At 63.0% G+C, this 50,549-nt stretch carries 46 protein-coding genes, 1 tRNA gene, 2 pseudogenes and 1 riboswitch (1 of these 50 running past the window's edge); of the genes and pseudogenes, 26 read left to right on the plus strand and 23 right to left on the minus strand.

The window, feature by feature from the left end; all coding sequences use genetic code 11:
- Both ACFSQT_RS04575 and galE read right to left on the minus strand, forming a co-directional pair.
- Nucleotides 1–385, minus strand: the 5' portion of a protein-coding gene (locus tag ACFSQT_RS04575; protein WP_379017145.1) for a D-amino acid dehydrogenase. 866 nt of this gene lie to the left of the window's left edge; the window shows 385 of its 1,251 coding nt (coding positions 1–385); it begins with the start codon at nt 383–385; the stop codon falls past the left edge of the window.
- Between the two features lie 96 nt (nt 386–481).
- On the minus strand, nt 482–1,477 hold the full coding sequence (gene galE, locus ACFSQT_RS04580) for a UDP-glucose 4-epimerase GalE (protein WP_379017146.1): 996 nt from the start codon (nt 1,475–1,477) through the stop codon (nt 482–484).
- Between the two features lie 266 nt (nt 1,478–1,743).
- On the opposite strand from galE, the gene hemA reads away from it, so the two are divergent.
- Nucleotides 1,744–3,021, plus strand: coding sequence for a 5-aminolevulinate synthase (hemA, locus tag ACFSQT_RS04585; protein WP_379017148.1), 1,278 nt, complete (start codon nt 1,744–1,746; stop codon nt 3,019–3,021).
- Nucleotides 3,022–3,141: 120 nt separating this feature from the next.
- Here the strand turns inward: hemA and ACFSQT_RS04590 are convergent, their stop codons facing one another.
- Together ACFSQT_RS04590 and mscL are read right to left on the minus strand one after the other, a co-directional pair.
- A complete protein-coding gene (locus tag ACFSQT_RS04590; protein WP_379017149.1) occupies nt 3,142–4,308 on the minus strand; it encodes a pyridoxal phosphate-dependent aminotransferase in 1,167 nt (388 codons plus the stop codon).
- 111 nt (nt 4,309–4,419) lie between these two features.
- On the minus strand, nt 4,420–4,842 hold the full coding sequence (gene mscL / locus ACFSQT_RS04595) for a large conductance mechanosensitive channel protein MscL (protein ID WP_379017150.1): 423 nt from the start codon (nt 4,840–4,842) through the stop codon (nt 4,420–4,422).
- Nucleotides 4,843–5,117: 275 nt separating this feature from the next.
- On the opposite strand from mscL, the gene ACFSQT_RS04600 reads away from it, so the two are divergent.
- A complete protein-coding gene (locus tag ACFSQT_RS04600) occupies nt 5,118–8,606 on the plus strand; it encodes a PAS domain-containing hybrid sensor histidine kinase/response regulator (RefSeq protein ID WP_379017151.1) in 3,489 nt (1,162 codons plus the stop codon).
- A gap of 163 nt (nt 8,607–8,769) precedes the next feature.
- Here the strand turns inward: ACFSQT_RS04600 and ACFSQT_RS04605 are convergent, their stop codons facing one another.
- Nucleotides 8,770–9,402 carry a TetR/AcrR family transcriptional regulator gene (locus ACFSQT_RS04605; RefSeq protein ID WP_379017152.1) on the minus strand — a complete coding sequence of 211 codons (633 nt, stop codon included), beginning with the start codon at nt 9,400–9,402 and terminating at the stop codon, nt 8,770–8,772.
- A 93-nt stretch (nt 9,403–9,495) separates the two neighbouring features.
- On the opposite strand from ACFSQT_RS04605, the gene ACFSQT_RS04610 reads away from it, so the two are divergent.
- Entirely contained in the window at nt 9,496–10,152 is a 657-nt protein-coding gene (locus tag ACFSQT_RS04610; protein WP_379017153.1) for an O-methyltransferase, read from the plus strand.
- Between the two features lie 150 nt (nt 10,153–10,302).
- Nucleotides 10,303–11,544 (plus strand): MFS transporter, encoded by a 1,242-nt coding sequence (locus ACFSQT_RS04615; RefSeq protein ID WP_379017154.1) that lies wholly within the window; start codon nt 10,303–10,305, stop codon nt 11,542–11,544.
- A gap of 30 nt (nt 11,545–11,574) precedes the next feature.
- Here ACFSQT_RS04615 and ACFSQT_RS04620 read toward each other — a convergent pair whose 3' ends face one another.
- On the minus strand, nt 11,575–12,234 hold the full coding sequence (locus ACFSQT_RS04620; RefSeq protein ID WP_379017156.1) for a response regulator transcription factor: 660 nt from the start codon (nt 12,232–12,234) through the stop codon (nt 11,575–11,577).
- 124 nt (nt 12,235–12,358) lie between these two features.
- Nucleotides 12,359–12,787 carry a hypothetical protein gene (locus ACFSQT_RS04625; protein WP_056588273.1) on the minus strand — a complete coding sequence of 143 codons (429 nt, stop codon included), beginning with the start codon at nt 12,785–12,787 and terminating at the stop codon, nt 12,359–12,361.
- Nucleotides 12,788–12,893: 106 nt separating this feature from the next.
- Here ACFSQT_RS04625 and ACFSQT_RS04630 point away from each other — a divergent pair, with 106 nt between their 5' ends.
- Nucleotides 12,894–13,244, plus strand: coding sequence for a DUF952 domain-containing protein (locus tag ACFSQT_RS04630; RefSeq protein ID WP_379017157.1), 351 nt, complete (start codon nt 12,894–12,896; stop codon nt 13,242–13,244).
- Nucleotides 13,241–14,320: a quinone-dependent dihydroorotate dehydrogenase gene (locus tag ACFSQT_RS04635; protein ID WP_379017158.1), complete on the plus strand. Its 1,080-nt coding sequence runs from the start codon at nt 13,241–13,243 to the stop codon at nt 14,318–14,320. Before ACFSQT_RS04630 ends, ACFSQT_RS04635 begins: the two co-directional genes overlap by 4 nt.
- Here the strand turns inward: ACFSQT_RS04635 and ACFSQT_RS04640 are convergent.
- Nucleotides 14,313–15,653, minus strand: a complete 1,341-nt coding sequence (locus tag ACFSQT_RS04640) for an MATE family efflux transporter (protein ID WP_379017159.1) — start codon at nt 15,651–15,653, stop codon at nt 14,313–14,315. The genes ACFSQT_RS04635 and ACFSQT_RS04640 overlap by 8 nt on opposite strands.
- Nucleotides 15,654–15,784: 131 nt before the next feature.
- On the opposite strand from ACFSQT_RS04640, the gene ACFSQT_RS04645 reads away from it, so the two are divergent.
- Nucleotides 15,785–16,687 (plus strand): histone deacetylase family protein, encoded by a 903-nt coding sequence (locus tag ACFSQT_RS04645; protein ID WP_379017161.1) that lies wholly within the window; start codon nt 15,785–15,787, stop codon nt 16,685–16,687.
- A 4-nt stretch (nt 16,688–16,691) separates the two neighbouring features.
- On the opposite strand, the gene ACFSQT_RS04650 is transcribed toward ACFSQT_RS04645, so the two are convergent.
- Entirely contained in the window at nt 16,692–16,955 is a 264-nt protein-coding gene (locus ACFSQT_RS04650) for a DUF6460 domain-containing protein (RefSeq protein ID WP_379017163.1), read from the minus strand.
- Nucleotides 16,956–17,413: 458 nt separating this feature from the next.
- Here ACFSQT_RS04650 and ACFSQT_RS04655 point away from each other — a divergent pair.
- The 9 genes and pseudogenes from ACFSQT_RS04655 to ACFSQT_RS04695 all read left to right on the plus strand — a co-directional run.
- A pseudogene (locus tag ACFSQT_RS04655) lies at nt 17,414–18,025 on the plus strand (outer membrane protein); the annotation flags it as partial.
- A gap of 218 nt (nt 18,026–18,243) precedes the next feature.
- On the plus strand, nt 18,244–18,636 hold the full coding sequence (locus ACFSQT_RS04660) for a hypothetical protein (protein WP_379017164.1): 393 nt from the start codon (nt 18,244–18,246) through the stop codon (nt 18,634–18,636).
- 58 nt (nt 18,637–18,694) lie between these two features.
- Entirely contained in the window at nt 18,695–19,369 is a 675-nt protein-coding gene (locus ACFSQT_RS04665) for a response regulator transcription factor (protein WP_379017165.1), read from the plus strand.
- Complete coding sequence (locus ACFSQT_RS04670; protein WP_379017166.1) at nt 19,366–20,796, plus strand: sensor histidine kinase; 1,431 nt, start codon at nt 19,366–19,368, stop codon at nt 20,794–20,796. Before ACFSQT_RS04665 ends, ACFSQT_RS04670 begins: the two co-directional genes overlap by 4 nt.
- Before the next feature lie 125 nt (nt 20,797–20,921).
- Entirely contained in the window at nt 20,922–21,941 is a 1,020-nt protein-coding gene (locus ACFSQT_RS04675) for a glycosyltransferase family 2 protein (protein ID WP_379017198.1), read from the plus strand.
- Entirely contained in the window at nt 21,934–22,635 is a 702-nt protein-coding gene (locus ACFSQT_RS04680; RefSeq protein ID WP_379017168.1) for a class I SAM-dependent methyltransferase, read from the plus strand. Before ACFSQT_RS04675 ends, ACFSQT_RS04680 begins: the two co-directional genes overlap by 8 nt.
- 10 nt (nt 22,636–22,645) lie before the next feature.
- Nucleotides 22,646–23,089 (plus strand): GtrA family protein, encoded by a 444-nt coding sequence (locus ACFSQT_RS04685; RefSeq protein WP_379017169.1) that lies wholly within the window; start codon nt 22,646–22,648, stop codon nt 23,087–23,089.
- 38 nt (nt 23,090–23,127) lie between these two features.
- Nucleotides 23,128–24,609 carry a hypothetical protein gene (locus tag ACFSQT_RS04690; RefSeq protein WP_379017170.1) on the plus strand — a complete coding sequence of 494 codons (1,482 nt, stop codon included), beginning with the start codon at nt 23,128–23,130 and terminating at the stop codon, nt 24,607–24,609.
- 299 nt (nt 24,610–24,908) lie between these two features.
- Nucleotides 24,909–24,982, plus strand: a tRNA-Gly gene (locus ACFSQT_RS04695).
- A 4-nt stretch (nt 24,983–24,986) separates the two neighbouring features.
- On the opposite strand, the gene ACFSQT_RS04700 is transcribed toward ACFSQT_RS04695, so the two are convergent.
- Complete coding sequence (locus ACFSQT_RS04700) at nt 24,987–25,976, minus strand: LysR family transcriptional regulator (RefSeq protein WP_379017171.1); 990 nt, start codon at nt 25,974–25,976, stop codon at nt 24,987–24,989.
- A gap of 315 nt (nt 25,977–26,291) precedes the next feature.
- On the opposite strand from ACFSQT_RS04700, the gene chvE reads away from it, so the two are divergent.
- The 4 genes from chvE to araD1 all read left to right on the plus strand — a co-directional run bounded on the left by chvE (nt 26,292) and on the right by araD1 (nt 31,468).
- Nucleotides 26,292–27,362 carry a multiple monosaccharide ABC transporter substrate-binding protein gene (chvE, locus tag ACFSQT_RS04705; RefSeq protein ID WP_379017172.1) on the plus strand — a complete coding sequence of 357 codons (1,071 nt, stop codon included), beginning with the start codon at nt 26,292–26,294 and terminating at the stop codon, nt 27,360–27,362.
- A gap of 100 nt (nt 27,363–27,462) precedes the next feature.
- Nucleotides 27,463–28,995 carry a multiple monosaccharide ABC transporter ATP-binding protein gene (mmsA, locus tag ACFSQT_RS04710; RefSeq protein WP_379017173.1) on the plus strand — a complete coding sequence of 511 codons (1,533 nt, stop codon included), beginning with the start codon at nt 27,463–27,465 and terminating at the stop codon, nt 28,993–28,995.
- Nucleotides 28,992–30,284 carry a multiple monosaccharide ABC transporter permease gene (gene mmsB, locus ACFSQT_RS04715; RefSeq protein ID WP_379017174.1) on the plus strand — a complete coding sequence of 431 codons (1,293 nt, stop codon included), beginning with the start codon at nt 28,992–28,994 and terminating at the stop codon, nt 30,282–30,284. Before mmsA ends, mmsB begins: the two co-directional genes overlap by 4 nt.
- Before the next feature lie 191 nt (nt 30,285–30,475).
- Nucleotides 30,476–31,468 (plus strand): AraD1 family protein, encoded by a 993-nt coding sequence (araD1, locus tag ACFSQT_RS04720; protein ID WP_379017175.1) that lies wholly within the window; start codon nt 30,476–30,478, stop codon nt 31,466–31,468.
- Nucleotides 31,469–31,522: 54 nt separating this feature from the next.
- On the opposite strand, the gene ACFSQT_RS04725 is transcribed toward araD1, so the two are convergent.
- Both ACFSQT_RS04725 and ACFSQT_RS04730 read right to left on the minus strand, forming a co-directional pair.
- A complete protein-coding gene (locus ACFSQT_RS04725) occupies nt 31,523–32,296 on the minus strand; it encodes an ABC transporter substrate-binding protein (RefSeq protein ID WP_379017176.1) in 774 nt (257 codons plus the stop codon).
- Nucleotides 32,297–32,395: 99 nt separating this feature from the next.
- Complete coding sequence (locus tag ACFSQT_RS04730) at nt 32,396–33,490, minus strand: 2'-deoxycytidine 5'-triphosphate deaminase (protein ID WP_379017177.1); 1,095 nt, start codon at nt 33,488–33,490, stop codon at nt 32,396–32,398.
- A gap of 155 nt (nt 33,491–33,645) precedes the next feature.
- A riboswitch (SAM riboswitch) is annotated at nt 33,646–33,723 on the plus strand.
- Between the two features lie 57 nt (nt 33,724–33,780).
- Between ACFSQT_RS04730 and ACFSQT_RS04735 the strand changes: the two genes are divergently transcribed.
- The gene (locus ACFSQT_RS04735) at nt 33,781–34,968 is read left to right on the plus strand and encodes an O-succinylhomoserine sulfhydrylase (protein ID WP_379017178.1); all 1,188 of its coding nucleotides are present in this window, start codon (nt 33,781–33,783) and stop codon (nt 34,966–34,968) included.
- A 14-nt stretch (nt 34,969–34,982) separates the two neighbouring features.
- On the opposite strand, the gene ACFSQT_RS04740 is transcribed toward ACFSQT_RS04735, so the two are convergent.
- A complete protein-coding gene (locus ACFSQT_RS04740; protein ID WP_379017179.1) occupies nt 34,983–36,134 on the minus strand; it encodes a ceramide glucosyltransferase in 1,152 nt (383 codons plus the stop codon).
- Between the two features lie 243 nt (nt 36,135–36,377).
- Here ACFSQT_RS04740 and apaG point away from each other — a divergent pair, with 243 nt between their 5' ends.
- Complete coding sequence (gene apaG, locus ACFSQT_RS04745) at nt 36,378–36,770, plus strand: Co2+/Mg2+ efflux protein ApaG (RefSeq protein WP_379017181.1); 393 nt, start codon at nt 36,378–36,380, stop codon at nt 36,768–36,770.
- Nucleotides 36,771–36,782: 12 nt separating this feature from the next.
- Here the strand turns inward: apaG and ACFSQT_RS04750 are convergent.
- Nucleotides 36,783–37,727 (minus strand): annotated as a pseudogene (locus ACFSQT_RS04750) (IS630 family transposase).
- Between the two features lie 262 nt (nt 37,728–37,989).
- Here ACFSQT_RS04750 and ACFSQT_RS04755 point away from each other — a divergent pair.
- Nucleotides 37,990–38,820: an alpha/beta fold hydrolase gene (locus ACFSQT_RS04755; protein ID WP_379017182.1), complete on the plus strand. Its 831-nt coding sequence runs from the start codon at nt 37,990–37,992 to the stop codon at nt 38,818–38,820.
- Nucleotides 38,821–38,883: 63 nt separating this feature from the next.
- Here ACFSQT_RS04755 and ACFSQT_RS04760 read toward each other — a convergent pair whose 3' ends face one another.
- The 3 genes from ACFSQT_RS04760 to ACFSQT_RS04770 form a co-directional block, all read right to left on the minus strand.
- On the minus strand, nt 38,884–39,918 hold the full coding sequence (locus tag ACFSQT_RS04760) for an Hsp33 family molecular chaperone (RefSeq protein ID WP_379017183.1): 1,035 nt from the start codon (nt 39,916–39,918) through the stop codon (nt 38,884–38,886).
- A gap of 78 nt (nt 39,919–39,996) precedes the next feature.
- Nucleotides 39,997–40,908, minus strand: coding sequence for an ornithine carbamoyltransferase (gene argF, locus ACFSQT_RS04765; RefSeq protein WP_379017184.1), 912 nt, complete (start codon nt 40,906–40,908; stop codon nt 39,997–39,999).
- A 17-nt stretch (nt 40,909–40,925) separates the two neighbouring features.
- The gene (locus ACFSQT_RS04770; protein WP_379017185.1) at nt 40,926–42,125 is read right to left on the minus strand and encodes an aspartate aminotransferase family protein; all 1,200 of its coding nucleotides are present in this window, start codon (nt 42,123–42,125) and stop codon (nt 40,926–40,928) included.
- A 358-nt stretch (nt 42,126–42,483) separates the two neighbouring features.
- Here ACFSQT_RS04770 and ACFSQT_RS04775 point away from each other — a divergent pair, with 358 nt between their 5' ends.
- Nucleotides 42,484–43,002, plus strand: coding sequence for a GcrA family cell cycle regulator (locus tag ACFSQT_RS04775; protein ID WP_379017186.1), 519 nt, complete (start codon nt 42,484–42,486; stop codon nt 43,000–43,002).
- A gap of 135 nt (nt 43,003–43,137) precedes the next feature.
- On the opposite strand, the gene ACFSQT_RS04780 is transcribed toward ACFSQT_RS04775, so the two are convergent.
- The 3 genes from ACFSQT_RS04780 to ACFSQT_RS04790 form a co-directional block, all read right to left on the minus strand.
- Nucleotides 43,138–44,148: a magnesium and cobalt transport protein CorA gene (locus tag ACFSQT_RS04780; RefSeq protein ID WP_379017187.1), complete on the minus strand. Its 1,011-nt coding sequence runs from the start codon at nt 44,146–44,148 to the stop codon at nt 43,138–43,140.
- 91 nt (nt 44,149–44,239) lie between these two features.
- Nucleotides 44,240–44,965, minus strand: a complete 726-nt coding sequence (gene phoU / locus ACFSQT_RS04785) for a phosphate signaling complex protein PhoU (protein ID WP_379017188.1) — start codon at nt 44,963–44,965, stop codon at nt 44,240–44,242.
- A gap of 116 nt (nt 44,966–45,081) precedes the next feature.
- Nucleotides 45,082–46,347: a sensor histidine kinase gene (locus ACFSQT_RS04790; RefSeq protein WP_379017189.1), complete on the minus strand. Its 1,266-nt coding sequence runs from the start codon at nt 46,345–46,347 to the stop codon at nt 45,082–45,084.
- A 218-nt stretch (nt 46,348–46,565) separates the two neighbouring features.
- Between ACFSQT_RS04790 and ppk2 the strand changes: the two genes are divergently transcribed.
- On the plus strand, nt 46,566–47,468 hold the full coding sequence (ppk2, locus tag ACFSQT_RS04795) for a polyphosphate kinase 2 (RefSeq protein ID WP_379017190.1): 903 nt from the start codon (nt 46,566–46,568) through the stop codon (nt 47,466–47,468).
- Between the two features lie 87 nt (nt 47,469–47,555).
- Here the strand turns inward: ppk2 and ACFSQT_RS04800 are convergent, their stop codons facing one another.
- From ACFSQT_RS04800 to ACFSQT_RS04810, 3 genes are all read right to left on the minus strand, one after another.
- Nucleotides 47,556–48,305, minus strand: coding sequence for an enoyl-CoA hydratase-related protein (locus tag ACFSQT_RS04800; RefSeq protein WP_379017191.1), 750 nt, complete (start codon nt 48,303–48,305; stop codon nt 47,556–47,558).
- Nucleotides 48,306–48,319: 14 nt separating this feature from the next.
- A complete protein-coding gene (locus tag ACFSQT_RS04805; protein WP_379017192.1) occupies nt 48,320–48,958 on the minus strand; it encodes an acyl-homoserine-lactone synthase in 639 nt (212 codons plus the stop codon).
- Between the two features lie 96 nt (nt 48,959–49,054).
- On the minus strand, nt 49,055–49,786 hold the full coding sequence (locus tag ACFSQT_RS04810) for a helix-turn-helix transcriptional regulator (RefSeq protein ID WP_379017193.1): 732 nt from the start codon (nt 49,784–49,786) through the stop codon (nt 49,055–49,057).
- A 260-nt stretch (nt 49,787–50,046) separates the two neighbouring features.
- On the opposite strand from ACFSQT_RS04810, the gene ACFSQT_RS04815 reads away from it, so the two are divergent.
- The coding region (locus ACFSQT_RS04815; RefSeq protein ID WP_379017194.1) for a transporter substrate-binding domain-containing protein at nt 50,047–50,549 on the plus strand (503 nt) is incomplete at its 3' end.

The raw sequence follows: 50,549 nt of genomic DNA on the forward strand, positions 1-50,549 counted from the left end.
CGATCCCCGTGTCGGCGGAGATGGCGTTGATGCAGTCGCGCGAATAGAGCGCCAGGCGCAGCTTGACCCGGCTGTTGGCGCGCAGGCGCTCTTTCGTGCACTGACGCAGGAAGCGCAGGCTCCAGGCGAGGAAATACGGATCGAAGCGCAACCGCACCTTGATGCCGAGATCATGGTTGTAGAGCGCGCGCAGGAAGGTCTTCAGCGCCGCCGGCGAGGCCCAGGCGGTGGCGTCGCCCGGCGACACCAGGCCGGCATTCGACTGGCTGGTGCCGCGCGCCGGCGCCGGATGGCGCTCGATCACGGTGACCTCATAACCGTCGCTGGCAAGATAATAGGCGGCCGCCGTACCGACAACGCCGGCTCCAAGCACCGTTATCTTCATGCCATCCCCCAAAGCTCTTCGCGGCGCAGCGCCCTGCCGCGAATGCCTTCAATAGCGCTTCGCCGGGCGCCTTGCGAGCCCTCGGGAGAGCCCGGCTCAGCCCCGTGCGGAGTTCTTGCCGGTCAGGATGCGCTCCCAGGCGAGCGCGTCGGCGACGATCTGGTCGAGATCGTCGCGCTGCGGGGTCCAGCCGAGTTCCGCGCGGGCGAGGTCCGAATTGGCGACCACCGCCGCGGCGTCGCCGGGACGGCGATCGCCCATCTTCACCGCGAAATCATGACCGAAGGCACGCCGCACGCTGTCGATGACCTCGAGCACCGAATAGCCATGGCTGTAACCGCAATTGGCGACGAGGCTGGTGCCGCCGGCGCGCAGCCGCTGCAGGGCAAGACGATGCGCCGCCGCCAGATCGCTGACATGGATATAGTCGCGCATGCAGGTGCCGTCCGGCGTCGGGTAGTCGGTGCCGAAAACCTGCATGAACGGGCGCTTGCCGAGCGCCGTCTCGCAGGCGACCTTGATCAGATGGGTGGCGCCTGGCGTCGACTGTCCGGTGCGGCCCTTCGGGTCGGCACCGGCGACGTTGAAGTAGCGCAGCACGGTATAGCGCAGGCCGTGCGCGATCGCCGCATCGCGCAGCATCCATTCGCTCATCAGCTTGGACAGGCCATAGGGCGATTCCGGCGCCAGGCGGGCATCCTCGCGCACCGGCTCCAGTCCGGCGCCGCCATAGACGGCGGCGGTTGAGGAAAAGATGAAATTGGGCACGCCCTCGCGCACCGCTGTTTCGATCAGCGTGCGTGTCTTGCAGGTGTTGTTCTCGTAATAGCCGAGCGGGTCGGCGACCGATTCCGGGACCACGATCGAACCGGCGAAATGGATGATCGAATCGACCTTGTTGTCACGAATGATGCCGCCAACCAGTTCCTTGTCGGCGACATCGCCGACGACCAGCTTTGCCTCCGGCGCCACCGCCCACTCGAAGCCGGTGGAAAGACGGTCGAGAACGACCACCCTCTCGCCGGCATCCAGCAACTCCCAGACCATATGGCTGCCGATATAGCCGGCACCGCCTGTCACCAAAACCGTCATCCCATGCCTCGCATCTCAAGATTTATCGGAAACTGTCTCAACCAGCGCCTTACTGGAAAGCCTGCCGCATGGCCAATAGAACCCTTGTAACCGGCATCATCGGCATATGGCATCATCCTGAAACAAAATTGATCCACATCAAGGGAATAGGCCACGATCCGTGGTCGTTAGGAACCGGTCCAGGGCGTGGCATTTTGACCAGAAAGGCCCGGTGGACGACCGATAGGGCAATGATTATGATCCCGCGCAAAAATTGGGAAGTCGACATGAACTATCAGCGGTTCTTCGAGGAAGCGATCGACCAGCTCCATGCCGAGCGTCGCTACCGCGTCTTCGCCGACCTCGAGCGTATCGCAGGCAAATTTCCGCGCGCCATCTGGCGTGCCAATGGCCGCGCCGAGGAAATCACCGTCTGGTGCTCCAACGACTATCTCGGCATGGGCCAGCATCCCGATGTCATCGCCGCGTTCCAGAATGCGGCGGGCAAGATGGGCTCCGGCGCCGGCGGCACCCGCAACATTTCCGGCACCAGCAACCCGCTGGTCGAGCTCGAACTTGAGCTTGCCGACCTGCACGACAAGGAAGCGGCACTGGTCTTCACTTCCGGCTTCGTCTCCAACGAGGCGTCGATCTCGACCATCGCGCGGCTTCTGCCCAATTGCCTGATCATCTCCGACGAACTGAACCACGCCTCGATGATCGAAGGCGTGCGGCGCTCGGGTGCGGAAAAGAAGATCTTCCGCCACAACGACGTCGCGCATCTGGAAAGCCTTTTGCAGGCGGCGGGCCGCGAACGCGCCAAGCTGATCGTCTTCGAAAGCGTCTATTCGATGGATGGCGACATCGCGCCGATCAAGCAGATCGTCGAGCTCGCCGAGCGCTACAACGCCATGACCTATATCGACGAGGTCCATGCCGTCGGCATGTATGGACCGCGCGGCGGCGGCATCACCGAGCGCGAAGGCCTGGCCGACCGCATCGACATCATCGAAGGCACGCTGGCCAAGGCGTTCGGCACGCTGGGCGGTTATATCACCGGCGCCAGTGCGGTGATCGACGCCGTGCGCTCCTATGCACCGGGTTTCATCTTCACCACGGCGCTGCCGCCGGCGATCGCCGCCGCGGCGACCACCTCGATCCGCCATCTCAAGCGCTCGCAGGCCGAGCGCGATGCGCAGCAGCGGCAGGCGACGCGTACCAAGCAGATCCTCTCGGCCGCCGGCCTGCCGGTGATGGAGTCGCCGACCCATATCGTGCCGCTGCTGGTCGGCGACCCGGAACTCTGCAAGATGGCCAGCGACCGCCTGCTTGGCGTGCACGGCATCTACATCCAGCCGATCAACTATCCGACCGTGCCGCGCGGCACGGAGCGGCTGCGCATCACGCCGACACCGTTCCACTCCGACGCACTGATCGCCGAGCTGCAGGATGCGCTGGTCGAGACCTGGGATGCGCTTGGCATACCCTACGGCTCGGCAGGCCGGCCTTCGGTCGCCAAGAGCGACCGGATCATTCCGCTGCTGGTGCCCAAGTCAGGCGGTTGAAACGTCAGGCGGCTGAAACCCGTCTGAAACTCTGCTCCGACGGCCGTCCGACGCGGGTTTCTGCGCTTTCTACAGCGCCGCGCGTCCATTCGGACGCACAAAGGACGCTTTAGCGGCGGCTCAAACGCTCTTCATCCACTTCGCCAGCCGGTGCGCCGCTTCCTCGACCTGGTCGAGGCGGCGGTGGAAGCACAGCCTGAGGAAGGCTTCGCCGCCGGGGCCGAAGGCGGTGCCCGGCGCCAGGCCGACATTGGCCTTGTCGACGATGTCGAAGGCGGCGGCGCGTGAATCGGTGATGCCGTCGACCGTGAAGAACAGATAGAACGCGCCCTGCGGCACTGTGAACCGGGCGCGATCGGTGGCACCGAGAATACCGCAGACCAGGTCGCGCGCCTTCCTCGCCCGCTCCACCTGTTCGGCAATGAAACCGTCGCCCTCATCAAGGGCGGCGACCGCGCCGCGCTGCATGAACTGGGCGACGCCCGAGTTCGAATACTGGATCAGGTTCTCGAACACCTGCTGCAAGGCGGGATGGGTCTTGATCCAGCCGACGCGCCAGCCGGTCATCGCCCAGTTCTTGGAAAAGCTGTTGACGAACAGGATGCGGTCTTCCGCAGACGCGATGTCGAGGAAGGACGGCGCGCGGCCATGGCCATAGTGGAACAGCGCATAGATTTCGTCGGCGATGATCCAGAGGTTCTTCGCGCGGGCGAGATCGAGGATCGCCTGCAAGGTCTCGTGGTCGGCGGTCCAGCCGGTCGGGTTCGACGGCGTGTTGATGAACAGCGCCTTGGTGCGCGGCGTGATCGCCGCCGCGATCTTCTCGACGTCGCAGGACCAGCCATTGCCGGAGTGATCGAGCGTGACCGGCACCGGAACGGCTCCCGATATCGCCGCGGCAGCGTCGAAATTCGGCCAGGCCGGCGACAGATAGACGACCTCGTCGCCGGCGCCGGCGAGCGCGTCGAGCGCCAGCTGGATGGCATGCATGCCGGACCCGGTGACGATGAACTGTTCCTCGGGGAAGGTCTTGCCGAAATGCCTGGCATAGTAGCGGGCAAGCGCCTGCCTGAGATCGGGGATGCCCCTCTGCCAGGTGTAGAACGTCTCGCCGCCGGCCAGCGCCTTCGACGCGGCGTCGGTGATGAAGGCGGGCGTCGGCAGGTCGCCCTCGCCGGCCCAGAGCGGGATCATGCCCTCGCGCAGACGGCCGTAATTGACGACGGCGACAATGCCGCTTTCGGGCGCTGCGCGGGCTTCCGCGCGCAAGCTGTCGATCAAGGTCATGGGCGGGTCCGTTCCGATCTCGGGCATTGACAAGCGCTCCTTACCAGATGCGAAAACAGAAAACCCCAGCCGCGAACGACCGGGGTTTTGGTCCAGCAATGCAGTGTTGAACTATCTTTTGGCGAGCAGGTCGCGAATTTCGGTCAGCAGCGCGATATCGGCGGGCGGCGGCGCAGCGGGTGCCGCCGGCTTTTCCGCCTCAAGCCGCTTGCGCAGATTGTTCACCGCCTTGACCATCAGGAAGATGATGAAGGCGAGGATCAGGAAGTTCAGCACCGCGGTGATGAAGCTGCCATAGGCCAGAACCGCGCCCTGCCCCTTGGCCGCATCCAGTGTTGGGGCGTTGACGGCCGGGGAAAGCCCAACGAAATAGTTGTTGAAGTCCAGTCCGCCGAAGATTGCACCGACGATTGGCATGATGACGTCGTCGACCAGCGAAGTGACGATCTTGCCGAAGGCAGCGCCGATGATGACGCCGACCGCCAAGTCCATCACGTTGCCCTTGGAAATGAATTCCTGGAACTCTTTCAGCATTCGACCCTCCTTGTCATGACCGGCCGCGCTGCCGTTCCGTCCATGCGGCATCGACCCGGAGGCAACATAACAAAAACCTGAGGTTGCAACATCGGCAAAAGGCGAGAACACAACCGTTTCTCCTTACCTCACGGCACCTTGGGCGGCAGCTGGTCGTGCTGTCTGAATGTCGCGGCCGCGATCATGCTTCCAAAGCCGCAATGGACTCGGACGCCAAGCTGTGATTGCGTTCGGACAAGCCGGATAAAAAGACGGCAAAGGAGGAAATTCCAGGCGTGCAGGGCTTGTTCATCGTCTTCATCGCGATCGCCTATGTGACGCTGCTGTTCGCCATCGCCAGCCTGGGCGACCGCCGCTCGGCGATATCCGGGCCGGGCCGGGCGCGGCCCTTCATCTACGCGCTCAGCCTTGCCATCTACTGCACCTCCTGGACCTTCTTCGGCTCGGTCGGCCTCTCCTCAGAGCGCGGCCTCGAATTCCTCGGCATCTATACCGGCCCGGTGCTGGTGTTCGTGTTCGGCTTTCCGCTGCTCAACCGCATCGTGCGCCTGGCCAAGACCGAGAAGATCACCTCGATCGCCGACTTCCTCGGCGCCCGCTATGGCAAGAGTTTCACTGTCGCGGCGATCGCAACGCTGATCGCGACCATCGGGGCGGTGCCCTATATCGCGCTGCAGTTGAAGGCGATCTCCGGTTCGGTCAGCCTGATGGTCGAGCACTACACCGGCTCGCCACCTTCCTTCGATCCGTTCGTCAGCGACATCTCGCTGGTCGTTGCCATGCTGCTGGCGCTGTTTGCGGTGCTGTTCGGCACACGCCATGCCGACGCCACCGAGCACCAGGACGGGCTGGTGCTGGCAGTGGCGGTCGAGACCGTGGTCAAGCTCGCGGCTTTCCTGGCGATCGGCCTGATGGTCACCTTCCTGATTTTCGGCGGCCCGGGCGACATGTTCGACAAGTTGGCGCAGAACGCCCAGGTCCGGGAGGCGATGGGCTACAACACCTCGCTTGCCACCTGGCTGGTGCTGACTTGCCTGAGCGGCTTTGCCATCATCATGCTGCCGCGGCAGTTCTACGTCACCATTGTCGAGAACCGCGGCGAGGCCGAGTTGCGCACCGCGACATGGGTGTTTCCGCTCTATCTCGTGGCGATCAACCTGTTCGTGCTGCCGATCGCCTTTGCCGGCCTGTCGCTGGTCGGCACCGGAACCAGCAGCGATCTCTACGTGCTGTCGCTGCCCTTGTTCAGCGGCCATGATCTGCTGGCGATGGCGGCCTTCATCGGCGGCCTGTCGGCGGCAACCGCCATGGTGATCGTCGAAAGCGTGGCGCTGTCGATCATGATCTCCAACGACCTCGTCATTCCGCTGTTCGTGCGCCGCCTGCTCAAGACCTCGACCCCGGAGAATGAAGACTGGTCGACGCTGATCCTCAATGTGCGGCGCGGGGCGATCTTCATCCTGCTGTTCATCGCCTTCCTCTACTACCGCGAGAGCACCAATAGCGCGCGCCTGTCGTCGATCGGCCTGATGTCCTTCGCGGCCATTGCCCAGTTCGCACCCGCCCTGATCGGCGGGCTGATCTGGCGCGGCGCCAATGGCAGGGGGGCAGCGCTGGGCATGGTCGCCGGCATCCTCGTCTGGGGTTACACGCTGCTGTTTCCGTCGCTCGCCGCACCCGATACCAGCATCATCGAGCACGGGCTGTTCGGCTTCGAGGCGCTGCGGCCGCAGGCGCTGTTCGGCACCGTCGCCGAACCGCTGAACCACGGCGTGTTGTGGAGCCTGTCGATCAACGCCGTGTTCTTTGTGCTCGGTTCCCTGTCGCGCGCGTCGGTACCGCTGGAACGCATCCAGGCCTCGATCTTCGTGCCGCGCGATGCCGGCCCGATGCCGAGCCTGCGCCGCTTCCGCACCGCCATCACCGTCAACGACCTCAAGGACACGATCGCGCGCTATCTCGGTGTCGAGCGCACCGAGCGCTCCTTCCAGTCGTTCGAAAAGACCAACGGCACCTCGCTGCACGGCAAGGAGCAGGCGAGCATGGACGTCATCCGCTTTTCCGAGCAATTGCTGGCGAGTGCCGTCGGCTCGTCCTCGGCGCGGCTGATCCTGTCGCTGCTGTTTCGGCGCCACGACCGCGAATCCAGGGACGCCTTCCGCTTGCTCGACGACGCCACCGAGGCGCTGCAGCACAACCGCGACCTCTTGCAGATCGCGCTCGACCAGATGGAACAAGGCATCACCGTCTTCGATCGCGATTTCCGCCTGATCTGCTGGAACCGCCAGTACCGGGCGCTGTTCGACCTGCCCGACGAGATGGGCCAGGTCGGCGTCTCGCTCGACCGCATCCTGCGCCACCTTGCCGAGCGCGGCGACATTCCGGCGGACCAGCGTGTGGCCATGCTCAACCGGCTGACCAGTTTCGTCAGCCCGTGGCAGATGGAACTGAAGACCAGCGGCCGCATCCTGGAGCTTCGTTCCAACCCGATGCCGGATGGCGGCATCGTCGCCACCTATGCCGACATTTCCGGGCGCGTCGAACAGGACCTGGCGCTGAAGCGGGCCAATGAATCGCTGGAGCAGCGCGTCAAGACCCGCACCATCGAGTTGACCCGGGTCAACGAGGAACTGGCGCAGGCGCAGATGCTGGCCGAGGAAGCCAATCTCGGCAAGACGCGCTTTCTCGCCGCCGCCGGCCACGACATCCTGCAGCCGCTGAACGCCGCCCGGCTCTATTGCTCGTCACTGATCGAGAAGGCCGGCAAGGGGCCTGCCGGCAAGGCAGCGGTCAACATCGAATCCTCGCTGGAATCGGTCGAGACCATTCTCGGCGCCGTGCTCGATATCTCACGCCTCGATGCCGGCGCGATGAAGCCGGACGACACCGCCTTCAATCTCGACGGATTGCTGCGCCAGATCGGCAATGATTTTCGGCCGCTGGCCGCGGAGAAAAAGCTCGGCCTGACGATCATGCCATCATCGCTGACCGTGATGACGGACCGCAACCTGCTGCGGCGCCTGATCCAGAATCTCGTTTCCAACGCCATCAAATACACGCGCCACGGCCGTGTGCTGGTCGGCGTGCGGCGGCGCGGCGAACTGGCCGAGATCCAGGTGATCGACACTGGCATCGGCATTGCCGGCGACGAGCTGAACACCGTCTTCCGCGAGTTCACCCGGCTGGACGAAGGCGCGCGCGAAGCCGAAGGCCTCGGTCTCGGCCTTTCGATCGTCGACCGCATCGCCCGGGTGTTGCGCCTGGAGATCCGGATCTTTTCCAATCGCGGCAAAGGCACGCGCTTCTCGGTCATCCTGCCGGTCGCGGCCATGCAGGAGCCGCGACGCGAGATCGAAACCAGGGCTCCTGCCCGCGCCGCGGCTTCTCTGGCCGGGCTGCACGTGCTCTGCATCGACAACGATGCCCGCATCCTCGAAGGCATGCGGCTGTTGCTCGAAGGCTGGGGGTGCAATGTCGATACGATATCCGGCTCAAGGGATATGGAGGGCGCCGCGATACACCACCCGGACATCGTCCTTGCCGACTACCATCTCGATGGCGAAACCGGTCTCGACATCATCGTCAGGCTGCGCGCGATCCATGGCGACAACCTGCCGGCCGTGCTGGTCACCGCCGACCGCTCCAACGAGGTGCGCACGGCGGCGGGCGGGCTCGATATTCCGGTGATCAACAAGCCGCTGAAGCCGGCGGTGCTGCGCTCGATGATGGCCAGGGTCAGGCCGCTGGCCTCTGCGGCCGAATAATCCAGCGAGCGTTCCGACACAGGCTCCGCGCCTGGAGCCTGTTCCATCCCGGATGCTTAGAGCAATTCCAGGAAAAGTGTGAAACGGTTTTCCGTCCGGAATTGCGTCAAAACAAACAGATAGAGCGGTTCGGCGTTTCCGTGAAACGGTGAACCGCTCTAGCTCAGCGGTGCCCGAGGCTTCCAAGGTAAGCACAGAACATGTCTGCTATCGCGTCGGAATAGGTCTCGATCTCCGCCGGAATTCGCGGACTTGCCGAAAAATCCCGTCCCGCCGCACTAAGCATCGTCATGACCAGTTCGCCGGCCAAGGCTCGGGTGGCATCCGAGGCCTCGGGCAGTGTCTCCCGCATGAATATCTGAACCGTGCGCTCCGCCGAGGCCCTCGCCTCGTGAGCCTCAGGCGCGTCCCGATAAAGCGGTGCCGCGTCGCTGAGCGCGCCACGCACTGCCGCTTCCTCGCATTCCGAGCGGACAAAGGCATGCACCAGGATGCGCAGCCGTTCGAGGGGAGGCTTCTCGACCTCTTGGAGAATACTGCACAGCAGGTCTGTCGTCTGCCGCCATTCGTCGCTCTGCAGCCGGAAGAGCAGCGCCGCCTTGTTCGGGAAATACTGATAGAGCGAACCGACGCTGACCCCGGCCTTTTCCGCCACGCGCGTGGTGGTGAAACGCTGCGCGCCTTCCTTCTCCAAAACCTGAACAGCAGCTTCCAAAATCGCCGCGACAAGGCCCGTCGCGCGTGCCTGTTTGGGCTGTTTTCGTGAGGAAATCAAAGGGCTTGAGCGTCCGGTCATGTCTCGGCTGGGCAATGCGAATTGGAAACCTGAAGGATTATTCGTATTTTTCGGCACAACACAAGCACGCAGCCATTTCGACCGGAGATTCTCATGACGACGCTGACCAATGCCCCGCTGGCCCCCCTGCTCGCCCGCCTGTTCGAAGAAGCCAATGCCGCGACCAGTCCGGCGGTAGCCGCACTCTCGCACGAAGAGCGGGCGCGCCTGCTCAACAGCAAGACCGAATATGTCGATTTCTACGGACGGCTGAAGGACCTCTGGCTGGCGATCTCGCCGGAGACCGGCACGCTGCTCTACATGCTGGCGCGCAGCAGCGGCGCGCGCATCATCATTGAATTCGGCACCTCGTTCGGTATCTCGACGCTCTATCTTGCGGCAGCGCTACGCGACAATGGCGGTGGCCGTCTGATCACCACCGAATTCGAGCCGTCCAAGGTGATGCGGGCCAAAGCCAATTTGACCGAGGGCGGCGTCATCGACCTGGTGGAGATCCGCGAGGGAGACGCGCTGCAGACGCTGAGCGCCGACCTGCCGGATACGATCGACCTGCTGCTGCTCGACGGTGCCAAGGCGCTCTATCCGGAGATCCTGAGCCTGGTCGAGAGCCGGCTGCGGCCGGGAGCGCTGGTCATCGCCGACAACGCCGATTTCTGCCCCGAATATCTGCAGCGCGTGCGCTCCCCGGCATCGGGCTACATGTCCACGCCATTCGGCGAGGGTGTCGAGCTGTCGGTGCGGCTCGGCTGAAGCCGGTCGTACCTGCCTGCGCGACAGACCCGACCACAGCGGGCTCAAACATCCATGTCGCTCCAGGGCGGCCGTAGGCGTTTACGTTAACCAACGCGCAATCTCCGGGCCTTCGACAGAGTCGGAGGCTCCCCATGCGCGAGTGATTTCATGATCAAAAAATTCGTATCCTTCTGGCGCGCAATGCCGCGCCCGGTGCTGCTCGGCCTTCTGCTGTTCTTCTGCGCGGGCTTCGCCGATGGCGTGATCGTCCCATTCTTTCCGCTTTGGGCCGACGGCGAAGCGAACATCCCTGTCGGGGCGATCGGCCTGCTGTTCGGCTGCTATGCCGGCGGTGAACTTGTCGCGGCGCCGCTGATCGGCGGCATCGCGGACCGGATCGGACGACGACCGGTGCTGATTGCTTCGTCACTGGGCGTCGGCAGCGGCTTCGTTGCCCTGTTCTTTGTCCACGGTGTCGCGGTCACGGCGGTCGTGCTGCTGCTGACCGGCATGTGCGAATCCGTACTTCACCCGACGATATTGACTGCGATCGCCGATGTGACGCCGCCTGCTGCCCATCGCCGCTGGTTCAGCCTGGCACGCGTGGCCTCGAGCGCAGGGCAGATACTCGGTCCGGCAGTCGGCGCCGTGCTCGCGCTCGTATCGCTGCGCATGGTGTTCCTGGCCGCTGGCGCGACACTTCTGATGGGCGGCATCCTGATGCTGGCCTTGCTGGCGGAGACGATCGGCATTGGCCGCACTACCGCCAGCGGCGATGATCGTGGCCTGGATGACCATGATCGCGAAGAGGAAGAAGGTCTGTCGGCGCTGCTGCCGGCGTTTCGCGATGGCCGGTTGGCGAAACTCCTGCTCTGGGTCCTGTTGTTCGAGGTCGCCGGCAGCTGGATCGAATCCGTAATCCCGCTCTATGCGCGCGATGCCGGAACGCTGACGCCGTCCGGCGTCGGCCTGTTGTTCGCCTATGCCGCCGCCTTGACGGTCGCTCTGCAGATGGCGGTAAGCCGCCTCGTCGAGGCGCGATCCGCTCTGTGGCTGACTGTTGTTGCCGGCGGCGCGACGGCCCTCGCCTTTGCACTGCTGGCTGCCTCGCCGGCAATGCTGATGCTGATCGGGGCCGTCAGCCTGTGTTCGACAGCCCAGATGCTGGTCGGGCCGCTGGTGCCGACCGCAGTCAATGCACTTGCGCCTCCGGCGCGACGAGCCTCCTACATGGCGGCTTCGTCGGTGGCGGTCGACCTCAAGGACTCGCTGGGGCCCGCCGCGGGGACCGCTCTTTACGCGCTGGCCCCGGGCCTGCCCTGGATCGTAGGCATTCCCGTCGTGGCAATCGCGTCGCTTGGTCTTGGTGCCGCGATCGGGCGCACACGGCGGGCGATATCGGCCGGTTGACCGACAGGATCGCTGGCGGAACGTTGGCGATCAGGTCGCCGGCTGCAATGGGTCGTTGCCGATCTTGGACAGCAGGATCACCGCCTGGGTGCGGCTGTCGACGCCGAGCTTCTGCAGGATGGCCGAGACATGCGCCTTGATTGTCGCCTCGGAGACGCCGAGTTCATAGGCGATCTGCTTGTTGAGCAGGCCCTCGGCCAGCATGCCGAGCACGCGGGTCTGCTGCGGCGTCAGCGCCTGCAGCCGCTTGATCAGGTCGGAAATCTCGGGATCGCGCTCGACGCCGAGATCGATGCCGACAGGCGCGGCGATGTCGCCGGCAAGCACCGACTGCACGGCGTCGCGGATCTCGTCCATGCTGGCCGACTTGGAGATGAAGCCGGAAGCGCCGAGATCGAGCGCACGCCTGATTGTCGCCGGATCGTCATGCGCCGAGACCACGACCAGCGGCACCGCCGGATGGATGCCGCGCAGCGATATCAGGCCGGAAAGGCCGCTGGCGCCCGGCATCGACAGGTCGAGCAGCACCAGGTCGACATCCTCATTGGCCACGACCAGCGCCTTGGCGCTCTCGAAGTCGCCGGCCTCGTGGATTGCGGCGACATTGCCGATGCCGGCGAGCGCTTCGCGCAGCGCACCACGAAACAGCGGGTGGTCGTCGGCGATGACGAAAGAATAGCCTGCCGGCAAATGTCCCTCCCCGAATCCCCGATGATTTTCTGTTTTTTTCCGGGACCAGTGGACGATTATGAGGGGCTGCGCGCTGTTTTCAAGCGGCAAAGCCAGCGCGCCGCGTTTTCCCTATTTTGAGCGCTCAGGTCTTCTGCGAGTTGAGCTGGGCGCCATTGTCCTTGTCCATATCCTTGACGATGCCCATGAAGCCACGCAGGAAACGCTCCATGTAGCTCATCGTCTTGTTGAAATCCTCCTCGCTCGGCAATTTCGATTCGAGGCGGGCGGAGAGCGAATTCTCGAGCTTGGTGACGCGCTCGTCCATCGCCTTCATCGAGGTCTGGAGGCGGTCGACCTCGTCCTGGAAAGCGGCGCGTTCGTCGGCCGCCATCTTGCAGACGAGCTGGCCGGAGCGCTCCTCGCAGATCGACATAGCGCCGGTCTGCGTATCCATGCGGACGTAGCCGTTATCAGACTTTTCCAGCCGGTAGCGGTCGGTTTCTTCCGAATATGCTGAAGCCGCGACCAGAGAAACGAGCGCGGCGGGGATCAAGATGTGCTGCAGACGCATGTTGTCCTCCATGGCCAAGTCAGATTTATCGCATGTTTGCGCCGGAAATGGGGAAGACCCCTGGCGTGGTCTTTCCCGCGTGGCTGGTTCGGACTATAGCGCAACCATGTCTCAGATTATCTACAAGATAACCCCGCAAGCGGCTTGGCGCGAGGCCGAAACAATTGGCCGCTTCACCGGCGCGCCGATCGATGTCGCCGACGGCTTCATCCATTTCTCCACGGCAGGGCAGGTCAAGGAAACGGCGGCAAGGCATTTTGCCGGCCAGACCGGCCTTCTGCTGGTCGCCATCGACGGCTCGCGTCTGGGCGCGGCGCTGAAATACGAGGTCTCGCGCGGCGGCGCGCTGTTTCCGCATCTTTACGGCGTGCTGGACCTGAAAGCCGTCCTGTGGGTCCAGCCGCTGCCGCTTGGCGCCGACGGCACCCACCAGTTCCCGGCGCTGGAGGCCGAATGAGCGTGCTCGACCGGCTTGGCCAGAAGCTGCTGTTCACATTCGATCCGGAAACCGCGCATGGCATGTCGATCGCGGCGCTGCGATGCGGGCTGCCGGTCGGCGCGCGGACGACGCGCGACGCTCGGCTGAAGGTCAGCCTTTGCGGCCTCGATTTCCCGAACCCGCTCGGTATGGCTGCGGGCTACGACAAGAACGCCGAAGTGCCCGACGCGCTGCTTGGGCTCGGTTTCGGCTTTGCCGAGGTCGGCACCATCACGCCGCTGCCGCAGGCCGGCAACCCGAAGCCGCGCATCTTCCGGCTGACGGCGGATGAGGCGGTGATCAACCGGCTGGGCTTCAACAATGAAGGCCATGCGGCCGCCGAAAGGCGCCTCACTGCCCGCAAGGGGCGTGGCGGCATCGTTGGCGTCAACATCGGCGCCAACAAGGACAGTGCCGATCGCATCGGCGACTATGAGCGCGGCGTCGCCCGTTTTGCGCCCTATGCCAACTATCTGACGGTCAACATCTCCTCGCCCAACACGCCCGGCCTGCGCAACATGCAGGCACGCGAGCAGCTCGGCGAGCTTTTGTCACGTGTCATGGCCGCGCGCGCCGCAGCAACGGCGCAGCCGCCTGTCTTCCTCAAGATCGCGCCGGACCTGGTCGAGGCCGAGCTTGAAGACATCGCCGCCGAGGTTACTGCAAAACAGATCGACGGTGTCATCGTTTCCAACACCACCATTTCCCGGCCCTCGTTGCGCAGCACCGATACAGCAAGCGAGACCGGCGGGCTCTCCGGCAGACCGCTGTTCGAACGCTCGACCATCGTGCTGGCCAGGATACGCAAACTGCTTGGCCCCGACCGCGCCATCATCGGCGTCGGCGGCGTCGATTCCACCGACGCGGCACTGGAAAAAATCCGCGCCGGCGCCGATCTCGTCCAGCTCTACACCAGCATGATCTATGCCGGCCCCGCACTGCCGGGCCGCATCGTCGCCGGGATGGCGCGCTTTGCTGACACGGAGCGGCTCAAGTCCATTCGCGAGCTGCGCGACAGCCATCTCGATCGATGGGCGTCGAAGCCGCTCAGCTGAATGCTGTCCGCAGCCGCAGCCGCAAAATCGTCAGCAGGCTGAAGCCCCGTGCCAGCAAGAAGACGTGCAGCGCCGCCCACAGGCCATGATTGCCGAAGGCAGGCGCCAAGGTGAGCAACGCAACTGCAAAGACAAGAAACGACAGCAGCATCATGTTGCGCATGTCACGCGACCAGGTGGCGCCGATGAAGACGCCATCCATCTGAAAAGCCAGCACGCCGCTCAACGCGGTGAACGCTGCCCACGGCAGGTAGATGTCGGCCACTGAACGGACCTCCTCCGACGTCGTCACGAGAGCGACCAGATTGGCGCCGGCCAGCAGCAGCACCAGGGTCGCCGCACCCGCCAGGCCAAAACCCCAGAACAAGGTGAGCCGCACGGCCTGCCGGAACGGTGTGGCCGCACGCGCGCCGACGGCGCGGCCCGCCAGCTGTTCGGCGGCGGTGGCGAAGCCATCGAGGAAATAGCCGGCAACGAGGAAGAAATTCATCAGCACGGCGTTGGCGGCCAGCGTCACCGTGCCGAACTGCGCGCCCTGGCGGGTGAACAGCGCGAAGGCGGCGAGCAGCGAGAACGAACGGATCATGATGTCGCGGTTGAGCGACAGCATGCGCAGGAAGGCGGCCATGTCGAGCAGGCGATGGCGTGGCAAGGACGGGGCCGCCCGGAACCGGCGGACCACGATCGCCAGGCCGAGCAGCATGGCAAGGAACTCACCGGTGACGGTCGCCCAGGCGACGCCGGCGACGCCCCAGCCAAGCTTCAGGCCGAGCACGAGGCAAAGCGCGATGTTGATGCCGTTCAGCACCAATTGCAGCATCAGCCCTAGCCCGCCCTCGCCGCGGCCCAGGACATAGCCGAGGATGGCGTAGTTGATCAGTGAGAAGGGGGCCGCGAGCAGCCTGATGCGGATATAAACGCCCATCGCCTCGCTGACGCGCGGTTCGGCGCCCATGAACTTTTGTCCGGCGATGGCGACCAGCGGCGCAAGTGCCGCGAGCACGATGCCGGCGACGAACGCGATCAGCACGGCGCGCCAGAACACCGCCTGTTCCTCCAGTTCGTCGCCGCGTCCGAAAGCCTGGGCGACGAGGCCGGTGGTGCCCGAGCGCAGGAAATTGAAGGTGGTGAAGACGACGTCGAAAACAAGCGCGCCCGCCGCCAGGCCGCCGAGCAGGGCGGCGTCGCCGAACTGGCCGACGACAGCCGTGTCGACCAGGCCGAGCATCGGCGTCGTCAGATAGGCAAGCGTCATCGGAACCGCGATGGCGAGCACTTCACGGTTGGTGACGACAAAGGATCTGGCGTCGGCTGGGGTTGCGCCCTTGTCCAAGGATTGCTGCCTTGCTGATTGCGGCTTGATCGGACAGCCGGTGTGCCCCATTTTCCCGGCATCGCGCAATCACCCATCCCGTGACGGCCAACCGAATCCCCGGTCTGGCGCGAGCCGGCCGGATCCAGTTCATGCCCCTGCAGATCGTCCACCATCCCGACTACGACGCCGGCTTCGCCGTCAATCATCGTTTTCCGATGAGCAAATATCCGCTGCTGATGGACGCCTTGCGCGCACGCGGACTGGCCGGACCCGAGGCACTCAACACCGCCGAACCGGCGCCGGCGTCATGGCTGAGACTTGCCCATGCGGCGGAGTATGTCGACCAGGTCATCAGCTGTTGCGTGCCTGAAAAAATCGAACGTGAGATCGGCTTCGCGGTCGGCCCGCGTGTCTCGCTGCGCGCGCAGCTTGCCGCCGGCGGCACGGTGCTGGCGGCGCGGCTCGCCATGCGCCACGGCATCGCCTGCAACACCGCCGGCGGCAGCCATCACGCGCGACGCGTGCAAGGTGCGGGCTTCTGTACCTTCAACGATGTCGCTGTCGCGGCGCTGGTCCTGCTCGCCGAGGGTGCTGCACAGAACATCCTGGTCGTCGATCTCGACGTGCATCAGGGCGACGGCACGGCGGACATTCTCGCGGACGATCCGCGCGTGTTCACCTTTTCCATGCATGGCGACCGCAACTACCCCGTGCGCAAGATCGCGTCCGACCTCGATGTCGCGCTGCCCGATGGCACGAGTGACGCGGCTTACATGGAGAGGCTCGCCGCCATCCTGCCGGCGCTCAGCCCGAGGGAGCGCTGGGACATCGTCTTCTACAATGCCGGCGTCGACGTTCACGCACAGGACAGGCTTGGACGGTTGTCGCTATCGGATGACGGCCTGCGCGCCCGCGACGACATGGTGATCCGCCACTTTCGCGCGCTCGGCACTCCCGTCTGTGGCGTGATTGGCGGCGGCTACTCCACGGATGTGCCCGCACTCGCCGCGCGCCACGCCATCCTGTTCGAGGTCGCAGCCGGTTACACTTGAAACGTCACTTCCGATAGCTGGCGATCCTGAGCAGGATGAAGGCCGGAACGACGATCGCTGCACCCAGCAGGATATAGCCGACGAAGCGATCGATGGCGTGAAAGCCGAGATTCCACAGGTCGCGGAAGACCTTCTCGATGCCGTAAAGCACGTCCATCGGCGACCAGCCGAAGGCATTCATGACCAGGCCGACGAGGAACGACACCACCAGCAGTTTCAGGATCACCTTGAGCGGCGAATCGCCGAGAAGGCGCGTCAGTGCGGACAAGGCCCGTCTCCAGATTGAGGGTACCCAGACTCGAGGGCGACGGCCCAGAGATACGCACTTGGCCTGCCAGCTTCAAGCCGACAGTTTTACGGGATGCCGATGGCTTCGGTCGAACCATTGCATGGCAAGCTCGCGCCGCCGAACCGATCGAAGCCATGCCAATCTGTTAAATATGCGTAAACAGCGCTGCTTTAATTTATTGAAAATAAAGAGAAAAATCTTCATTTTTCGATTTCCCGCAATGTGCGTGCAATTTTCGCCTGCGAGATAATCCACGTCTTTCAGGCACAGGTTGCGAAAGATCCGGTCACCACCACGACTGCCTTGCGTCAGTCCCGGTGACCCGCGCGACCGTTTCCCGGCGAGACAAGTAGCCGGAGCATGGCCGCCCCAACGGTCAGGCTCCTAACAGATCAACCTGCGTGTCGTCGGATGCGCGTGCGTGTTGGAGTAATGCAATGTCCCCCCAAGCAATGATGCTGCTGACGGCAAGTGCGCTTGCCACATGCCTGAACGGATCGGCAATGGCCGCCGATCTTTCACCGGCCCACAACGATCCCCCTGCCTTCCAATGGAGCGGCGCCTATGTCGGCGTGCATGGCGGCCCGGCGTTCACAGGGATGCCGAACCCGTTTGCCGGCAGGAACGGTCTCAGCGGCGGCGTCCAGGCCGGCTACAATCAGCAAGTTGGCCCAGGAGTGCTGGGCGCCGAGATCGAAGGCTCCTATCTTGGCGGCGCCGAGCACGACGTCGGGGGCGGCAAGATCAAGGAAAAGTGGCGCGGTGCCGCCAAGGCCAGGGCCGGCGTGGGCTTCGACCAGACGCTGCTCTTCGGAACCGGAGGTGTTGCCCTGACCAAATTCGACAAGGGCGACAAGGTGACCAGCACCGACGGATGGAAGCTCGGCTACCTGGTCGGCGCCGGTATCGAGCAGGCTTTCGCCGGCGGCCTCTCGGCCAAGGTCGAATATGACTATATTCGCACGCCTGGCGTCGAAACGACATCGGCCTTTGGCAACTCCAAGGCGACGATCGGCAGCCATGAACTGAAGGCCGGCATCGGTTCTAGAGCAGGCCCAAGGTTCGGTCGAACCCAGCCGTCTTGTGGTCCTGTTCGATCAGACTTTGCGCGGTGCCCAGGGCAATGGGTGCCGCGCAATGGCGTGCCTCCATCTGCATCGGCATCGACGCGCATCCGCGGACCGCACCCCAGCCAACTCCGGCGTAATGTCGATGCAATCTTCACACCCTAGGTGCCGCGGATGACCTTGATGATGGGAATCAGATAATGTCCAAACGCAGCGCAAGCCATCTTGTGTGGATCTCAAAGGCGTTCTTCGTCGCAATCGTGCTGGCGCTGACGGGGTGCGCCTCCGACATCATGAAGAACTACATCGGGCAACCGGTCGAATCGGTCATTCTGGACTACGGTCCGCCGACCGCAGTCGTTGATCTCGGCCGGGGTGAGCGAGCCTATCAGTGGCGGAAAATATCCACCAATGCGGTGTCCGGGACCTCCAGCGGCGAGGTTCGCCAGACAAAACACGGAACCGTCTACGAAGAGACCGAAACGCCGGGCTATATCGAGCGTCAGGAATGCTTCTACACGTTCTACGCCCGCTCTTCGGACGGTCGATGGTTCATCACCAATTTTCGCCAACCGAAGCTGGAATGCGAATGAATTGCCTCAGCCCGCCGGTTGCCCGTGCCCATCTGGTTGCCCGTGAAGGAGAATGCGGTTGCGCATCCTGCTGATCGAGGACGAACCGGAAATGGCCTCGGTGCTGAGAACGGCGCTCGAGCGCCAGGACATCATCGTCGACCATGCCGCGACACTGGCCGATGCCGAGGCCATGGCGCGGCTCGGATATCATGACGCAGTGGTGTTGGACCGTCGCCTGCCGGATGGCGATGGCCTCAGCCTGATCCCGCGCCTGCGCGCCTTGCATCTGGATGTGCCGGTGATCGCGCTGACCGCGCTCAGCGGTCTCGACGACCGGGTGGCCGGGCTCGATGCCGGCGCCGACGACTATATGGTCAAGCCGTTCGCCACGGTGGAACTGGTTGCCAGGCTCAATGCCCTGCACAGGCGTTCGTTCACCACACGCGCCAACCAGACGGTGGTCGGCCGCCTGACCTATGATTTCCGCCATCGCGAGGCGCTTGTCGAGGACCAGGCGCTGGAACTGCCGCGGCGTGAACGGCTGGTGCTCGAAACGCTCATCCGCAGGCCGGGCCGGACCATCATGCGCGGTGCCTTGGAAGAAGCCGTCTATGCCCTCGACGACGAGATCGGCTCCAATGCACTGGATGCGCACATTTCGCGGCTGCGCCGCAAGCTGGAGGATGCCGCTGCCGGCATCGAGATCAGGGCGATCCGCAACCTCGGTTATCTCCCGCGGGCCGCGTCGTGAAAAAGCCGCGCACGCGCTCGCTGCAATGGGTGCTGGTGCGGCGGCTGATCCTGCTGCAGGCGGCGACGCTTCTCATCTTCATCGTGCTGTGCGCAGCCGCGCTGTGGATCGCCAATCCGCGGCTGCTGATCGACAACGAGGCTGCCGTTGCCGCCATCAAGGGCGCAGTCGACCGCGACAAGGACGGCAAATTGATCGTCCATCAGACCGACGAGCTTGCCACCTTTCGCGAGGGCTTCCCCAATGTCTGGTACATCGTTCGCGACGGCGGCGGCCAAAGCGTCCGTTTCGGCAACGTGCCTGGTGTCTATGCCAGGAATTTTGGCGATCTGCTGGGCGAGGCCGATCATGCCACCATCGGATTTTCCGAGGATGATCTGAGGCCGGAAGCCTATCTCGAAAGGGTTTCGACCAAGGCTGGCACGGTGCAGATCATCGCCGCGACACGGTCGTCGCGCGACGAAACCGAAGGGCTCGAAGTCAACATTTCGGCGACGATCGACGTCGCCAGGAACCCGGACGGCAGCAGGAACTGGGAGAAGGCGCTTCCGGCCCTTGCGGTCATCGTCATCATCCTGCTGTTGCCGATCGTGCTGGTCATGGGCACCACGACCCTGGTGACGACGCCCGCGGTGGTGCGCCGGTCCTTTGCCGGCCTTGTCGAAACCGTCAGGCAGGCAGCGCGCATCGATATCGGCACCCGCGCGATGCAGCTGCCGGTCAAGAATGTGCCGCAGGAAATCGCGCCTCTGGTGCAGGCGTTCAACCAGACGCTGGCACGCCTCGCCCAAGGTTATGACCGGCACAACCGCTTCCTCACCGATGCGGCGCATGAACTGCGTACGCCGATCGCCATCTTGCGCACTCGTGCCGAATTGCTGAAGCAGGAGCCGCAAAGCGCGCGCCTGCTGCACGACATCGAGCGACTGTCGCATCTTGCGCAACAGTTGCTCGACCACCAATTGCTCGACCGCCCGACGGACCAGCGCCAGATCATCGATCTCGGCGACCTTGTCAGCCGGGTCGCCGCCGATTTCGCGCCGCTTGCCATCGAGGCCGGCTATGACCTTGCCTTCGAACCCTCGCCCGACAAGGCCCATGTCGAGGTCAACGTCCTGCAGATCGAACGCGCGCTCGCAAATCTGGTGCGCAATGCCATCGACCATGGCGGCGGCAGCGGCACGATCACCATAGCCATCGACGAGACCGGCGGCGTCGAAGTGCGCGATGAAGGCCCGGGCATTCCGGCGCAAGAGCACGAGAATGTCTTCGAACCCTTCTACCGCCTGCAGCCGCAGTCACGAGGAGCGGGTCTGGGTTTGAACCTTGCCCGCCAGATCGCGTTGCTGCACAATGGCACCATCCGGGTGTTGATCGGGCCTTGGCGGGGCGCTCGCATCCGTATGGAACTGCCGGTTCGTTCGTGATTTTTGGCCGCCGGCGGCAAAAAGGGCGGCCGGCCAATGGCGTGGGCGATCCGCTGGCTTATCTATTTTCTAACCAATTCCCGCTATTGCCATTCCAATAGCGGGAGCAAGGGCTTTTGGTGGAGATGGAGAAAAACACCGCGCGAAGCGCCGTCACGTTGTCGGTGGTCGTCCCATGCTACAACGAGCTGGATGGGGTGGCCGAACTTCATCGACGGGTGACGGCCGTGTGCCTGGAACAGGGCTCCTCCTATGAGATCGTCCTTGTCATCGACGGCGCGACCGACGGCACGCGCGAGGCCATTTTCCAGTTGGCCGAAAAGGACGACCATGTCGTCGCCATCGACCTTGCCCGCAACTACGGCCACCAAATCGCGTTGAGCGCGGGGCTCGAATTCTGCCGCGGCCAGCGTATTCTCATTCTCGATGCCGATCTGCAGGATCCGCCTGAACTGCTCGGCGCGATGATGGCGAAGATGAATGAAGGCTTCGATGTCGTTTACGGCCAGAGGCTGAGCCGCGATGGGGAAAGCTGGTTCAAGCTCACCTCAGCCTCGATGTTCTATCGCTTGCTGCGCCGCATGGTCGACGTCGACATCGCGCCGAATTCCGGGGATTTCCGGCTGATGAGCCGCCGCGCGCTCGACCATCTGAACGCAATGCCGGAGCGCTACAGGTTCATTCGCGGCATGGTGAGCTGGATCGGCTTGAAACAGGTTGCGTTCCCCTATGAACGGCACCGGCGCTTTGCCGGCACCACCCACTACCCCTTGAAGAAGATGGTGCTTCTGGCCGTCGACGCGATGACCAGCTTTTCCATCGCGCCCTTGCGGTTCGCCTCGCTGCTCGGAATGCTGTTCGGGCTTCTGGGGCTGGTCGTGCTCGGCTACACCCTCATCGAATGGTCGCTCGGAAACGTGTTGCCGGGCTGGACCAGCCTTGCCGCGATCGTGCTGATCCTGGGCAGCGTCCAGCTCATGGTGCTTGGCATCTTCGGCGAATATCTCGGGCGCATGTACATGGAGACAAAGCGGCGGCCGCTTTACTTCGTCAACGAGATCGTTTCGCGCAACCGGGCAGCCGGTGACAAGGATCTGCCGGTCCATCGCCTGCAGAAGATGGCAAAGAGGGCCGCACGTGCTTGAGGCGGAGTTCGACCAGTTTGCGCGCGAGTACCAGGAACAGCATGCCGCGAGCATAAGGCTGAGCGGCGAAGCGCCGGAATTCTTCCACAAGTACAAGATCGACGACATCGCCGCGACGCTGCGGCAGGCCGGCGTGAAACCGCGACGGATACTCGATTTCGGCGCCGGTGTCGGCAATTCGCTCGGCCATATGCGCAACGCGTTTCCCGACAGCGAGATCACCTTGCTCGATCCTTCGCGGGAATCGCTCGACATCGCCAGCAAGCGCTTTCCCGGCGAGGCCGCCTTCACCCATTTCGATGGCCGGACAATTCCCTTTGCCGACGGCAGCTTCGATCTCGCCTTCGCGGCCTGCGTCTTCCACCACATTCCCGAGGACCTCCAGATCGGATTGCTCGCGGAGATCGGCAGGGTGCTGGCCGATGGCGGCAGCTTCTTTGTTTTCGAGCACAATCCGTGGAACCCACTGACCACCCACGCGGTGAGAAATTGCGCCTTCGACGAGAACGCGGTTTTGATAAATTCGCGCGAGATGCGCAGGCGCATGGTCGCGGCGGGTCTTTCCAACACCCGGATCGTCTACCGGATTTTCTTCCCTCGGCTGCTTGCGCGGCTGAGGCCGTTCGAGCGCTTGCTCACCAAGATTCCTGTCGGAGCCCAATATTTTGCGCATGCGGTCAAATCTGCCGTTTGACTATCCGAGGATGCTGCGATTTGGCGCCGTTGGTCTGATGAACACGGCGCTGGGATACGCGGTCATTCTGGCCGGGCTTGCACTGGGTCTTGGCGACATCGTCGCCAACGCCACGGGCTATGCCGCCGGCCTTGTCCTCGGCTTCTTCCTCAACCGCCAATGGACCTTCACACGAGCCGATGGCTTCCGACCCGGAACCCTGCTGCGATATGGGGGCGTCTTCCTGGTCGCCTACAGCATCAATCTGGCAGTCGTGCTCGTCGCCCGCTCGGCAGGCATCACCGAAAGCCCCCTGGTTCACCTGGCGGGGATCTGCGTCTATTCGATCGTCTTCTATCTGGGTTCGGCTCACTTCGTATTTGTCGGACGCGAAGGTCGCACAGACGATAGGGTCGACCGGAACATTCACGTGACCGATGGGCCCCGGCGGGCGCCGACCAGTCGAACTCCTTGAACCAAACTGTCAGCGGAAACGATTGGAGGCGGCGCACCATGGACAACGCCCAGGCCCGTGTGGAGGCCGCACCATACGACGAGCGGACTCGGCTGATATTCTGCCTGTTCACGGCCTGTGTCGCGGCGGCGTTGATGGTTGCCTTTGCCAATTCCGTCCTGCAGGATCCCGACAGTTGGTGGCAGGTAAAGGTCGGGCTGGATTTCCTGGCAAACCGGACATTTCCGACGGTCGACCCTTACTCCTACACTTTTGCCGGCCATCCATGGATTGCCAAGGAGTGGCTGGGCCAGGTCCTGCTGGCAATTGCCTACCGGGCAGGAGGCTGGAACGGCGTGGTCACGCTGATCATCGCCACGATTTCCCTGACGGTTTTCCTGATGGGGTGGTTTCTCAGCACATGGCTGAAGCCGATCGTGGCGGTTACGCTGGCCTTCGTCGCGGCTGTCGCGATCGGCCCGATCTATACGGGGCGCCCACATATCTTCACCTTCCCGATCGTCATCATCTGGACGGCGGTGCTGTTTCGTGCGGCAAGGGAAGAACGGGCGCCGCCCTCGTGGCTGCTTGTGCTGGTTGTGTTGTGGGCGAACCTGCACGCGACCTTCACCCTGAGCTTCGTCATCGCAGCGTTCGCCGGTCTCGATCTGCTGACACGCACGGGTCTCTCGAAACCGGCCCTCTTGGCGAAATGGATCGCATTTGGTCTGCTTTGCCCGCTTGTCAGCCTGATCCACCCCTACGGCGTCCAGGCCATCCTGGCGACCTTCGCGGTGGCCTACGGCAATGAGGCGGTGTCGCTGATCGTGGAATGGCGACCGTTCAATGTGCAGGATTACCCTCTCCAGGAGGTTGTGATGCTGCTGGCGCTGTTCGGGCTGCTGGTGTCACGGTTGCGAATTGGCTGGGCCAAGGCGTTGTTCATCGTCTTCACCTTGCATGTTTTTCTCGCCCATGTGCGCTTCATGTATTTGTTCTTCCTCCTGGTTCCGCTGGTGATCGCGATGGAGGTCGCACAGCAGTTTCCCTCGCTGTCGGTCACCGCATGGCTGGTTGAAAAGCGCGACGGACTGGAAGAATTCGCCGCCAGGCGGTTCTACGCGATTTGCGGCACGGCAGCTGTTTTGCTGATCGGCGCGGTCGCCGTGCTCGGTAGCGCCTACCAACTCACGCCGAGCCCGAAAACGTCGGCCAGCGGGGCGCTGGCATTCGCCGAAAGCCATCATCTGTCCGGCAACGTGCTGAATTCCTACGATTTCGGCGGTACGCTGATTTTCCATGGGATCAAGACCTATATCGACGGACGGACCGACCAGCTGTTCCTGGGCGGTTTTACAAAAACCGAGGACGACATGGGACAAAGTAACGGCAAGCCGCTCCTCGAAGCCCAGTTGAAGAAATACGCAGTCGACTGGGCGCTGCTGGCGGCCGGCGACAAGCGCATTCCCTTCTTCGAGGAGCTGGGCTGGAAGCGCGCCTATTCGGACGAGTACGCCCTGATCTACCTGCCCGGCGCCTGACCCCTGCCGCGCCGGCGCGGGTGCCGTCAGGGTTGTTGACAAAGCCCTGACGACGGCCGGTCCGGCAGCTTTTGTGCCGGTAGCTTTCATCGACATGTGACGGCAGTTATGCTAATAGTTTGGAGATGGTGCTGATTCGCGCCAGTGACCCGCCGGACAGGCGGGTTTTTTGTTTGATGCTTCGTCAACCAACGTGTCGGCGAAGGTTCCGAAGGAACCTGATAGCCCGGATTCGTTGCCCTGCAGGTGCTGTTTTGACGATTGCCCGAAGCCGGGCCATCATGGTAACGAGGGCATGCGCGGGTATGATGTAATGGTAGCTTGTCAGCTTCCCAAGCTGAACGCGAGGGTTCGATTCCCTCTACCCGCTCCAGCCGTCATCCCACTTCCCTCAAAATAAAATCGTGCAGCATCTTGGCGGCCGGCGACAGCACGCGGTTCTTCACGGTGATCAGGCTGTAGGGCCTGACCTCGATGTCGAATTCGGTCTGGACGATGTCGATGGCGCCGGCCAGCCCGTCGGGATTCTGGATGAATTTCGCCACCTGGACCGATACCGGCGCAATGGCATCGGACTGTGCGACCATGACCAGGGTCAAGAGCAGCGAGCTGGTGTTGAGGATACGGTCCGGCAGGGCGATGTTGCGGTTGAGGAAATTGCTCTCCATCGCCTGGCGCAAGGGTGAACCGCCCGACTGGAAGACCCAGTCATAGGCGGCGGTCTCTTCCAGCCGCACCGCCTTGCCCTTGGTGAGCGGATGACCCCGGCGCACGATCAGGCAGGCCTTCTCGACGCCGATGACGCGCGACTCGAACAGCCGCGGGTTGAGATCGTCAGGGATGCGCGCGATGATGAAGTCATGGCGTGAGGCGATCAGTTCGCGTGCCAGCACGTTGGAGGTCTCGACCTGCATGGTGATCTCGATGCGCGGATAGATGCGGCGGATTTCGCGAATTGCCGGCACCGCCAGTTCGATCGCCGGCGCCGTCACGGCACCCAGGAACACCGAGCCGCCCTTGCCCGCCTTGAGCTCGGAAATCTCGCGGTCGACCTCGCGCATCTCCAGGAGAATCGAGCGCGCGCGCCTGGCCAGTGCCTTGCCATAGGGCGTCAAGGTGATTCCGCGCGGTAGCCTTTCACACAGCTTGACCTCCAGCACGGCCTCCATCTCGCTGATCATGCGCGAGGCCGCCGGCTGCGAAATGTTCATGACCTGGGCTGCCGCGCTTACCCGGCCGTGGTCGTCGAGCGCGACGATCATGCGCATGTGACGCAAGCTGAGACCGCTGCGCAGCAAGGTTTCGCCGTCGCCCGGAAGTTCGTCGTAACCGCCTGAGATTCCAACAGAATTGCGCAACCCTGCCATGATTTTCCCCCGCTGCTCGCGCGTAATCGTCCGGCCATGCGGCCATGTTTCATCCTCTCCTGATATATATCAGCTTCGGTATAGCAACCATCAAAGATCGCATTTGACAGTTATGGCAAAGCGCCACACCCTTGGCGCGTTCTGAAATCTGACGGTCGGTAGCGAGCAAAATCGTATCGGCCGAAATCAGCGTCTTGGGACCATTGGGAGGATACCAGAGATCGATATGCCGGCGGTGGCGCGCTTGTGCCTCCGCTCGACTGCGCGGCCCGCGAAGCCCCGGGGTGCCGCGTCCATCAACCAGGGAGAGTTAATGTGAAGATCATCAAGACGTTGGCCGCCGTTGCGGCCCTTGGCATCGCCGCCATGACCGTGACGGCGCATGCAGCAGACAAAGGCCTGATCGGCGTGCTGATGCCCACCAAGACCTCGCAGCGCTGGATCAACGACGGCGACGCCGTCAAGTCCCAGCTCGAGGCTCTGGGCTACACCGTCGACCTGCAGTACGCGCAGGACGACATCCCCAACCAGCTCAGCCAGCTGGAAAACGAAATCACCAAGGGCCCGAAGGCGCTGATCATCGCCTCGATCGACGGCACCACACTGTCTGACGCGCTGCAGAAGGCCGCTGACGCCGGCGTCGTCGTCGTCGCCTATGACCGCCTGATCAAGAAGACCGGCAATGTCGACTACTACACCACCTTCGACAATTTCGGCGTCGGCGTCATCCAGGCGAATTCCCTGGTCAAGGGCCTCAAGGAGCGTTTCCCGAACACCAAGCCGTGGAACGTCGAACTGTTCGGCGGCTCGCCGGACGACAACAACGCCTTTTTCTTCTACAATGGGGCGATTTCCGTCCTGCAGCCGCTGATCGACGACGGCTCGATCAAGATCAAGTCCGGCCAGACCGGCATGGACAAGGTCGGCACGCTGCGCTGGCTGGCGGCAACCGCTCAGGCCCGCATGGACAACCTGCTCTCCGCCAACTACTCGGACGGCAGCCGCGTCGATGGCGTTCTGTCGCCCTATGACGGCCTGTCGCGCGGTATCACCGCATCGCTGCGCGCGGTGGGCTACGGCACGGACGCCCAGCCCTGGCCGATCGTGACCGGCCAGGACGCCGAGACTGCTTCGGTCAAGCTGATCATCTCGGGCGAGCAGTACTCGACCGTGTTCAAGGACACCCGCGAACTGGCCAAGGCCACTGTCGGCCTGGTCGATAAGGTGCTCTCGGGCGGCAAGCCCGACGGCCTCGACACCAAGACCTACAACAACGACGTCAAGGTCGTTCCTTCGATCCTGCTGACGCCGCATGACGTCGACAAGTCGAACTACCAGGCGCTGGTGGTCGACTCCGGCTACATCAAGGCCGAAGACCTGAAGTAATCTCGCTTGCAAAAACAGGGGTCCTGCGCAACGCAGGGCCCCTTTTCGTTAACCAGCGAGCCCGGTATTGTTTGCCGGCCTCGGAGGAGCTTAATTCCTGATGACCTCGACGATTTTGGAGATGCGCGACATCACCAAGACGTTTCCCGGCGTGAAGGCGCTGTCGAACGTCAACCTCAGCGTCGAGGAAGGCGAGATTCACGCCGTGGTCGGCGAGAACGGCGCCGGCAAGTCAACGCTGATGAAGGTGCTGTCGGGCGTCTATGCGTCCGGCACCTATGAGGGTGCGATCGTCTACCGTGGCGAGGAATGCCATTTCAAAGGCATTCACGACAGCGAACACAAGGGCATCGTCATCATCCACCAGGAGCTTGCGCTGGTGCCGATGCTGTCGATCGCCGAGAACATTTTCCTTGGCAACGAACACGCCAGATTTGGCGTCATCGACTGGAATGCCAACGAGACGCGCACCAGCGCCCTTTTGAAGAAGGTGGGCCTCAAGGAGGACCCCAAGACGCTGATCACCAATATCGGCGTCGGCAAGCAGCAACTGGTCGAGATCGCCAAAGCGCTCAGCAAGGAAGTGAAGCTGCTGATCCTCGACGAGCCGACGGCGAGCCTGTCGGAAAAGGACAGCCAGGCGCTGCTCGATCTGCTGCTCGAATTCAAGCGGCAAGGCATGACCTCGATCCTGATTTCGCACAAGCTCAACGAGGTGAACCGGGTCGCCGACAAGGTCACGGTCATCCGCGACGGGCGGACCATCGAGACCCTTGCCAAGAAGGACATCAGCGAGGACCGCATCATCACCTCGATGGTCGGACGCTCGCTCGACGACCGTTTTCCGCCGCGCGAGCCGAAGATCGGCGAGACCGTGCTCCAGGTGAAGAACTGGTCCGTCTACCACCCGATCCATGCCGAGCGGCAAGTGATCAGGGGCATCGATATGGACGTTCGCAAGGGCGAGGTGGTGGGTATCGCCGGGCTGATGGGCGCGGGGCGCACCGAATTCGCGATGAGCCTGTTCGGCCGCTCCTATGGCCGTCACATCACCGGCGAGGTGCTGCTCAAGGGCAAGCCGATCGATGTCTCCTCGGTGAGCAAAGCGGTGGAACACGGCATTGCCTACGTCACCGAGGACCGCAAGACCTACGGTCTCAATCTGATCGATCACATCAAGCACAACATCACGCTGGCCAACCTGCCCGGCGTGTCGCGCCACGCCGTGATCGACGACCTGCGCGAACTTGCCGTCGCCAACGACTACAAGGCCAAGACCAACATCCGCTCGTCCAGTGTCTACCAGATGACCGGCAATCTGTCGGGCGGCAATCAACAGAAGGTGGTGCTGTCGAAATGGCTGTTTGCCAATCCGGAAGTGCTGATCCTCGACGAGCCGACGCGCGGCATCGACGTCGGCGCCAAGTATGAAATCTACACCATCATTGCCCGCCTCGCCTCCGAGGGTAAGGCGATCATCGTCATCTCGTCGGAGATGCCGGAACTGCTCGGCATCACCGACCGCATCTACGTCATGAATGAAGGCCGCATGGTCGGCGAAATGGCGGCCAGCGACGCCAGCCAGGAAAAGATCATGCGCGCCATCGTTCGCGGAGAAGGAAAAGCATCATGACCACCGAGAGCGCTCCCGCGCCGAAAAGCGGCGTTGCCGAAGATGTGCAGCAGGGGCCGCGTGTGGCCGTCTCGGCGCTGATCACCAATCTGCGCGAATACGGCCTGATCCTGGCGCTGATTGCCATCATGGTGTTCTTCCAGTTCACGACCTCCGGCACGCTGTTCAAGCCGGTGAACCTGAGCAATCTGGTGCAGCAGAACAGCTTCATCATCGTGATGGCGCTGGGCATGCTTCTGGTGATCGTTTCGGGCCATATCGATCTCAGCGTCGGCTCGGTCGCCGGGTTCATCGGCGCGCTGGCGGCAATGATGATGGTCATCTGGCCGCTCGGCCCTTTGAGCAACCCGCTGGTTGTGTCGATCATCTGCCTCGTCATCGGCGGCGCGATCGGCGCGGCGCAAGGCTACTGGATTGCCTATCACCGAATACCGAGCTTCATCGTCACGCTGGCGGGGATGCTGATCTTCCGCGGCATCTGCCAGGCCCTGCTGGGTGGCGGGTCTTCCGTGGGGCCGCTTCCAGATGGGTTCAAGGCGCTTAGTTCCGGCTTCATTCCGGACGTGATCGGCTCCTTGACGCTGATCCCGCCGACCGTGAACGCCGCCGGCAAGACCATCGTCGGCAGCGGCCTGACGCTGCATATGACGACGATCGTGATCGGCCTCGTCGCCGTGCTCGCCTATGCCTTCTTCGGCCTCAAGGCACGGCGCACGCGCGAGCAACATGGCTACCAAGCCGAGCCCTTCACGCTGTTCGTCGTCAAGACCCTGGTGACCAGCGCCCTGGCGCTGTTCCTGGTCTACCAATTCGCCACCTACAAGGGCCTGCCGATCGTTCTGATGGTGATGGGCGCGCTGATCGCACTGTTCGTGTTCGTCACCAAACGCATGACGATCGGTCGACGCATCTACGCGATGGGCGGCAATGCCAAAGCGGCGCAGTTGTCGGGCATCAAGACCGAGCGGCTGACCCTGATGGTGTTCGTCAATATGGGCGTCCTGTCGGCGCTTGGCGGCCTGATCATCGCGGCGCGCCTCGGGCAGGCGGTGCCGGCGGCAGGCCTTGGCAGCGAGCTCGACGTCATCGCCGCTGTGTTTATCGGCGGCGCCTCGGCGATGGGCGGTGTCGGCCAGGTCATCGGCGCTGTGGTCGGCGGTTTCATCATGGGCGTGATGAACAACGGCATGTCGATCATGGGCGTCAATGTCGACTGGCAGCAGGTGGTGAAAGGCCTGGTGCTGCTCGGCGCCGTGGTGTTCGACGTCTACAACAAGAACAAGGGCTGAGGGAACCAGGAAGGCATACGGGTCACATCGCGGCGCTGCCCGGCGGCACGAAAAGAAGTCCCCCGAGGGACCAGGCTCGCGAGCGCAATCCGAATGGAGAATTTCAACGTGGCATGGACGAAGTCCGGGCCGCGCTGGGTAAGGTTTGCCGTTCCGGCAACCCTGCCAAGGCAAATGAGAGAGGATTCATCATGCTGATCTCCCAGATTCTCGACGACGCCGAGACCATCCGCGTCGTTGCCCGCAACGGCGGCAAGACCCGGATCATCAATGGCGCCCGCAGCGTCTATTCGCTGGCGATGGAGGCCGCCCGCACCGGCGTCGGCCTCGTCGCGCTGATCGAGCGCAAGGGGCTTGGCGAGACCGTCGATCTCGATGCCGCCTACAAGAAGGGGCGGCTGCTGTCGCCGATCAACCATCCCGATCCGGCGCACCTGCATATGACCGGCACCGGACTGACACATCTCGGTTCCGCCGCGACACGCGATTCCATGCACAAGAAGCTCGGCGCCGACGGCGACGAACAGTTGACCGATTCCATGAAGATGTTCCGCATGGGGTTGGAGGGCGGCAAGCCTGCGAAAGGTCAGATCGGCGTGCAGCCGGAGTGGTTCTACAAGGGCAACGGCACGATGGCGGTGGCGCCAGGTGCAGCACTCCGGTCACCGGCCTTCGCCAAGGACGCCGGTGAGGAGCCGGAGGTGGCCGGCATTTACGTCATCGGCGACGACGGCGCGCCGTTCCGTGTCGGCTTCACGCTGTCGAACGAGTTTTCCGACCACGTCACCGAGCGCGTGAACTATCTGTTCCTCGCCCACTCCAAGCTGCGCAACGCCTCGTTCGGGCCGGAAATCCTGATCGGTGACCTGCCCGCCGACATCAGGGGCACCTCGCGCATCTATCGCGACAACGAGGTGCTGTGGGAAAAGCCGTTCCTGTCTGGCGAAGCAAACATGTCGCACACCATTGCCAATCTCGAACATCACCACTTCAAATATGCGGCCTTCCGCCAGCCGGGCGACGTGCATGTGCATATGTTCGGCACGGCGACGCTGTCCTTCGCCGACGGCATCACGACCGAGGCTGGCGATGTGTTCGAGATCGGGGCCAAGGATTTCGGCCTGCCGCTGCGCAATCCGCTCGAGATCGAGCAGCCGGTGAAGGTGGCGGTGAAGGCGCTTTGAGGCGGCCTCCTTACCTTCTCCCACAAGGGGAGAAGGAAGAAACGCTCTCCAGCCTCAATAGATATCGAAGTCGAAGTACTTGGCCTGGATCTTCTTGTAGGTGCCATCGGCAACGATGGCGTCTATCGCCGCGTTGAGCTTGTCGCGAAGTGCCGTGTCCTCCAGGCGAACGGCGATGCCGGCTTGCGTCTCCGTGCCCTTGACGTCGCCGACCAGCTTGCAACAGCCGTCGCTTGCCTTCTTCAACCAGTCCACCAGCACGAATTTGTCGGAGATGACGGCATCGAGCCGCCCGTTCGTCAAGTCGGTGATCGCCTCTTCCTGGGTCGGGTAGAGTTTTGCCTCCGCGCCCGCCTTGCCATAGACATTCTGGGCATAGTCGGCCTGCGTGGTCGAAGCCTGGGCGCCGACCGTCTTGCCGGCAAGGGCCGCCGGTTCGGTCGAGGCGAGATCGGTATCCTTCGGCGCCACCAGCGCCAGCGGTGTCGTATAGTATTTGTTGGTGAAGGAGACCTGCTTCTTGCGCTCCTCGGTGATGCTCATCGAGGCGATGATGGCATCGAATTTCTTGGCCTGCAGGGCGGGAATGATGCCATCCCAGTCCTGGGTGACGATCTCGCACTCGACCTTCATCTGCGCGCACAGCGCGTTAGCGATATCGATGTCGAAGCCGACAACCTTGCCGTCGGAGGTGATGGTGTTGAACGGCGGATAGGCACCCTCGGTGCCGATCTTCAGTTTCTCCGCTGCCTGCGCCGAAAAAGAGCCGGCCGCCATCGCCAGCATGGCAGCGCCTGCTGCCGAGATGATCCATTTCGAAATCTGCATTTCTTGGTTCCCCTTGAACGCCGCCAGCTTGAACGGCCAGCAAGGCAGCCAAGCATGGCGAGCCAGCGCAGGCAAGTATATTGCCCGACGGGAATGGGTTCAGCGCGCGGCGCGGAAATGCTTGGACAGCTTCAGGCCCTGCGCCTGGTAGTTGGAGCCGAGATCGGTGCCGTAGAGCGCCTGCGGCCGTTTCAGCATATGCTCGTAGACCAGCCGGCCGACGATCTGGCCATGGTCGAGGATGAACGGCACTTCGTGGCTGCGCACTTCGAGCACTGCCCGGCTGCCGGTGCCACCGGACGCAGAGTGGCCGAAGCCCGGATCGAAGAAGCCGGCATAGTGGACGCGGAATTCGCCGACCAGCGGATCGAACGGCGTCATCTCGGCGGCGTAGAGCGGTGGCACATGCACCGCCTCCTGGCTGACGAGGATGTAGAACTCGTCAGGATCGAGCACCAGTTCGCCAGCACCGCTCTTGTGGATCGGCTCCCAGAAGTCGACCACCTCCTGTGCGGCGCGCTTGTCGACATCGACGAGACCGGTGTGATGCTTGCCGCGATAGCCGACCAGCCCGCTTTGATCGCCGTTGAGGTCGATCGACAGGGCGATGCCGCCGCCGGAAATGTTCGGTGGCTCGGTGGCGACCAGCATCTCGGCGCGATGCAGGTCATGCAGCTCGGCTTCCGAGAGCAGCGCATTGCCGGTGCGAAAGCGGATCTGCGACAGGCGCGAACCGGTGCGCGCGACGATCGGAAAGGTGCGCGGGCTGACCTCGAGATAAAGCGGGCCGTGATAGCCGGCGGCGATCTTGTCGAACTCGTGGCCACGGTCGGTCATGACGCGGGTGAAGATGTCGAGCCGCCCGGTCGAGCTCTTCGGATTGGCCGAGGCCGAAATGGCCGCCGGCAGTGCCAGGCTTTCAAGCAAGGGCACGATATAGACGCAGCCGGTCTCCAGCACCGCGCCGTCGGCAAGATTGATCTCGTGCAGTTGCAGCCGGTCGAGCTTTTCCGAAACCTTGTGGTTGGGACCCGGCAGGAACGAGGCCCGCACCCGCCAGGCTTTGTCGCCGAGCCTGAGATCCAGGCTCGCCGGCTGGATCTGGTCGGCATCGAGCGCGCGGGTCGACTTCAGCGCGCCGGACTGGAACAGCGCCGAAATGTCCTGATCGGGAAGAATGCCTGTTTGCCGCAAGGCTCCACTCCTAGGCCAGGCGATTCTTGGGCCAGGCGATTTTCCTGTCGCAGGTTCTTGCCGCAAAACCGTGGAACACTTTTGCGGAAACCTGCCTGGTACAAACCTCTTAATCAAGCCGGCAATTGACGCAAGCGTGGCGCGGGTCTAAAGGGTCGTTATCCCGTGGTGATTTGGCCGGTCGGCTTGCAGCCACGTTAAACAAGTCGCTAAAGGACCGTCGGGCCGCAAGGCCGTATGGACCGGTTGCGACTTTCGCGGCCGGTTTTTTTGTGTCTGGAACAAAAGCGATGAGCACCAAGAAGCGCAACTGGAAGCCTCAAACAGCACTCGTCCATAGCGGAACCCTGCGTTCCGGTTTCGGCGAAACCTCCGAGGCGATGTATCTCACCCAGGGCTATGTCTACGAAACGGCGCAGGCGGCCGAAGCCCGCTTCAAGGGCGAGGAGCCGGGCTTCATCTATTCGCGCTACGCCAATCCGACCGTCGACATGTTCGAAAAGCGCATGTGCGCGCTCGAAGGCGCCGAGGATGCGCGTGCCACGGCGTCCGGCATGGCGGCGGTGACGGCCGCGCTTTTGTGCAGCGCCAAGGCCGGCGACCATATCGTGGCGGCGCGTGCGCTGTTCGGTTCCTGCCGCTGGGTGGTCGAGACGCTGGCGCCGAGATACGGCATCGAAGCGACGCTGGTCGACGGCACCGACATCGCCAACTGGGAAAAGGCCGTCAAGCCGAACACCAAACTGTTCTTCCTGGAAAGCCCGACCAACCCGACGCTGGAAGTGGTCGACATCGCCGCGGTCGCCGCGCTTGCCAATTCGATCGGCGCGCGGCTGATCGTCGACAATGTCTTCGCAACGCCCCTGCAGCAGAAGCCCTTGCAGCTCGGCGCACATATAGTCGTCTACTCGGCGACCAAGCACATTGACGGCCAGGGCCGCTGTCTCGGCGGCGTCATCCTGTCGGACAAGAAGTGGATCGACGAGAACCTGCATGACTATTTCCGCCACACCGGCCCGAGTCTCTCGCCGTTCAATGCCTGGACGCTGCTGAAGGGCCTGGAGACGCTGCCGCTGCGCGTGCGCCAGCAGACGGAAAGCGCCGGCAAGATCGCGGATTTCCTGGCCGAGCGGCCCGAAATCGCCCGCGTCATCTATCCCGGTCGCGCCGATCACCCGCAGGCGGCCATCGTCAAGAAGCAAATGTCGGGCGGCTCGACGCTGATCTGCCTGGACGTCAAGGGCGGCAAGCAGGCGGCCTTCGCCTTGCAGAACGCCCTCGACATCGTGCTGATCTCCAACAATCTCGGCGATGCCAAGAGCCTGATCACCCATCCGGCGACGACGACGCACAAGAACCTGAGCGACGAGGCCCGCGCCGAACTCGGCATCGGGCCGGGCACGCTCAGACTGTCGGTCGGCCTGGAAGATACCGATGATCTTCTGGAGGACATCGAACAGGCGCTGAAGGCCAGATAAGCGGCCTTTGGCTTTCAGGCGCCGGACGGTGTCTCTTCCAGTTCGGCCGCCTTGGTGCCGATGGTCATCGCGTTGCCGCGCCAGTCGACGGCGCCGCCGAGCCAGCCGCGCGCCCACATCGCCGGCAGGATCATGTCGCGCACCATGATCGCCGCGACCATGCGCGGCGACAGGTACCAGCCCTTGGACCAGGCCAAAGCGCACTCCGGAAGGTAGAAGGCCGCCAGCACGGCAATGGCGGTTGCCCAGAGGCTGACGCCGGAAGCTGCCGCGGCAACCAGCGCAAGCGCCAGCGGCACCACCGCGCCAGTCAGGATTTCGGGTGCGAAGAACAGCGGGAAGGTGACGCGGCGCAGGCGCGCCCAACGGGCCTGACGCAACCAGATCTGATCAAACGTGCGCCGGCCGAGCGGCTGCTCGAACGGCGCGGCGACGAGATTGACGCGCAGGCCAAGGCCATTGACCAACTTGGTCGCGGCAGCGTCCTCGGCGATCTCGGCGGCCAGCGCGCGGATACCGCCGCCGGCTTCGAGCATCGGCTTGTTCCAGAGCATGCTCTTGCCCTGGGCAAAGCCAAGGCCAAGCGCCTCGCCGGCATACTGCCAGCGCGCCTGCAGCGTGTTGAGGAAAGCGCATTCGACTTCAGCCCAGAAGCCGGCCGGCCGCGAGCCGATCGGCGTCGAGCAGACAAGGCCGGTATTTGGCCGCCATGCCGCCATCAGGTGCTGGACGTAGTCTCCCGGCATCAACACGTTGGAATCGGCCAGGATAACCCAGTCGTGGCGCGCGGTTTCCCAGCCCTTGACGCAATTGTTGAGCTTCGGATTGGCGCTGATGCGGTCGTCGCCTATCAACAGTCGAGCCGGCACCTTGGGGAAACGGGCGATGGCGGCGCGGATCAGCCTGATCACCGGATCGTCGGCATGGGCGACGCAGAAGATCAGTTCGTAGCGCGGCCAGTCGAGCGAGAAGGCACGCTCCAGCGTCTCGTGCGTAAACGGCTCGACGCCACGCGACGGCACGACGATCGACACCGGCTGTGGCTTGCCGGCCGGCGGCGCGATAGTGCGGCGCCGCTTCAGACGCGAAGCGGCGAGCAGGATGCTGGCGAGGTTTGAGAGAATGAGAGCAGTCGAAAGCGTGGCGGTTATGAGAGTGAGTTCCATCGAGATCCGGTCACTCCAGAAAAACCGGTCCGCCAGAACAATCTGGCTGGCATGACGACCGATTTCAACAGTTCGGCAGAGCGCCCGAGTCGCGCGGCACTGGTGGCGCACACCATCATTGTCATGTGTCACTTAAATGACATTCTTTGCCGGCACCTGCCTTTAAGGCCGCAATGACGGACGCGCACCGTTGACCGGCCCGAGAGGAGCGCCGAAAGTCACCGGATCGTTTTGGAGCCGCATATGTATCGCGCCGTCACGCGCAACATCGAAGTGCAGGTCAGGCCGTTTTATCTGGAGGACCGCTCGGATCCATCGGAGAACCGCTATGTCTGGGGCTATCAGATAACCATCGACAACCAGTCGGATGAATTCGTGCAGCTGTTGTCGCGCTATTGGCACATAACCGACGGCACCGGCCGGGTCGAGGAAGTGCGTGGCCCCGGCGTCGTCGGCGATCAACCCGAGCTCAATCCCGGCGACAGTTACCAGTACACCTCCGGCTGCCCGCTCTCGACGCCGTCGGGCATCATGGTCGGCCACTACACGATGCGCAACAAGCGGGGCGAGACGTTCAACGTCGCCATCCCCGCCTTCTCGCTCGATCTGCCGGGCACGCGGCGGACGGTGAACTAGAGCACGTCCGGTTTAATCTGGGTCATAACCTGCGGCCTTGAAGTAGTTCTGGCATTCGGCTGGGGTGAAGAGGTCGACGAGCGATCCGACGGCGGTCCACAGGGCTGTGATTGTCCTCTCGGCTTTGGCCCGCATAAGAGCCTTGAGTTTTGAGAAGGCGTTTTCGATCGGATTGAAGTCGGGGCTGTAGGGCGGCAGGAACATGAGCCTCGCGCCGGTCGTCTCGATTGCATCGCGAACGCCGGCGGCCTTGTGGGCGGGAAGGTTGTCCATCACGACGATGTCGCCCTCCGACAGGGTCGGGACCAGCACCTGCTCGACATAAGGCCAGGAATACGTTGCCGTTCATGGCGCCGTCATAGACGAACGGGGCGGTCATGCCCGTCAGCCGCAGTGCGCCGGTGAAGGTGGTGGTTTTCCAATGGCCGTGCGGCACGCCCGCCCGGCAACGCTCACCGCATGGCGCACGGCCCCGCAGCCGGGCCATCTTGGTCGATAGTCCAGTTTCATCGATGAACACCAGCTTTGCCGGATCGAGGTCGAGTTGGCCGTCGAACCACGCACGACGGCGCTTCAGGATGTCGGGACGATCCTGCTCCAGTGCATGTGCGGACTTTTTTTGAACGTCCAGCCGTGCCGGCCAAGCCAGGCGCTTAAGGCGCTGCGACTGATCCGAGCCGATCGCTCGACCGCCAGCCGCTCTACCATCTCGTTCAGCGTGATGTCCTTGCGCTCATCGATCAACCCCACGATGAAGGCTTTATGCGCATCGAGGCTGGACGCGCGTCGACGGCCTTGCGGCCGCGGCGTCCGCTCGCCGATCTTCGCCCGTGCGATCCACCGGATTGCACTCGATATGCCGACGCCGAACCGCGCCGCCGCCTGCCGGGCAGACATGCCCGCGTCCGAAGCCTTCAAGACCCGCGATCGAAGATCGTCGCTCAGTGCTCTTCCCATCATCCACCTCATCAAAGTGGATGTTGAATCACCCGCGAAGCCCGACGTCACATCACAATCGATTCATTGATCGCGGGACGTGCTCTAGTGGCCACCTGCGCCTTGGCGCTGGCACACCGGCAGGTTACATTCGCCGCCTCTGCCCCAACTGCATCAATCCCGACTGGCGCGAGTTGCAGCAGGATCGGCACTTCCGTCAACGCAACGCCCAATGCCACGCGACGCCGTGCGAGCGTTGCGCCAAGCGCCAGGCAGCGGCTCGATGCACAATATTGAAACGGGGCTGTTTCTGGGCCGGTTGCCGTTCGCGAAAGTTGGACGAGGACTGGAAAGTCTTCTCATCATCAACGGCGGTCAGGGGTTCATGATGAAACCCGAGCCGTCCAGACTGGAAAAGGATGCCGGACGGCTCATCCGTATCCTTCCATCCGGCACGAGCTTTGTGCTGATTGGCTACGATCCCGCTCCAAAAGCCGATCTTTCGCTTGAGGGCATGTCCAGAGACATCGCGGAGATCATCGGCGCCAACTTCAAAAAGCCGGCGGGCTTGATGGGTATTTCTTATGGCGGCGTTGTCGCAACGCAGGTGGCCGCGCGATATCCAGACTTAGTAGGCAAGCTGATCCTGCTGGCGAGCGCACATGGCTTTTCGGCTGATGGAAAAAAGCTGCTCACCAAACAGATCCAACTCGCAAAGGCCGAACAATTTCACGCCTTGTTGGAGGAATTCACGACGGTATTTCGGCGGCCGTGGCTGAACCTTCTTTTGCGTTTTCGACTGAGGTTCGAAGAACGCAGATTGATTGCGCGGATGGGAGCGCCGAGTACGATCGTCCGCTATCTCGAAGCAATGCTCGACAACGATGTGACAAAAGAAGGCCTTCGCGACATCTCGGCGAGGACTTTGATCCTCGGCGGCGAGAGGGACCAGTTCTTCGGCGGCGGAATGATGGAAGCCACCGCGCGTGCGATCAGGGGAGCGAAGCTCACGGTGCTCCGGGAAGAAACCCATATGGCGCCAGTCGAACGAGCGTCAGATGTCTCAAACACCTCCAAGAATTCATTTGACGCTGAGATCGGTGCGGCGCCTTAAGAAGCCTCTCCCCCGGCCGGGGAGAGGATAGGTTGCGAAGCGGCGCCGTTTGAGGAAGCGACCCTACTGGGCCGCCGCGAACTCCGCCGGATCGAAGTCATACTGCTTCGAGCAGAATTCGCAGGCAACGTGGATGCCGCCGTCCTCGGTGCTGTCCTTGATCTCCTGCGCCGAGAAGCCCTCGAGGATGCCGCGGATCTTGTCCCCGGAGCACGAGCACTGGTCGGCGACGGGAACACCGCCGAAGACGCGCACCCCATGCTCGTGGAACAGCCTGTAGAGCAGCCGCTCGGCGCCGATCGTCGGGTCGATCAGTTCGGTCGGCTCGATGGTGCCGAGCAATGCCAGCAGCTCCTGCCAGGAATTGTCGGCCGGATCGTGGATCTCCTCGCGCGGATCGCCATCGCCGCCCGGCAGGTCCGGCACGCGCATGCGCTCGGGCGACTGCGGCAGGAACTGCGCCAGTATGCCGCCGGCACGCCACTGCTCGCGCGCGCCGCCGACGCCGGGCGTCAGCAGCTTGGCCACCGAGAGCCTGATATCGGTCGGGATCTGCTCCGACTGGCGGAAATAGGTGCGGGCCGCGTCTTCCAGCGTTTCGCCATCGAGCTGGACGATGCCCTGGTAACGCTGCGTGTGAGCGCCCTGGTCGATGGTCAGCGCCAGCACGCCGCTGCCGAGCAGCGTCTGCTGGGACGATTCGCCTGCCGCGACCAGCGCCTCCAGCCGGTCGGCGTCGAAGCGCGCATAGGCGCGCAGCGCCGAAGGCGTGGAAAAATCCGCCACCAGCATGTCGACCGGCCCATCGGTGCGGGTCTGCAGGATGAACTTGCCCTCGAATTTGAGCGAGGTGCCGAGCAGCACCGTCAGCACGCAGGCCTCCGCCAGCAGGCGGGCGACCGGCTCGGGATAGTCGTGGCGGCTGAGGATGGCGTCGAGCATCGGCCCGAGCTGAACGGTGCGGCCGCGCACATCGAGCGGACCGACCTCGAAAGGCACGACGTGATCGTCACCGGCGTAGCCGAATTCGCCGAGTTTGGGGTGATGTTCAGTCACTTGATAGGTTTCCAACATGACAAAGCTCCAGGGCGCGGCCATGCCGCCCTCTCGGGAGCATGCCTCGAAACGCGCTTGATTTGCGTGATGCGGCGCAAATAGGCATCACACCCCCTCAGATCAAGCTCCCAGACACCAGGCGAGCACGGCCTTCTGGGCATGGAGCCGGTTCTCGGCCTCGTCGAAGACCACCGAATGCGGCCCGTCGATGACCTCGTCGGTCACTTCCTCGCCGCGATGCGCCGGCAGGCAGTGCATGAACAATGCGTCCGGCTTTGCCTGGGCCATGAGCTTCGCGTTGACCTGATAAGGCGAGAACACGTTGTGGCCGCGGGCGCGATGTTCCTGGCCCATCGACACCCAGCAATCGGTGACGACGCAGTCGGCCTGATCGACGGCTTCCTCGGGCGAGCGGGTGAAGCGCAGCTTGCCGCCATGCGCCTGCGACCAGTCGATATGCTTCTGCGCCGGCTCGCTGCCTTCGGGCACGGCGACGTTGAGGTTGAAGCGGAACCGCGCCGAAGCCTCGAGCAGCGAATGCAGCACATTGTTGCCGTCGCCGGTCCAGGCGATGGTCTTGCCGGCGACCGGACCGCGATGCTCCTCGAAGGTCATGATATCGGCCATCAGCTGGCAGGGATGGGTGTCATCGGTCAGGCCGTTGATGACCGGAACGGTGGCGTTCTCCGTCAGTTCCAGCAGGCGCTCATGCGAGGTGGTGCGGATCATGATCGCGTCGACGTAGCGCGACAGCACCTTGGCTGTATCGGCAATGGTCTCGGAACGGCCGAGCTGCATCTCGGTGCCAGTCAGCATGATGGTCTCGCCACCAAGCTGACGCATGCCGACGTCGAAGGACACGCGCGTGCGCGTCGACGGCTTGTCGAAGATCATCGCCAGCACCTTGCCTTCGAGCGGCCTGGTCCGCTCGCCGGCCTTGAGGCGAGCCTTTCGCACCACCGCATCGTCAAGCATGAAGCGCAGATCGCCTTCGGAAACGGCGGAAAGATCGGTGAAATGGCGAACTGACATCAGCAATGGTTCCGGGATTACTTCGCGGCGGCGGAGGCGATCGCCTCCGCCAGGCCCTTGGCGCCGGCGTGGATGCGGTTGAGCGCTTCGTGGATCTCGGCATCGGTGACGGTGAGCGGCGGCAACAGGCGAATGACGTTGTCGCCGGCCGGAACCGCCAGCAGGTGCTGGTCGCGCAATGCCATGTTCACCTTGGTGTTGGGCATGGCGCATTTGAGGCCGAGCATCAGCCCGGTGCCCCTGATGTCCTCGATGACCTCGGGAAACTCGTCGGCGACCGCCGCCAGCCCCTGCTTCATCAGCAGCGCCTTGCGCCGGACATCATCGAGGAAGCCGTCTTCCAGCACCACGTCGAGCACAGCGTTGCCAACCGCCATCGCCAGCGGGTTGCCGCCGAAAGTGGTGCCATGCACGCCGGAGGTCATGCCAATGGCCGCTTCGTCCGTGGCAAGGCAGGCGCCCATCGGGAAGCCGCCGCCAATGCCCTTGGCGATCGCCATGATATCGGGGGTGACGCCGGACCATTCATGCGCGAACAGCTTGCCGGTTCGGCCGATGCCGCACTGGACCTCGTCGTAGATTAGGAGCAGGCCGTGCTGTTCGCACAACTGCCTGAGCCGCTTCAGCGATTGCGTCGGCACCGGGCGAATACCGCCCTCGCCCTGTACCGGTTCGATCAGGATCGCGGCGGTCTCCGGCGTGATCGCCTTTTCGGCCGCATCGATGTCGTCGAAGCCGACCTGGTCGAAACCCTCGACCTTGGGTCCAAACCCTTCAAGGTACTTGTATTGACCGCCCGCAGCGATGGTCGCCAGCGTGCGGCCATGGAAGGCACCTTCGAAGGTGATGACACGGAAGCGTTCGGGATGTCCCTTGACGAAATGGTAGCGCCGCGCCGTCTTGATCGCGCATTCCAGCGCCTCGGCGCCGGAATTGGTGAAGAACACCTTGTCGGCGAAGGTGGCATCCACCAGCCGCTGGCCGAGCCGGCTCTGCCCCGGAATCTCGTAGAGATTGGAGACATGCCACAGCTTGGCGGCCTGCTCGGTGAGTGCCGCGACCAGATGCGGATGGCTGTGGCCCAGCGAATTGACGGCGATGCCGCCGGCGAAATCGAGATATCGCTCGCCCTTGTCGGTAACCAGCCAGGTGCCTTCCCCGTGGTCGAAGGCCAGGGGTGCGCGAGCAAAGGTCTCGTAAAGCGCCGAACCGCTCATTATATGCGTCTCCGGTACCGGAAAATCAAAAAAGCCGCCAAAGCGGCGGCCTGTGCGGCTTATCGTGTTTTTCGGCCATGAAGTCAACGAAAACGTCGCGTAGTGGCGCGCGGCAAGCCCCCTGACGAGACGCCGGCTCACGAGCGACCGGGCAAGTTGGGGAAAACCGAAAAAACCGATTCGTGTTGCACCTGGGACTCTTGTCACCGAGTCAGCGGATAGAGTAGTTGTAGTCGAGAAATAACTAGATTTCGTGCGGCGGACCTAATCACCAGATATATGTGGTGTCTGCCCCGGCAAATGTTGCCGGGTCGGGAGTGGATTCCGATTGCCGCACGCTTAGCAGGAGCGCGGTCTCATGAACTGGACTGACGAGCGGGTAGAACTTCTCAGAAAACTGTGGTCGGAGGGTCTGAGCGCAAGCCAGATTGCTGCGCAGCTTGGGGGGGTCAGCCGCAATGCGGTCATCGGCAAGGTGCACCGGCTGAAACTGTCGGGCCGCGGACGTTCGACCGCCACTCCGGCACGCCAGAAGAAGGCGGCGCAAGGATCGACCGTTCAGAAATCGGTGTCGCGCGCAGCGAGCGCGGTCCGCCATGTCACGACATCGATCGGCTCCACGGCCCTGCAGACGCAGTTCGACGCCGAACCGGTGGCACGTCACTACATCCGCCCGGTCGAGAATGTCGTGGTGCCGATCTCACGGCATCTGCAGCTTGTTGAGCTGACCGAGCGGACCTGCAAATGGCCGAACGGCGATCCGCTTTCGGAGGACTTCCATTTCTGCGGCAACGAAGCCGCCGAAACCGGACCCTACTGCAAGTACCACGCCCGCGTGGCGTTCCAGCCGGCATCGGAGCGGCGGCGGAGTCGATAGGAAGTAAGGGAATAGGGGAGTAGGGCAGTACGGCAGTATGTGTGCGGAAAGTCGCGCTCACGAAATGCCAACCCTACTGCCCTACTGCCCTACTGCCCTACTGCCCTACTGCCCTACTGCCCTACTCCCCTCTGCCTACAGCCAGCCATTCTTGCGAAAGCGCCAGTAGAGAAACGCGCAGATCAGCGCGATCGTGGCCAGCACCACCGGGTAGCCGTATTCCATCTTCAGTTCCGGCATGTCGCTGAAATTCATACCGTAAATGCCGGCGAATGCCGTCGGCACCGCCAGGATGGCGGCCCATGAGGCGAGCTTCTTGGAGATCGCCGTTTCCTGACTCTGGCCGACCAGAAGGCTGGCCTCGAAAGCAAACGCCAGCACCTCGCGCAGGCTGTCGATCTTTTCCTGCACGGTGCGGATATGGTCGGTCACGTCACGAAACAGCGGATGCATGGCCGTATGGATCTGCGGCAGGTCGGCACTGGTCAGCCGGCGGCAGACTTCGACCAGCGGAAGTGCCGCATTGCGCAGGCGCAAAAGATCACGGCGCAGCATATAGAGCCGCTCGATGTCGGGACCGGTCATCGGCTTCAGCAGGACCCTGTCCTCGATCACCTCGACCTCGTCCTCGATCTGCTCGAGCACCGGCATGTAATTGTCGACGATGAAATCGAGAATGGCATAGAGGACGAAATCCTCCCCCTTGGCCAGCGAATGCGGGCAGCTTTCCCAATGCTGGCGAACGGCGGCATAGGAGGTGGACGGGCCATGCCTGACGCTGACGATGTAGCCGCTGCCGACGAACAAATGGGTCTCGCCGAAGGTAACCCGGCCGTCGATCAGCTGCGCGGTGCGGGCGACGATGAACAAGGCGTCGCCATATTGCTCGATCTTCGGCCGCTGATGCGGGTGCTCGGCATCCTCGATCGCCAGCTCATGCAGATGAAACTGTGCCTGGACGCGAAGCAGCAGGTTGCGGTCGGGCTCAAGCAGGCCAATCCAGACGACATGACCGGATTTTTTTGCCCATTCGCCGGCTTCCTCGATGGGGATGTCGGCGATGCGACGCCCGGCCGTGTAGACGCCGCAGGCGATAATGCCGGATGTCGGCGCGGGCGCCGGGGTCAGGTTCCGAACATTTTCCAACACAACCTCCCGAAGCAAATCCACGGACGAGGATACAGGAAAGCCCGGAAAGCTTAGCGCAATTCGAATGACGGTTCGAGAGCGCGACCGTTCAATTAACCGGCAGCGTCGAGGAAAGGCTGATCTTGTCGGTCTTGTCGCCCTTCGGCCGCTCGGCCGGCATCTGCTCGCCGGTGACGATGTAGTAGATGGTCTCGGCGATGTTGGTGGCGTGATCGCCGATACGCTCGATGTTCTTGGCGCAAAACAGCAGATGCGTGCACGGCGTGATGTTGCGCGGATCTTCCATCATGTAGGTCAGCAATTCGCGAAACAGCGATGTGTACATGGCGTCGATCTGGTCGTCGCGGTCGCGCACGAAACCGATCTTGTCGACCGAGCGCGATGCATAGACGTCGAGCACTTCCTTGAGCTGGGTCAGCGCCAGGTTGGCCAAGGCCTCGAGGCCGCGGTACAGGCTGGTCGGCTGGCGTCCGTCGATGACGGCGGCCACCCGCTTGGCAACGTTCTTGCCGAGGTCACCGACCCGTTCGAGGTCGGCCGAGATGCGGATGGCGCCGACGATCTCGCGCAGGTCCGTCGCCATCGGCTGACGCTTGGCGATGATGATGATCGCCTTGTCGTCGATTTCGCGTTGCCCTTCATCCAGCACGGCATCGTCGCGGATGACCTTCTGGGCGAGGCCGGGATCGGCGTTGACGAGGGCGGCAACCGCCTGTTCGACCATGCGCTCGGCATGGCCGCCCATCGCAGCGATGCGCTTCGACAGATATTTCAGTTCCTCGTCATAGGCGCTCATGATGTGCACGGACTGCATGGCGAAATGCCTTCCCACGGGGTGTCTTGGTTCTTGAGTCGTTTCCTCGAATCCCCGCTGATACGCTAGCCGGATGACAGAAAAAAGAAACGGTCCCGTGGAAAACTAGGGCAGTATCAGTGCGTCGGCAAATGAACCGAGAAAGCAGCGCCCTTGCCGGCTTCGGACTTGATCGAAAGCCTGGCGTTGTGACGTGTCAGGATATGCTTGACGATCGACAGACCAAGACCGGTGCCCTTCTGGGTGCGGCTGGTCTCGACATCGACGCGGTAGAAGCGCTCGGTGATGCGCGGAATGTGTTCCTCGGGGATGCCGGGGCCAAAATCCCTGATGGTCACGTCGATACCGGGCTCCGAGCCGGCATCGCTGCGCGCGATCGACACCACGACGCGCTCGCCCGACTGCCCGTATTTGCAGGCGTTTTCCAGGAGGTTCTCGAAAACCTGGAAAAGCTCGTCGCGATCGCCCGGCACATCAAGCGGGCCGTCGGCATAATCCCGCTCGATGGCAACGCCGTTTTCCCTGGCCAGCGGTCCGAGCGAATCGATGACGCTGTCAACTGTGTCGCGCAGGTCGACCTCGGTTCCCGGCTTCAGATAGGGCTTCATCTCGAGCCGCGACAGCGACAACAAATCGTCGATCAGACGCGCCATGCGGCCGGTCTGGCTCTGCATGATCTGCAGGAACTGATCGCGCGCCGCCGGGTCGTTGCGGGCCGGCCCGCGCAGGGTTTCGATGAAGCCGGCGATCGAGGCGAGCGGTGTGCGCAGTTCGTGGCTGGCGTTGGCGATGAAGTCGGCGCGCATGCGGTCGATCCTGCGCGCTTCGCTCTGGTCCTTGAACACCAGCACATAGAGATCGGTGCCATGGCCAACCGACGACGCGCTCACCCGGTAAGCCCGTTCGACCGGCAGCTTCTCCGTGTAGTCGACGACATCAGAGGCGACATCGCCCGACAGCACGCCGTCCAGCAGAGCCTGCATTTCCGGTGCCCGGAATTTTAGCGGCAGCGACAGACCTGGGGCGATCCCGCCGAAGGCGGCGAAGGCGGCGGCATTGGCGTGGACGATGGTGGCGGTCTGGTCGAAGATGATCAGCGGGTCGGCGACGGCGGCCGCAAGATATTCTCCGGAGAGCCGTTGCAAACCGATTGCCTCGATCGCCGCGGCACTCTCGGCGGACTGACGCATGCGGGCGGCCGGCAGCATTGCCGCTAGAAGCAGCAACGCCAGCGCCGCAAGGACGACATAGGCGGATATCGCGGCCAAGGCATAAACAGCGAGAACCGCGACGACACCGGCGATCAGCAGCCAGCGGCTGTTCCACAGCCGGACGGCCAGGGCTTGCGCCATGCCTTTCTGCTCTGCGTCCAGGTCAGCCATTCGCTCGCGCGCACCCCTTGCCTCGCACCCGGTCGACCGGCAACGGAAACTTCCGCTGAACCGGTCTAGCGCATGGCCCAAAAATCGGGAATCGATTTTCGGAAAGGATCATGCGCAAAATCAAAGTGCTACAGCATCCTTGCGCGTGCAAAACGGACGCGCGGCGCTGCAGTGGCTTCCAATAGCATGAGTCCGGAAGCAGGAAAGGGTTCGTCTCGATGAAAAACACCAAGGAAACTCCCGCCGCGCCGACCTCGGGTCCGTTGAAGATCAGGATCGACGGCAAGGAGCGGGAGTTCGATATCGAAAATCCCGTGCTTCCCGACTGGATCGAAGACAACAAGCTGACCGCTGGCGGCTATCCCTATGACAAGAAGATGAAAACCGACGAGTATGACGAGACGCTCGAGAAATTGCAGATCGAGCTGGTCAAGGCGCAGGCATGGCTGCAGTCGACCGGCAAACGGGTGATGGCGCTGTTCGAGGGCCGCGACGCCGCCGGCAAGGGCGGCACCATCTTTGTGGTGCGCCAGTATCTCAACCCGCGTACAGCACGCAACGTGGCGCTGACCAAGCCGACCCCGACCGAGCAGGGGCAATGGTACTTCCAGCGCTATGTCGACCATTTTCCGACATCGGGCGAATTCGTAACCTTCGACCGCTCCTGGTACAACCGCGCCGGCGTCGAGCCGGTGATGGGTTTTTGCACGCCGCAGCAGCACGAGCAGTTTCTCGACGAGACGCCGCATTTCGAACGGATGATCTCCAACGAGGGCATCCATTTCTTCAAGTTCTGGATGAACATCGGCCGGGAAACGCAACTCGAGCGCTTCCACGATCGCCGCTACAGCCCGCTGAAGAGCTGGAAGTTTTCGCCGATCGACGTTGCCGGCATCACCAAGTGGGACGACTACACCAAGGTCCGCGACACAATGTTCGAGCGCACCCACAAGGCGTTCGCGCCGTGGATCATCGTGCGGGCCAACGACAAGCGGCGTGCGCGGCTGGCGGTCATGCGACGCATCCTCTCGTCGCTGCCCTATGACGGCCGCGATCTCGACGTGATCGGCAAGGAGGACAAGAAGATCATCGGCGAAGGGCCGTCGTTTTTGAAAGAATAGGATGGCCCGCGAAAAACAGGGCGACGCTTTTGCGCCGCGCAGCCAGAGGCCGCGCGGCGCTTCATCGACGCCTTTCGGTGTGACCGTTCAAGCCGCCAGCCGGGCGATGCGCTGCAGGCGACGCAGCGTGGTGTCGTCCTGCAGCGCCTGCTGGAAGAGCGAGATCTCCTGATCGATGCGCTCGCACAGCGCGCCGGTGTTGCCCTTGAGCAGGCCGCGCGTCTGCAGCAAGGCAGCGACCGGCTTCTTGACTAGCTGCCTCGCCCGCCCGAGGGCCGCGTCCTCGACGCTGCCGCCCGGCACGATCTCGGCGACGAGGCCGAGCGCCCTGGCGTCCTCGGCGCGAAGCGTGTCGCCGAGGCAGAAGAAGCGGAAAGCACCGGCATAGCCGAGCTTTTGCGGCGCCAGGATGCTGGTCGCCGCATCCGGCACCAGGCCGAAATCGACGAACGGTACCCGGAACGTGCTTTCATCCGACGCAATCACCATGTCGCAGTGGAACAGGATGGTGCAGCCGACACCGACGGCATCGCCATCGACGCAGGCAAGGATGGGTTTCGGAAACGTCGCAAGCGTGCGGAACAGATCGGTGACGGCGGCGATCAGTTTCTGGTGCTTGGTGGCGTCGAGGAATTCGGAGAAATCGCCGCCGAGACAGAAGCAGCCTGCCAGGCCGCGCAGCACGACGACGCGCACCTCCTCATTGTCGGCGGCTTCGTGGAAGCTCTTTGCCAGGCTTTCATAGGCTGTTCTGTCCAGCACCGGCCTGCCGTCATTTGAGGACACGGTGACGATCAGCGTGTGATTGCGAAGTTCGGGTTGCGGATGGGGGCTCATGACTGTCTCCGATCTCACGACGCACGCCTTTGGCCGAGCATGTCGGGATATCCCCTGGCCAGCACGGGGGCAAAATGATTGCGGCGCGAACGCACCACGTCGAGCGTATGCTCGTTGAAGGTAAGCAGGGTGGCGACGACCTGCTGGTTGCCATAGGTGCGCTGATAGCCCAGCGGGGTCGCCAGGAAATGCAGCTGCAATGCGCGCAGCACCCACATCGGCTCGAACTCGATGATCATCTGGTTGACGTTGCGCTTCAGCCCCCACTCGACGAAGCCGGCGATCAGCTCGGTGCCGACAGTCGACACACCGCGACGACCATCGCGAAAACCGGGAGCGACCGCATAGCGGGTCAACTCGTAGATGCTCGGTCCGGAGGGCGGCGTTCCCTCGAAGAGATCAGTCAGCACCTCGGTCAGAAGATGTGCCCGCGTCGTCGGCAAAAGCCTCTGGTAGCCTGCGACTTCACTGCCCCTGATGACGATTTGATGGACGGCTTCGTCATGGTCGAACTGGTCGCATTCGAGCCCGTCGGGGCGCTTGAGATCATTCCATCCCATCTCCTCGACGAATATCTTGTAGCGCAAGCGATGGACCGCTTCCCAAAGGTCGGGACGTTCCATCAATTCTTGGGTGGTAAGGGAAAAAAGCATCCGTCATCTCCTGGTTTCAGAGGAAGATACGGCCGTGCTTCGACTAGAAAATTGCGTGATCACGTAGGCTAGAATTGCTGGGCCGGCACGGCCGCCCTAGCTAATGTAGCCGCGCCTTATCGCTTCCGCGACGGCCTGTACCCGGTTGACCGCGCCAAGTTTGCTTTTGGCGTTAAGAAGATGTTTCTCCGAGGTGTGTTCGGAGATGCCGAGGATTTGCGAAATCTCCCATTCGGACTTGCCGACGGCGGCCCATTGCAGGCATTCGCGTTCGCGCGGCGTCAGCACGATATGATCGATGGTCTTGTTCGCCATGGTGTGGAGCTGCATGGCGCGGCCGACCGCATAGGTCGACACCAGCGAGACCAGGCCGAACTCGGCCGCCGACAATTCGACCGCCTCGCCGCCCAGCGACACCATGACGATCTGGCCGTCGAGCGTGATCAGCGGGAAGGCCAGTCCGTCGCGCAACTTGAACGCGCCGGCATCGCCCATCACTTCGCCGCTGCTTTTGTCGAAGCGGGCGCCCTGCGAGGCTTCGCGCCACTGGAACGGCGCCTGCAGCTGTTTCATATGGCTGACGACCGGGTCGTGATCGACATAGTTGCGCGCCACATAGCGCTCCAGCCATTCAACGGGCCAGTCGCAGAGCAGCACATGCTGCTTTTGCTGGCCCGCCGGCGTGCCCGGCTGCGGCACGGTTCCCGCCATCAGCGCGGTGAGGCCGAAATCCGACGTTATGCCCAGCAACTTTTCGCAGACTGCCGCCGCCGTTCCGGCGTGCTGCAGTTGGTCTATGAATTCCAGCGTGCGATCGAACTGACCCATCGCAACATCAACCCCATGTTGCCCTGTGCATTTGCGACCAATGATGCGTGCTTGATTTGCACTTCACCACCGACCACGGATTGCAAACCGCTTCTTTATTCTGTGGCTCCCAACCTTGATCCCCCACCAAGGCGGCCAGAGCTAGTTTTTAAACCCACTAATCATATCCTGAAATCGACGTGTTGAAATCAAAAACCATTGTGCCTGTACCATTTTCGTACCAAAACCGGTGCGAGCACGACTGTGGCGGAGTTTTTATTGTGGCGTTCCAGTGGAGATCCTTCGCTCTTGCGATGCTGATCGGATTGCTGTCGTTCGCCGACGACATACGTGCTGCGGAGCCGCAAGTTCCGGTGCTGTGGGACGCCAAGGAACGGTTGCCGAAGCCGGACCTTTCAGCACTGCCCCGCTTGCGCTTCCTGACGACCACCGATTTCCCCCCCTTCAATTTCCTCGACAGCGCGGGAAAGCTGTCCGGTTTCCACATCGATCTGGCGCGCGCCATCTGCGCCGAGCTCGGCATCGTCGAAAAATGCCAAATCCAGGCCTTGCCCTGGGCAGAGCTCGAAGGCGCGCTGCAGAAAGGCGAGGGCGAGGCGATCATCGCCGGGATCGCCGCAACGCCGGACTCGCGCTCGACCTATGCCTTCTCGCGCTCCTACCTGCAGTTCCCGGCCCGCTTCGTCATGCCGAAGAGCAAGGCGCTGACCGAACCGGTCTTCGACAAATTGCGCGGCAAGCGTGTCGGCGTGGTCGCTGGCTC

Origin of the sequence: Mesorhizobium calcicola, assembly GCF_042682105.1 — a bacterium.
Taxonomy (GTDB): Bacteria; Pseudomonadota; Alphaproteobacteria; order Rhizobiales; family Rhizobiaceae; genus Mesorhizobium; species Mesorhizobium calcicola.

Bases quoted from the DNA above. Each gene is read 5' to 3' on its own strand.
- galE (WP_379017146.1), bottom strand. From the start codon at position 1,477: ATGACGGTTTTGGTGACAGGCGGTGCCGGCTATATCGGCAGCCATATG.
- hemA (WP_379017148.1), top strand. From the start codon at position 1,744: ATGAACTATCAGCGGTTCTTCGAGGAAGCGATCGACCAGCTCCATGCC.
- ACFSQT_RS04590 (WP_379017149.1), bottom strand. From the start codon at position 4,308: ATGACCTTGATCGACAGCTTGCGCGCGGAAGCCCGCGCAGCGCCCGAA.
- mscL (WP_379017150.1), bottom strand. From the start codon at position 4,842: ATGCTGAAAGAGTTCCAGGAATTCATTTCCAAGGGCAACGTGATGGAC.
- ACFSQT_RS04605 (WP_379017152.1), bottom strand. From the start codon at position 9,402: ATGACCGGACGCTCAAGCCCTTTGATTTCCTCACGAAAACAGCCCAAA.
- ACFSQT_RS04610 (WP_379017153.1), top strand. From the start codon at position 9,496: ATGACGACGCTGACCAATGCCCCGCTGGCCCCCCTGCTCGCCCGCCTG.
- ACFSQT_RS04615 (WP_379017154.1), top strand. From the start codon at position 10,303: ATGATCAAAAAATTCGTATCCTTCTGGCGCGCAATGCCGCGCCCGGTG.
- ACFSQT_RS04625 (WP_056588273.1), bottom strand. From the start codon at position 12,787: ATGCGTCTGCAGCACATCTTGATCCCCGCCGCGCTCGTTTCTCTGGTC.
- ACFSQT_RS04630 (WP_379017157.1), top strand. From the start codon at position 12,894: ATGTCTCAGATTATCTACAAGATAACCCCGCAAGCGGCTTGGCGCGAG.
- ACFSQT_RS04635 (WP_379017158.1), top strand. From the start codon at position 13,241: ATGAGCGTGCTCGACCGGCTTGGCCAGAAGCTGCTGTTCACATTCGAT.
- ACFSQT_RS04645 (WP_379017161.1), top strand. From the start codon at position 15,785: ATGCCCCTGCAGATCGTCCACCATCCCGACTACGACGCCGGCTTCGCC.
- ACFSQT_RS04660 (WP_379017164.1), top strand. From the start codon at position 18,244: ATGTCCAAACGCAGCGCAAGCCATCTTGTGTGGATCTCAAAGGCGTTC.
- ACFSQT_RS04675 (WP_379017198.1), top strand. From the start codon at position 20,922: ATGGAGAAAAACACCGCGCGAAGCGCCGTCACGTTGTCGGTGGTCGTC.
- ACFSQT_RS04685 (WP_379017169.1), top strand. From the start codon at position 22,646: ATGCTGCGATTTGGCGCCGTTGGTCTGATGAACACGGCGCTGGGATAC.
- ACFSQT_RS04690 (WP_379017170.1), top strand. From the start codon at position 23,128: ATGGACAACGCCCAGGCCCGTGTGGAGGCCGCACCATACGACGAGCGG.
- ACFSQT_RS04700 (WP_379017171.1), bottom strand. From the start codon at position 25,976: ATGGCAGGGTTGCGCAATTCTGTTGGAATCTCAGGCGGTTACGACGAA.
- mmsA (WP_379017173.1), top strand. From the start codon at position 27,463: ATGACCTCGACGATTTTGGAGATGCGCGACATCACCAAGACGTTTCCC.
- mmsB (WP_379017174.1), top strand. From the start codon at position 28,992: ATGACCACCGAGAGCGCTCCCGCGCCGAAAAGCGGCGTTGCCGAAGAT.
- araD1 (WP_379017175.1), top strand. From the start codon at position 30,476: ATGCTGATCTCCCAGATTCTCGACGACGCCGAGACCATCCGCGTCGTT.
- ACFSQT_RS04725 (WP_379017176.1), bottom strand. From the start codon at position 32,296: ATGCAGATTTCGAAATGGATCATCTCGGCAGCAGGCGCTGCCATGCTG.
- ACFSQT_RS04735 (WP_379017178.1), top strand. From the start codon at position 33,781: ATGAGCACCAAGAAGCGCAACTGGAAGCCTCAAACAGCACTCGTCCAT.
- ACFSQT_RS04740 (WP_379017179.1), bottom strand. From the start codon at position 36,134: ATGGAACTCACTCTCATAACCGCCACGCTTTCGACTGCTCTCATTCTC.
- apaG (WP_379017181.1), top strand. From the start codon at position 36,378: ATGTATCGCGCCGTCACGCGCAACATCGAAGTGCAGGTCAGGCCGTTT.
- ACFSQT_RS04755 (WP_379017182.1), top strand. From the start codon at position 37,990: ATGCACAATATTGAAACGGGGCTGTTTCTGGGCCGGTTGCCGTTCGCG.
- ACFSQT_RS04760 (WP_379017183.1), bottom strand. From the start codon at position 39,918: ATGGCCGCGCCCTGGAGCTTTGTCATGTTGGAAACCTATCAAGTGACT.
- argF (WP_379017184.1), bottom strand. From the start codon at position 40,908: ATGTCAGTTCGCCATTTCACCGATCTTTCCGCCGTTTCCGAAGGCGAT.
- ACFSQT_RS04770 (WP_379017185.1), bottom strand. From the start codon at position 42,125: ATGAGCGGTTCGGCGCTTTACGAGACCTTTGCTCGCGCACCCCTGGCC.
- ACFSQT_RS04775 (WP_379017186.1), top strand. From the start codon at position 42,484: ATGAACTGGACTGACGAGCGGGTAGAACTTCTCAGAAAACTGTGGTCG.
- phoU (WP_379017188.1), bottom strand. From the start codon at position 44,965: ATGCAGTCCGTGCACATCATGAGCGCCTATGACGAGGAACTGAAATAT.
- ACFSQT_RS04790 (WP_379017189.1), bottom strand. From the start codon at position 46,347: ATGGCTGACCTGGACGCAGAGCAGAAAGGCATGGCGCAAGCCCTGGCC.
- ppk2 (WP_379017190.1), top strand. From the start codon at position 46,566: ATGAAAAACACCAAGGAAACTCCCGCCGCGCCGACCTCGGGTCCGTTG.
- ACFSQT_RS04800 (WP_379017191.1), bottom strand. From the start codon at position 48,305: ATGAGCCCCCATCCGCAACCCGAACTTCGCAATCACACGCTGATCGTC.
- ACFSQT_RS04805 (WP_379017192.1), bottom strand. From the start codon at position 48,958: ATGCTTTTTTCCCTTACCACCCAAGAATTGATGGAACGTCCCGACCTT.
- ACFSQT_RS04810 (WP_379017193.1), bottom strand. From the start codon at position 49,786: ATGGGTCAGTTCGATCGCACGCTGGAATTCATAGACCAACTGCAGCAC.